The 55075-nt window shown below is 63.6% G+C and carries 59 protein-coding genes, 3 tRNA genes and 1 pseudogene (2 of these 63 cut by a window edge); 40 read left to right on the top strand and 23 right to left on the bottom strand.

The annotated features are described in order from the left end of the window. The 6 genes from BJ994_RS11740 to BJ994_RS11715 form a co-directional block, all read left to right on the top strand. On the top strand, positions 1–347 hold the final stretch of the coding sequence (locus BJ994_RS11740) for a DNA polymerase III subunit beta family protein (RefSeq protein WP_167994335.1). The gene continues 721 nt to the left of window position 1, outside the view; the window shows 347 of its 1068 coding nt (coding positions 722–1068); its start codon lies off the left edge, out of view; the stop codon is at positions 345–347. Next, on the top strand, positions 344–1558 hold the full coding sequence (locus BJ994_RS11735; protein WP_167994333.1) for an MFS transporter: 1215 nt from the start codon (positions 344–346) through the stop codon (positions 1556–1558). Before BJ994_RS11740 ends, BJ994_RS11735 begins: the two co-directional genes overlap by 4 nt. 12 nt (positions 1559–1570) lie before the next feature. Beyond that, on the top strand, positions 1571–2284 hold the full coding sequence (locus tag BJ994_RS11730; protein ID WP_167994331.1) for a class I SAM-dependent methyltransferase: 714 nt from the start codon (positions 1571–1573) through the stop codon (positions 2282–2284). After that, positions 2281–2853 (top strand): AAA family ATPase, encoded by a 573-nt coding sequence (locus tag BJ994_RS11725; protein ID WP_342450360.1) that lies wholly within the window; start codon positions 2281–2283, stop codon positions 2851–2853. The genes BJ994_RS11730 and BJ994_RS11725 overlap by 4 nt, the downstream gene beginning before the upstream one ends. A 10-nt stretch (positions 2854–2863) precedes the next feature. Next, the gene (locus BJ994_RS11720; protein WP_167994329.1) at positions 2864–3490 is read left to right on the top strand and encodes a GrpB family protein; all 627 of its coding nucleotides are present in this window, start codon (positions 2864–2866) and stop codon (positions 3488–3490) included. A 62-nt stretch (positions 3491–3552) separates the two neighbouring features. Continuing rightward, complete coding sequence (locus tag BJ994_RS11715) at positions 3553–3864, top strand: helix-turn-helix domain-containing protein (RefSeq protein WP_167994327.1); 312 nt, start codon at positions 3553–3555, stop codon at positions 3862–3864. Position 3865: 1 nt separating this feature from the next. Here BJ994_RS11715 and BJ994_RS11710 read toward each other — a convergent pair whose 3' ends face one another. Next, positions 3866–4465 carry a ClpP family protease gene (locus BJ994_RS11710; RefSeq protein WP_167994325.1) on the bottom strand — a complete coding sequence of 200 codons (600 nt, stop codon included), beginning with the start codon at positions 4463–4465 and terminating at the stop codon, positions 3866–3868. Beyond that, a complete protein-coding gene (locus tag BJ994_RS11705) occupies positions 4462–5079 on the bottom strand; it encodes a ClpP family protease (protein ID WP_167994322.1) in 618 nt (205 codons plus the stop codon). The genes BJ994_RS11710 and BJ994_RS11705 overlap by 4 nt, the downstream gene beginning before the upstream one ends. Positions 5080–5195: 116 nt before the next feature. Here BJ994_RS11705 and BJ994_RS18430 point away from each other — a divergent pair, with 116 nt between their 5' ends. The 4 genes from BJ994_RS18430 to BJ994_RS11685 all read left to right on the top strand — a co-directional run bounded on the left by BJ994_RS18430 (position 5196) and on the right by BJ994_RS11685 (position 10695). Further along, positions 5196–5801, top strand: coding sequence for a TetR family transcriptional regulator (locus BJ994_RS18430; RefSeq protein WP_167994320.1), 606 nt, complete (start codon positions 5196–5198; stop codon positions 5799–5801). 18 nt (positions 5802–5819) lie between these two features. Further along, complete coding sequence (locus tag BJ994_RS11695) at positions 5820–8378, top strand: MMPL family transporter (protein WP_167994318.1); 2559 nt, start codon at positions 5820–5822, stop codon at positions 8376–8378. A gap of 90 nt (positions 8379–8468) precedes the next feature. Further along, the gene (locus BJ994_RS11690) at positions 8469–9977 is read left to right on the top strand and encodes an amino acid permease (protein ID WP_167994316.1); all 1509 of its coding nucleotides are present in this window, start codon (positions 8469–8471) and stop codon (positions 9975–9977) included. Between the two features lie 100 nt (positions 9978–10077). Beyond that, the gene (locus BJ994_RS11685) at positions 10078–10695 is read left to right on the top strand and encodes a TetR/AcrR family transcriptional regulator (protein ID WP_167994314.1); all 618 of its coding nucleotides are present in this window, start codon (positions 10078–10080) and stop codon (positions 10693–10695) included. Positions 10696–10888: 193 nt separating this feature from the next. Here BJ994_RS11685 and BJ994_RS11680 read toward each other — a convergent pair whose 3' ends face one another. Both BJ994_RS11680 and BJ994_RS11675 read right to left on the bottom strand, forming a co-directional pair. Further along, positions 10889–12382: a catalase gene (locus BJ994_RS11680; RefSeq protein ID WP_167994312.1), complete on the bottom strand. Its 1494-nt coding sequence runs from the start codon at positions 12380–12382 to the stop codon at positions 10889–10891. A 14-nt stretch (positions 12383–12396) separates the two neighbouring features. Then, positions 12397–12873 carry a Fur family transcriptional regulator gene (locus BJ994_RS11675; protein ID WP_167994310.1) on the bottom strand — a complete coding sequence of 159 codons (477 nt, stop codon included), beginning with the start codon at positions 12871–12873 and terminating at the stop codon, positions 12397–12399. A gap of 94 nt (positions 12874–12967) precedes the next feature. Between BJ994_RS11675 and BJ994_RS11670 the strand changes: the two genes are divergently transcribed. Beyond that, positions 12968–13798 carry an alpha/beta fold hydrolase gene (locus BJ994_RS11670; RefSeq protein ID WP_167994308.1) on the top strand — a complete coding sequence of 277 codons (831 nt, stop codon included), beginning with the start codon at positions 12968–12970 and terminating at the stop codon, positions 13796–13798. Then, on the top strand, positions 13785–14474 hold the full coding sequence (locus BJ994_RS11665) for an esterase/lipase family protein (RefSeq protein ID WP_167994306.1): 690 nt from the start codon (positions 13785–13787) through the stop codon (positions 14472–14474). The genes BJ994_RS11670 and BJ994_RS11665 overlap by 14 nt, the downstream gene beginning before the upstream one ends. A 107-nt stretch (positions 14475–14581) precedes the next feature. Here BJ994_RS11665 and BJ994_RS11660 read toward each other — a convergent pair whose 3' ends face one another. Then, positions 14582–15322 carry an MBL fold metallo-hydrolase gene (locus BJ994_RS11660; RefSeq protein WP_167994304.1) on the bottom strand — a complete coding sequence of 247 codons (741 nt, stop codon included), beginning with the start codon at positions 15320–15322 and terminating at the stop codon, positions 14582–14584. A gap of 107 nt (positions 15323–15429) precedes the next feature. Here BJ994_RS11660 and BJ994_RS11655 point away from each other — a divergent pair, with 107 nt between their 5' ends. From BJ994_RS11655 to htpX, 3 genes are all read left to right on the top strand, one after another. Then, positions 15430–16701: an MFS transporter gene (locus BJ994_RS11655; RefSeq protein ID WP_167994302.1), complete on the top strand. Its 1272-nt coding sequence runs from the start codon at positions 15430–15432 to the stop codon at positions 16699–16701. 32 nt (positions 16702–16733) lie between these two features. Continuing rightward, positions 16734–17381, top strand: a complete 648-nt coding sequence (locus BJ994_RS11650) for a 4a-hydroxytetrahydrobiopterin dehydratase (RefSeq protein ID WP_167994300.1) — start codon at positions 16734–16736, stop codon at positions 17379–17381. Between the two features lie 64 nt (positions 17382–17445). After that, the gene (gene htpX, locus BJ994_RS11645) at positions 17446–18324 is read left to right on the top strand and encodes a zinc metalloprotease HtpX (RefSeq protein ID WP_167994298.1); all 879 of its coding nucleotides are present in this window, start codon (positions 17446–17448) and stop codon (positions 18322–18324) included. 136 nt (positions 18325–18460) lie between these two features. Here htpX and BJ994_RS11640 read toward each other — a convergent pair. Continuing rightward, a pseudogene (locus BJ994_RS11640) lies at positions 18461–19349 on the bottom strand (IS5 family transposase). A gap of 96 nt (positions 19350–19445) precedes the next feature. On the opposite strand from BJ994_RS11640, the gene BJ994_RS11635 reads away from it, so the two are divergent. Then, positions 19446–20045, top strand: coding sequence for a HEPN domain-containing protein (locus BJ994_RS11635; protein WP_167994296.1), 600 nt, complete (start codon positions 19446–19448; stop codon positions 20043–20045). A 168-nt stretch (positions 20046–20213) separates the two neighbouring features. Here BJ994_RS11635 and BJ994_RS11630 read toward each other — a convergent pair whose 3' ends face one another. Continuing rightward, complete coding sequence (locus BJ994_RS11630; RefSeq protein ID WP_167994294.1) at positions 20214–20705, bottom strand: YajQ family cyclic di-GMP-binding protein; 492 nt, start codon at positions 20703–20705, stop codon at positions 20214–20216. Positions 20706–20824: 119 nt separating this feature from the next. On the opposite strand from BJ994_RS11630, the gene BJ994_RS11625 reads away from it, so the two are divergent. The 3 genes from BJ994_RS11625 to trxA all read left to right on the top strand — a co-directional run bounded on the left by BJ994_RS11625 (position 20825) and on the right by trxA (position 21965). Further along, positions 20825–21100: a hypothetical protein gene (locus tag BJ994_RS11625; protein WP_167994292.1), complete on the top strand. Its 276-nt coding sequence runs from the start codon at positions 20825–20827 to the stop codon at positions 21098–21100. A 103-nt stretch (positions 21101–21203) separates the two neighbouring features. Next, positions 21204–21285, top strand: a tRNA-Tyr gene (locus tag BJ994_RS11620). A 269-nt stretch (positions 21286–21554) separates the two neighbouring features. Beyond that, positions 21555–21965, top strand: a complete 411-nt coding sequence (trxA, locus tag BJ994_RS11615) for a thioredoxin (RefSeq protein ID WP_167994290.1) — start codon at positions 21555–21557, stop codon at positions 21963–21965. A 202-nt stretch (positions 21966–22167) separates the two neighbouring features. Here the strand turns inward: trxA and BJ994_RS11610 are convergent, their stop codons facing one another. Then, positions 22168–23121: a DNA-3-methyladenine glycosylase family protein gene (locus BJ994_RS11610; protein WP_167994288.1), complete on the bottom strand. Its 954-nt coding sequence runs from the start codon at positions 23119–23121 to the stop codon at positions 22168–22170. A gap of 51 nt (positions 23122–23172) precedes the next feature. On the opposite strand from BJ994_RS11610, the gene BJ994_RS11605 reads away from it, so the two are divergent. From BJ994_RS11605 to BJ994_RS11590, 4 genes are all read left to right on the top strand, one after another. Further along, the gene (locus BJ994_RS11605) at positions 23173–23703 is read left to right on the top strand and encodes a hypothetical protein (RefSeq protein ID WP_167994286.1); all 531 of its coding nucleotides are present in this window, start codon (positions 23173–23175) and stop codon (positions 23701–23703) included. A 68-nt stretch (positions 23704–23771) separates the two neighbouring features. Continuing rightward, the gene (locus BJ994_RS11600) at positions 23772–25148 is read left to right on the top strand and encodes a cystathionine beta-synthase (protein ID WP_167994284.1); all 1377 of its coding nucleotides are present in this window, start codon (positions 23772–23774) and stop codon (positions 25146–25148) included. A 23-nt stretch (positions 25149–25171) separates the two neighbouring features. Beyond that, positions 25172–26326: a cystathionine gamma-synthase gene (locus BJ994_RS11595; protein WP_167994282.1), complete on the top strand. Its 1155-nt coding sequence runs from the start codon at positions 25172–25174 to the stop codon at positions 26324–26326. Between the two features lie 33 nt (positions 26327–26359). Continuing rightward, positions 26360–26947, top strand: coding sequence for a TIGR03086 family metal-binding protein (locus BJ994_RS11590; protein WP_167994280.1), 588 nt, complete (start codon positions 26360–26362; stop codon positions 26945–26947). A gap of 1 nt (position 26948) precedes the next feature. Here the strand turns inward: BJ994_RS11590 and BJ994_RS11585 are convergent, their stop codons facing one another. Both BJ994_RS11585 and BJ994_RS11580 read right to left on the bottom strand, forming a co-directional pair. Then, positions 26949–27401, bottom strand: coding sequence for a hypothetical protein (locus BJ994_RS11585; protein WP_167994278.1), 453 nt, complete (start codon positions 27399–27401; stop codon positions 26949–26951). Positions 27402–27403: 2 nt separating this feature from the next. After that, on the bottom strand, positions 27404–28579 hold the full coding sequence (locus tag BJ994_RS11580; protein WP_167994276.1) for an amidohydrolase: 1176 nt from the start codon (positions 28577–28579) through the stop codon (positions 27404–27406). A 65-nt stretch (positions 28580–28644) separates the two neighbouring features. Between BJ994_RS11580 and BJ994_RS11575 the strand changes: the two genes are divergently transcribed. The 5 genes from BJ994_RS11575 to BJ994_RS11555 all read left to right on the top strand — a co-directional run bounded on the left by BJ994_RS11575 (position 28645) and on the right by BJ994_RS11555 (position 34498). Beyond that, the gene (locus BJ994_RS11575) at positions 28645–29400 is read left to right on the top strand and encodes an SDR family oxidoreductase (protein WP_167994274.1); all 756 of its coding nucleotides are present in this window, start codon (positions 28645–28647) and stop codon (positions 29398–29400) included. A gap of 45 nt (positions 29401–29445) precedes the next feature. Further along, entirely contained in the window at positions 29446–30909 is a 1464-nt protein-coding gene (locus tag BJ994_RS11570; protein WP_167994272.1) for a sensor histidine kinase, read from the top strand. Next, on the top strand, positions 30906–31580 hold the full coding sequence (locus BJ994_RS11565) for a response regulator (RefSeq protein WP_167994270.1): 675 nt from the start codon (positions 30906–30908) through the stop codon (positions 31578–31580). The genes BJ994_RS11570 and BJ994_RS11565 overlap by 4 nt, the downstream gene beginning before the upstream one ends. 9 nt (positions 31581–31589) lie before the next feature. Further along, positions 31590–32243 (top strand): MOSC domain-containing protein, encoded by a 654-nt coding sequence (locus BJ994_RS11560; protein WP_167994268.1) that lies wholly within the window; start codon positions 31590–31592, stop codon positions 32241–32243. Positions 32244–32575: 332 nt separating this feature from the next. Beyond that, positions 32576–34498, top strand: a complete 1923-nt coding sequence (locus BJ994_RS11555; protein ID WP_167994267.1) for a DEAD/DEAH box helicase — start codon at positions 32576–32578, stop codon at positions 34496–34498. Positions 34499–34581: 83 nt separating this feature from the next. Here BJ994_RS11555 and BJ994_RS11550 read toward each other — a convergent pair whose 3' ends face one another. Both BJ994_RS11550 and BJ994_RS11545 read right to left on the bottom strand, forming a co-directional pair. After that, the gene (locus BJ994_RS11550) at positions 34582–35592 is read right to left on the bottom strand and encodes an IS3 family transposase (RefSeq protein ID WP_280801356.1); all 1011 of its coding nucleotides are present in this window, start codon (positions 35590–35592) and stop codon (positions 34582–34584) included. An 8-nt stretch (positions 35593–35600) separates the two neighbouring features. Next, complete coding sequence (locus tag BJ994_RS11545; protein ID WP_167994265.1) at positions 35601–36041, bottom strand: transposase; 441 nt, start codon at positions 36039–36041, stop codon at positions 35601–35603. A 220-nt stretch (positions 36042–36261) separates the two neighbouring features. Here BJ994_RS11545 and BJ994_RS11540 point away from each other — a divergent pair. The 9 genes from BJ994_RS11540 (at position 36262) to BJ994_RS11500 (ending at position 42197) form a co-directional block, all read left to right on the top strand. Then, positions 36262–36333 (top strand) — tRNA-Thr (locus BJ994_RS11540). Positions 36334–36388: 55 nt separating this feature from the next. Then, positions 36389–36462 (top strand) — tRNA-Met (locus BJ994_RS11535). Positions 36463–36592: 130 nt separating this feature from the next. Beyond that, positions 36593–38041 carry a MinD/ParA family ATP-binding protein gene (locus tag BJ994_RS11530; protein WP_209066804.1) on the top strand — a complete coding sequence of 483 codons (1449 nt, stop codon included), beginning with the start codon at positions 36593–36595 and terminating at the stop codon, positions 38039–38041. A 68-nt stretch (positions 38042–38109) separates the two neighbouring features. Beyond that, complete coding sequence (locus BJ994_RS11525; RefSeq protein ID WP_167994264.1) at positions 38110–38676, top strand: type 1 glutamine amidotransferase domain-containing protein; 567 nt, start codon at positions 38110–38112, stop codon at positions 38674–38676. Between the two features lie 161 nt (positions 38677–38837). Beyond that, positions 38838–39692, top strand: coding sequence for a DUF2797 domain-containing protein (locus BJ994_RS11520; protein ID WP_167994263.1), 855 nt, complete (start codon positions 38838–38840; stop codon positions 39690–39692). Between the two features lie 175 nt (positions 39693–39867). Continuing rightward, complete coding sequence (locus BJ994_RS11515; protein ID WP_167994262.1) at positions 39868–40104, top strand: hypothetical protein; 237 nt, start codon at positions 39868–39870, stop codon at positions 40102–40104. A 130-nt stretch (positions 40105–40234) separates the two neighbouring features. Continuing rightward, entirely contained in the window at positions 40235–40684 is a 450-nt protein-coding gene (locus BJ994_RS11510) for an FAS1-like dehydratase domain-containing protein (protein ID WP_167994261.1), read from the top strand. Between the two features lie 2 nt (positions 40685–40686). Next, a complete protein-coding gene (locus BJ994_RS11505; RefSeq protein WP_167994260.1) occupies positions 40687–41127 on the top strand; it encodes a MaoC/PaaZ C-terminal domain-containing protein in 441 nt (146 codons plus the stop codon). After that, complete coding sequence (locus BJ994_RS11500; protein ID WP_425339382.1) at positions 41124–42197, top strand: UDP-N-acetylmuramate dehydrogenase; 1074 nt, start codon at positions 41124–41126, stop codon at positions 42195–42197. The genes BJ994_RS11505 and BJ994_RS11500 overlap by 4 nt, the downstream gene beginning before the upstream one ends. Before the next feature lie 36 nt (positions 42198–42233). On the opposite strand, the gene BJ994_RS11495 is transcribed toward BJ994_RS11500, so the two are convergent. From BJ994_RS11495 to BJ994_RS11445, 11 genes are all read right to left on the bottom strand, one after another. After that, complete coding sequence (locus BJ994_RS11495) at positions 42234–42662, bottom strand: hypothetical protein (RefSeq protein WP_167994258.1); 429 nt, start codon at positions 42660–42662, stop codon at positions 42234–42236. Between the two features lie 72 nt (positions 42663–42734). Beyond that, the gene (gene asd, locus BJ994_RS11490) at positions 42735–43889 is read right to left on the bottom strand and encodes an aspartate-semialdehyde dehydrogenase (protein ID WP_167994256.1); all 1155 of its coding nucleotides are present in this window, start codon (positions 43887–43889) and stop codon (positions 42735–42737) included. A 78-nt stretch (positions 43890–43967) separates the two neighbouring features. Beyond that, positions 43968–44405: a hypothetical protein gene (locus BJ994_RS11485; RefSeq protein ID WP_167994255.1), complete on the bottom strand. Its 438-nt coding sequence runs from the start codon at positions 44403–44405 to the stop codon at positions 43968–43970. A 3-nt stretch (positions 44406–44408) separates the two neighbouring features. Beyond that, on the bottom strand, positions 44409–44963 hold the full coding sequence (locus BJ994_RS11480; protein ID WP_167994254.1) for a dihydrofolate reductase: 555 nt from the start codon (positions 44961–44963) through the stop codon (positions 44409–44411). After that, positions 44960–45721, bottom strand: coding sequence for a thymidylate synthase (locus tag BJ994_RS11475; protein ID WP_209068155.1), 762 nt, complete (start codon positions 45719–45721; stop codon positions 44960–44962). The genes BJ994_RS11480 and BJ994_RS11475 overlap by 4 nt, the downstream gene beginning before the upstream one ends. 196 nt (positions 45722–45917) lie before the next feature. Next, positions 45918–46307: a GntR family transcriptional regulator gene (locus BJ994_RS11470; protein ID WP_167994253.1), complete on the bottom strand. Its 390-nt coding sequence runs from the start codon at positions 46305–46307 to the stop codon at positions 45918–45920. Beyond that, complete coding sequence (locus tag BJ994_RS11465) at positions 46304–47926, bottom strand: hypothetical protein (protein ID WP_167994252.1); 1623 nt, start codon at positions 47924–47926, stop codon at positions 46304–46306. The genes BJ994_RS11470 and BJ994_RS11465 overlap by 4 nt, the downstream gene beginning before the upstream one ends. A gap of 83 nt (positions 47927–48009) precedes the next feature. After that, positions 48010–48954: an NUDIX hydrolase gene (locus tag BJ994_RS11460; RefSeq protein ID WP_425339381.1), complete on the bottom strand. Its 945-nt coding sequence runs from the start codon at positions 48952–48954 to the stop codon at positions 48010–48012. Between the two features lie 20 nt (positions 48955–48974). Continuing rightward, positions 48975–51200 carry an RNA degradosome polyphosphate kinase gene (locus tag BJ994_RS11455; protein ID WP_167994250.1) on the bottom strand — a complete coding sequence of 742 codons (2226 nt, stop codon included), beginning with the start codon at positions 51198–51200 and terminating at the stop codon, positions 48975–48977. A 70-nt stretch (positions 51201–51270) separates the two neighbouring features. Continuing rightward, positions 51271–52257, bottom strand: a complete 987-nt coding sequence (gene mshD / locus BJ994_RS11450; RefSeq protein ID WP_167994249.1) for a mycothiol synthase — start codon at positions 52255–52257, stop codon at positions 51271–51273. A gap of 192 nt (positions 52258–52449) precedes the next feature. Then, positions 52450–53154, bottom strand: coding sequence for a winged helix-turn-helix transcriptional regulator (locus tag BJ994_RS11445; RefSeq protein ID WP_167994247.1), 705 nt, complete (start codon positions 53152–53154; stop codon positions 52450–52452). 201 nt (positions 53155–53355) lie between these two features. Between BJ994_RS11445 and BJ994_RS11440 the strand changes: the two genes are divergently transcribed. From BJ994_RS11440 to ygfZ, 3 genes are all read left to right on the top strand, one after another. Then, the gene (locus BJ994_RS11440; protein WP_167994245.1) at positions 53356–54087 is read left to right on the top strand and encodes a hypothetical protein; all 732 of its coding nucleotides are present in this window, start codon (positions 53356–53358) and stop codon (positions 54085–54087) included. Positions 54088–54257: 170 nt separating this feature from the next. After that, positions 54258–54857, top strand: coding sequence for a heme-binding beta-barrel domain-containing protein (locus BJ994_RS11435; protein WP_167994243.1), 600 nt, complete (start codon positions 54258–54260; stop codon positions 54855–54857). Positions 54858–54931: 74 nt separating this feature from the next. After that, on the top strand, positions 54932–55075 hold the 5' end (the start) of the coding sequence (ygfZ, locus tag BJ994_RS11430; protein WP_167994241.1) for a CAF17-like 4Fe-4S cluster assembly/insertion protein YgfZ. 942 nt of this gene lie beyond the right edge of the window; only the first 144 of its 1086 coding nucleotides appear in the window; its start codon is at positions 54932–54934; its stop codon lies beyond the right edge, outside the window.

The following is a 55075-nucleotide window of genomic DNA, read 5'->3' as shown; positions in this document are numbered from 1 at the left end:
ATGGGCTTCCCGCTCCAGTGGCCCGGGCAGTCGTTCCGCGGCGCGAACTGCTCTCAGTTGTGGTGGATCGATCCGAAACCTGTCCGTTAAGGATCGCTGAAAATGGGATATCCGTCGGGTCAGGTGAGGGCGCGGAGCAGCTTGCGGCACTTACTTGGGGGCTGCCGCTCCGCCAATGGTTCGACATGACTCTTCTGCAGCCCGTGGTGGAGTCGGCGGTCGGACCGGACGTAGTGCTTGAGATGGCAGGCGATCATGGCCCGTTGCGGGTGCGCTCTGCGGACACCAGCGACTTGCTGAGTGTTCTGATGCCGGTGCAGCCACCCGCTATTCCCGAACGGGCATGAGCGCCAAGCCACCGAAGCTCTTCTGGCTATGGCTGGGCGGGTTGGCATGGACAAGTATCGGGACATCTATCCTGTCCTTCGGTCTGGTGTGGACTGCGGTCGGGCGGTCCGCTTTCCTGGGCGGCATCGTGTTGACGATGGTGATCATCCCGAGGGTTGTCCTCCTGCTCTTGGGCGGGTCTATAGCGGACCGTGTGGGCGCCTGGCGGGTGATGGTGCTGTCAGATTCGGTGTTAGCCCTAGTGATGGCAGGCGTCGCCGTTTTCGCTGCGGCCGGCCACAGCCCGTCCTGGCTGCTCATCACTGCTGCGCTGGTGATGGGAATCGCAGATGCCTTCTACCTGCCCGCCGCGGGCTCCGTGCCCAAGTTCATGGTCCCGGATGAGGCCCTGCAGCGCGCCATGGGAGGGCGTCAGATCGTCGGCCAACTGTCAGCCTTTGTAGGTCCGGTTGCCGGAGGGTTCCTCGTGTCGCTGGCGGGACTGGCGATTTCCTTCACCGCGGGAGCGGTTGGCTTCCTCGGGATGCTTTTCGTTCTGATGCTGTTGCGGCGCCATCTTGCAACCGCTCCAAACGCGGGCTGCAGACCAAGAATGGGGGAACATCTCGCGGCAGGATTACGCGCTATTTGGCAGCGGCCGCCGCTGGTCGCCGTCGTCGGGCTTACGACGGCGTTTGCCGCCTTCATCGTGCCGCTCACCCCTTTGCTCGTTCCGCTGCTGGGCCGCACGGAGGGCTGGACCGCAAGTCAGACGGGCCTTCTCGGGGGAGCGTATGGCGTGCCTTTGGCGATCGTGGCCGGTTGGGTGATGCTGCTGGGTGGATCTGTGCAGCCGGGACTTACGGCAGCGAAGGGGATCATCCTGGCTGGCCTCGGCGTCGTCCTCACGAGCTTGCTGCCGCATCCCGGCGCCGCTGCTGTCGGGCTGGCTCTGGCAGGGCTGGGAACGGGCATCTTCAGCACCCACATTGGCCCGGTGTTTGTCTCAGCGACACCGCATGAGTACACGGCTCGGGTTCAATCTGTCCTAATTACGGCGCAGAGTGTGCCTCTGCTTCTGGCGAACCCGGCAATCGGATTACTCGCGGCGGAACTGGGTGCCCGCCCCGTGATTGTTTTGTGGGGCCTCGGAAGCCTGGCTGCGGGGGCTGTGGCTCTCACCCTGCCGGTGTTTCGGAACATGCGACGGCATGAGCCGGTTTCTCCATGACATGGTGGACCAATGCTTCCCGACTTCAGCAGGGCCTGGAACCAAGGCCGGAACCTAGACCTCTATGAGAAGGAAAATCAGGCGATCGACCACGGCGGAACGCTTTGGCGGGCTCTTCAAAACGCCGCGCCGTGGGACGGCAAAGATCTCCTGGACCTTGGTTGCGGGACCGGATACTGGCTTCCGCATTATGCCGATGCCCGCCGGTTGTACGGTGTAGAGCCGGACCCGGAGCTGCTTGAGGCCGCAGGAAATCGCACACAGTCAGCCGAAATCCTGCACGGATCCGCTGAACATATCCCGCTGCCTGACGCTTCGGTTGACGTGATCCATGCCCGCTTTGCCTACTTCTTTCCGTCGCCGACCAACAACTGCTCGCCTGGATTGCAAGAAGCCTTGCGGGTCTTGCGTCCGGGTGGCGTGCTTGTGGTCATCGACAATGATCAGGAAATCGGCGAATTCGCTGACCTTCTTCGGGCAGGTAACGCGGCCGCTCACCAAGGGCCTGGCGAGTTCATCCGCCAATGGTGGAAAGAGCAGGGCGCCACCACCCAGCCGGTGATGAGCAGCTGGACGTTCGAATCAGCAGAGGATCTGCAGAGGGTCCTCAACATGGAATTTCCGCACGGTACCGCTCATCCCTGGATCGCGCTTCACCCCCAACGAGTCCAGCTCTCTTACGGGTACCTGTTGCATACGCTCGTGAAGAACCAGGAACCGCTGTGACTGCGAATCAAGGGCTGGCCATCTTCATCAACGGTACGGTGGGAGCGGGGAAGACAACGGCCGCCGAAGCATTGGGCCGCATGCTCGAGCACAAAGGCGTAGCTCACGCGATCATCGACCTCGACGAGATTCGCCGTGCCTGGCCTGCACCCTCGGGTGACCGTTTCAACCACGAGCTCGAACTGACCAACCTGACGTCCCTGGTGGCCAACTACGCGGCAACGGGTATCGAGACGTTCGTCCTGGCCGGAGTTCTGGAGGACGAGCGGGAAACACCTCGTTACCGGCATGCAGTCGGAGGGCGGCGGTTGCTGATCGCGCGGATCACGGCCACTGAAGCCATTCGAAAGGCACGGATAAGGGCGCGTCACAGCGAGGACCCGGAAGGAGAGGCATGGCACCTTCACCGAACCGTCGAACTGGAAAACATTCTCGAACACGAACAGCTCGACGACGTCGTCATTGACTCAACGAGCGCGACGCCGGCAGGGATTGCCGAGCAGGTTTGGAATGCAGCGCGGGCACTCAGGAGTCAGTCGGCGGAATCCAGCGGCACCCAGGCACAATAGGCTGAAGCTCATGCCCACTCATCCCTTATGGCGTCCTTACGAACAGCCCGACGACGACGCCATCCAGGCAGCGCGGGTCGAACTCAACGACCCCTCCCGGTGGAAGAAACCCGTGGTTGTATCCGAGTACGATCCCGCCTGGCCTGTCGCCTTCAATAAGGTGGCGGACAAAGTCAGTGCGATCCTCGGACCGCGCGCCGCTGTGATCGAACACGTCGGTTCAACATCGGTCTCCGAACTGGCCGCAAAACCGGTCATCGACGTCGACCTCCTCGTTGCGGACTCCGCAGACGAGGCCTCCTACCTGCCCCAGCTGGAATCAGGGGGATTCACCCTCGTGATCAGAGAGCCCGAGTGGGAGGAGCACCGGGCGCTCAAGTTGCAGGAACCGAACACCAACCTGCACGTCTTCTCGACGGACGCGATTGAACCGCAGCGACACGTGATGTTCAGGAACTGGCTACGGACGCACCCGGCTGATCGAGATGCGTACGCCAGTCTGAAGAAGAAGCTGGCGGCGGATGGTTTTGAGGACGTGATGCACTACAACAACGCCAAGGCAGCCCTGATCTACGACATCTACGAGTCGATCTTCATCGCCGATCCGCGGCATCCCCACACACCTCAAGCGCGCTGAGTCCGCTCTGCTGTGGGCAGATTAAGCGGACACGCGTCACCCTGTCCGGCTAGTGTTTGCGCATGGGTGACATCATTGCGTTCCAGCCGAAGAGACTGAACAGTGAACCGCCGCTGCGGAACGTGTTCGGTTCGATCCTCAAGGAAACCCGCCAAAAACGCGGCGAACGGCTGGTCGAAGTCGCGCAGCGTGCAGCCATCTCAACCCAGTACCTGTCGGAGATCGAACGTGGACGCAAGGATGCTTCCTCAGAAGTCTTCGCCAGTGTCGCCCGGGCCCTGGATATGACGATGTTCGACCTCACCAGCCAGGCCGCCCGTCAGCTGTACACGACCCAGCAGAGTGTCTCCGGACCGGTTTGCCTCGCGGCGTGAATCAGATACCGCGGTTCTCCACCACCTGATCCACCAATCCGTACTTAACGGCCTGTTCTGCGTTGAGGATGAGGTTGCGGTCGGTATCCTGCCTGATTGTTTCGATTGTCCTGCCGGTGTGCCGGGCCAGGAGCTCCTCGAGGACCACCTTCACCCTTGAGACCTCCTCTGCGTTGAGGATGAGGTCCGGAACGGTTCCGCGACCGGGTTCGACGCTGGGCTGGTGCAGTACCACGCGGGCACGCGGCAGGATGGAGCGCTGGCCAGGTGCACCGCAGGCCAGCAGCACCGCTGCGGTGAAGGCGGCCTGGCCAATGCAGACGGTCCGAATGGGTGATCGCACGTACTGCACGGCATCGTAAATACCCAGCATCGCTTCGATCGAGCCGCCGGGGGAGTTGATGTAGAGATCGATCGGGACATCCGGTGACTGCGATTCGAGGTGAATCAGCTGGGCGATGAGACTGTTGGCCACGCCGTCGTCAACTGGTGTTCCCAGATAGATGATGCGCTCCGTCAACAGGCTGCTGTAGATGTCCAAGGTCTGCCGGGAACCGTCGCCTGCCCGCGTAGTGACGTACGGGATGGTGTAGGTGCTCATCGCGAACCGCCCAGGCTCACGCTGACCGGCTTGTCCGGTCGGATGTCGTCGAGGTTCTCCAGGATGTGGTCCACGAACCCGTACTCCCTTGCTTCACCGGCCGTGAACCATCTGTCACGCAGCGAGTCGGCGGCGATCCTCTCAACCGGCTGGCCGGTATCGGCGGCGATGAGTGAGAGCACGGTGTCGCGGGTATGCCGCAGGTCGGCAGCCTGGATCTCGATGTCCGTTGCAGTTCCGCCAATTCCGCCGGAACCCTGATGCAACAGGATCCGTGAATGCTTGAGGGCATACCGCTTGCCGGGGCTTCCGGCGCTGAGGAGGAACTGCCCGGCACTGGCGGCCCAGCCGACGGCCAGTGTGGAAACGTCATTCGGAATGAGTTGCATGATGTCCCGGATGGCCAGCATGGCGGGTACCGATCCACCCGGAGAGTTGATCCACAGGCTGATGTCGCGCCGCGAATCTTCCGCCGACAGCAGGAGCAACTGGGTGCAGAGCCGGTTGCCGCCTTCCTGATCCAACTCGTCGCCGAGGAGAAGGATCCGGTGCCTCATCAATTGCTGGGACAGTGTGGTGTCGAAAGCCTGGAAGCCGTCCGGTTGAGAGTTCATGGTGCCAGCCTGTCCGTCGCTGGAAAGGTCTGCAATGGTGTGCGTCCCAGGGCAGATCTGCCGTCAGCAGATCGAGCAACTTGCACGCGGTGCAAACTTGCACGTAGTGTAATAACGTGACTCAGCAAGCAACCAGCCGCCGCGAGCAGAACAAGCTCGACACCCGGCGGGCCATCGCCCAGGCAGCCCTTGACCTGGCGCGCAAACACGGCATGGGCAACTTCACCGCAGAGCAGATCGCCGAGCAGGCAAACGTTTCCCGGCGCACGTTCTTCAACTACTTCCATAGCGCCGAGGACGCGCTGATCGTCTCAACCGAGTCCTTCCTCGACCAGGCGGTGGCCGAGTTCGCCGCCCGGCCCAAGGATGAACCGCTTCTCGATGCGATGATCGCCACCCTCTCGGCAACCACCAAGGTTGAGAACCTGCAGGACTGCGGGGACCTCTTCCGGATGGCCGCAGGCAACCCGGACCTCCTCGGCACCCATCTCCTCGCCTGGGAGCGGGCCGAAGCGCGGATCATCAGCGCCGTCGAAGAACGCCTGAACGGGCAGGCGTCCCTCCTCTACATTCACGCGCTTGTGGGCTCGGTGCTTTCCTGTGCCAAGGCCGCCATGCGCGAGTGGGCCGCCGGCGAAGACACAGACGCCGAGACCCTCGAAAGCCACATCGTCACCGCGCTCTCCATGCTGCGTGACGGTTTCTCTCACCCAACGCTCTAACCCAGGACGCACAACACCATGGCCTTCCTCCTGTACCGACTCGGTTCCTTCGCCTACCGCCGCCGCTGGTGGGTGGTCTCCGCGTGGCTCGCCATCATGGTTGCCGTCGGCGGATCCGCCGTAGCCTTCTCCGGCGCGCTGAGCAACAACTTCACTATTCCCGGCACCGAATCCCAGCGGGTCCTGAACCAGCTGAAGGAAGACATGCCGGAGGCAGTTGGCGGCATGGGCACCATCGTGTTCCAGAACTCGGACGGCGAATTCACCCAAGAACAGCGCGAAGCAGTGAGTTCAGCGCTCGACGACGTCGCCTCCCTCGACGGCGTGGAAAACGTCGTCGACCCCTTCGTCACTGCCCAGGAACTCACCGACAGCCGCGCTGAACTACAGACCGGCCGTGAAGAGCTGAAAGCCGGTGCCCAGGAGCTCAGCGACGGCGCCGCCCAGCTCGACGCCGCGCAGGCCCAGCTCGATGCGCAACGCGCCCAGTTCGAGGCGTCCAAGGGCCTGTTGCCTGCGCCGCAGGTCGACGCGACGGTAGCCCAGCTTGATGCCGCCCAGGCGGAGATCGACGCCCAACGTCAGCAACTCGACGAGGGCCAGGCCGAGCTCGACGCCGCCCGCACCGAACTCGAGCGCGGCGAACGTCTCCTCGAAGCGTCCTCAGGAATCCAGTTCGTCTCCGAGGACAGCACCACCGCCGTAGCCAGCGTCCAGTTCATCTCCGCCGTCGACGCGGTCACGCCGGAGACCCGCGAAGCCGTCCAGGAAGCTGCAGGAGCCGCGACGGACGCGGGACTCAACGTCGAGTACAGCAAGGAAATTGTCCAGGACATCTCTGAAATCTTCGGCCCCGCAGAGGTCATCGGCCTCCTCGTCGCGGCCATCGTCCTGATCGTGATGCTCGGCACACTGGTCGCAGCGGGACTTCCGCTACTGATGGCGATCGTCGGCGTCGGAGTGGGAGTCGGCATCACCTTCGCGCTCACCGGCGTCATCCAGATGAGCTCCATCTCCCCAGTGCTCGCGCTCATGCTGGGTCTCGCCGTCGGAATCGACTACTCCCTCTTTATCGTCAACCGGCACCGCACCCAACTCCTGCGGGGAATGCCGCTTCAGGAATCAATCGCCCGCGCTACCGGGACCGCTGGAAACGCCGTGCTGTTCGCAGGGATCACGGTCATCATTGCGCTCGCCGCGCTCGCCGTCCCGGGCCTGCCGTTCCTCACTATCCTCGGCCTGTCCGCCGCAGGCACAGTCGCCGCCGCCGTTCTTGTCGCACTCACCCTCACGCCCGCGCTCCTCGGATTCATGGGCCGGAAGGTCATCTCGAAGCGACGGTGGGCGAAGGCCGGTACGGCAACATCCACAGCTGAAGTAGAGGAGCACACCGCCGATGACAAGGCCGTCGCAGGAAGTGGCTGGGGCGGCGTCGTCACGCGCAAGCCGATCCTCACGGTGCTCGCCGGTGTCGCCGCGCTCGCGGTCCTCGCCCTTCCGGCGCTGGAACTCCGTGTCGGACTGCCCGACGGCGGGTCCGAACCGGCCGATTCCACCGGCTACCAGGCGTACACCCTGGTCGGTGAGAAGTTCGGCGAGGGGACCAACGGTCCCCTCCTGGCGGTCGGTGAGCTTCCAGCAATTGACGACGACGGCGACCGCACCGACCTACAGCTTGACGTCGCCGACCGCCTGACCGAGATCGACGACGTCGTCACCGCGGTCCCCGCAGGCATCAGCGACGACGGACGCACCGCCATCTACCAGGTCATCCCCGAGGAAGGCCCGGCCAGCGAAAGCACCGAACAACTCGTCCGCGATCTTCGTGCCGAAGCGGGCTCCATCGAGGACGCCACCGGCGTCACCGTGTCGGTGACCGGACAGACCGCCGCGAACATCGACGTCTCCGCCAAGCTAATGGAGGCCATGCCGCTCTACCTGGGCATCGTCGTCGGGCTGTCCCTGATCCTGCTGCTGCTGGTATTCCGCTCCATCCTGGTGCCGCTGATCGCCACCGCGGGCTTCCTGCTCTCGCTGCTGGCCAGCTTCGGCGCCACCGTGGCCATCTACCAGTGGGGTTGGCTGGGCGACTTCTTCAGCGTCACCAATCCGGGTCCGATCCTGAGCTTCCTTCCCATCATCCTGATCGGTGTTCTCTTCGGACTCGCGATGGACTACCAGATGTTCCTCGTCTCGGGCATGCGCGAGTCCTTCGTCCACGGCCGCCCCGCCAGGGAAGCCGTGCGCGTGGGGTTCAGCCACGGTGCCCGGGTGGTGACCGCGGCGGCCATCATCATGGTCTCGGTGTTTGCCGGGTTCGTGTTCTCGCACCTGACGATGGTCCGGCCCATCGGTTTCGGGCTCGCGTTCGGCGTGCTGCTCGACGCCTTCGTAGTTCGCATGACCCTCATCCCGGCGGCCATGCACCTGCTCGGCCGCTCCGCCTGGTGGCTGCCAAAGTGGCTGGACCGCATCCTTCCGGATGTCGACGTCGAGGGTGCCCGCTTGGAGCGAAAAACTGACGACGACGGCGCAGGCCAGGTCGCGGCGTCGGAACCGGTTCACGTGGGCAAGTGAGGCGTCTCGCATCGTGAGATGAATGCGGAGGGTCCGTTCCCGGATCCCTACGATTGACCGGTTAGTTTTCCCCACAAAGGACTCAAAACCGTGAATCTTTTCCGCACCAAGTCGATCGAACAATCGATCGCCGACTCAGGTGAAAAGGGCCGCACACTCAAGCGGTCACTGAGCACCTGGGACCTCATGATCATGGGCGTTGCCGTTGCAGTCGGCGCCGGTATCTTCTCCGTCGGCGCCCAGGCGGCCGCCTTCAACGCGGGCCCGGCGGTCACCATCTCGTTTGTGCTGGCGGCCATCACCTGCGCCCTGGCGATCATGTGCTACGCCGAGTTCGCAACGGCAATCCCGGTCGCGGGCAGCGCCTACGTCTTCACCTATGCGACCATGGGCGAGCTGCTCGCCTGGATCATCGGCTGGAACCTGATCCTTGAGCTGCTGATGGCCGGTGCCGTCATCGCGAAGTTCTGGGGGGTCTACCTCAGCGACCTCTTTGCCGTTCTCAACGTTGACGTACCCTCGCAGATCAACGTCCTCGGCATCACGGTCTATTGGGGGCCTCTGATCATCGTTGCCATCTTCACGCTGATCCTGGTCCTTGGCACCAAGCTTTCCGCACGCGTGAACAACGTCTTCACGATCATCAAGATCGTGATCGTGCTGTTCGTCATCGTGGTTGGCTTCTTCTACATCAACGGTGAGAACTACACGCCGTTCGTCCCGGCATCCGAGCCTCCGGTCGCGGTCGAGGGCGGATGGGCAACGCAGCCCTTCCTATCCTTCCTGAGCGGGGCCAATCCTGCCGTTTACGGTTTCACCGGAATCATCTCCGGCGCCGCCCTGGTTTTCTTCGCCTTCATCGGGTTCGACGTCGTCGCCACCTCGGCTGAAGAGGTGAAGAACCCGCAGAAGACCCTTCCCCGCGGTATCTTCGGCGGCCTTGCACTGGTGACCGTTCTCTACATCCTCGTGACCGTCGCGATCACCGGCATGGTGTCCTACCGCGACCTGGCGGCATCCGAATCGCCGTCCCTTGCAACCGCGTTCCAGCTTGTCGGCGCGGATTGGGCAGCCGGCGTCATCTCGGTGGGAAGCCTCATCGGCCTGACAACGGTCATCATGGTCCTGCTCATGGGCCTGGCGCGCGTAGTCTTCGCGATGAGCCGCGACGGACTGATGCCGCGTGCACTGAGCCGTACTTCGGAGAAGCGGAGCACCCCGGCACGCACGCAGGTCCTGTGCGGCGTCGTCGTTGCTTTGTTGGCTGGTTTCACCGAGGTGGACCTGCTGGCAGAGATGATCAACATCGGTACGCTTTCGGCGTTCGTGACCGTCAGCATCGGAATCCTCATCCTGCGCAGGAAGCGGCCGGACCTGAAGCCGTCCTTCCGGGTGCCGTTCGGCAAGGTCATCCCGATCCTGTCGGCGGTGCTCTGCACGTACCTGATGTTCAACCTCGCGACGATCACGTGGGTGTTCTTCGGAATCTGGCTGTTGATCGGGTTTGCGATCTACTTCGCCTACGGACGCACCCACTCGCGGCTTGCCAAGGCTCCGGCTGACCTGGAGGCCGGAGAGCCCGAGCGGGTCACGAGTTAGCGCGTCACAACTCCCCCACACTCGCTTCGCTCGTGCGGGTACCCCTCGTTTCTAGCTTCGGTCCGGAGGGCGTCGCCATTCCGGCGGTAGTATTCAAGCCATGGCGCGCCCTCCGAAACCGGAACGAAAAACCGAGCTTCTCGACCAGATTGTCGAGCACCTGCTCGACAAGACGTTCGCCAGCCTGAGCTTTCGCACCCTCGCGGACGGACTTGGAATCAGCAGTTACGTGTTGGTGTACCACTTCGGGAACCGTGAGGAACTGGTCAACGAGATCGTTCGGCACATCGAAGCCCGCCATGACACGTTGAAACCAATAAACCCGGAGAACTTCACTCCCGAGGATTACCGGAAATGGATCCTCGATTCCTGGAACTGGCTGCTGGTGGACCGGAACCGGAACCTGCAACGGCTTGAGTTCGAGGCGGCGGTGCAGGACGCCGCGAGCCCGTCACCGCGGGGCAGCGCCACCAAGAAGTATGAGTACTGGCACTCATTCACATCGGACTGGCTGGTGAACCAGGGCCTGCCGCGTGAACGTGCCGAGCCGGCCGCAAGGGTCTTCACCTCGAGTCTCTACGGCCTGCAGTACGATTACGTGCTCAACCAGGACCGCAAGGCCGTGGAGCAGGCGCTCGACCTGCTGATCGAGCTGTTTTTCCAGGCGCTGCATCTGGCGCTGGATCGCGAGGCCGCCGCATCGAGCGGGCAGAAATAACGGGTTCTCCGCGGAGAGAACGTAATTAGCCCCCGGTCGTTTTGGTCACCCGCATCGAGCGGGCTGAGGACGGGGTTCTAGGCGAAACGTGGTCGCCAGCGCCCGCTCGATGGTGTGGCGTGGTCGATCCACAACGCAGGAAGGGCGGGCCCAAACGGACCCGCCCTTCCTCGTGCGCTAATGCGTTGGTGCCTTAGAACTTGTTCGCTGCCTCAGCGCGGGTGTCCGCACTGCCGCCGCCGTTACCGAGGTTGGCGCGAAGCTTCGCACCCAGATCGGCGTCGACGTTGGTCCAGTACTGGATGGCGCGCTCGCGGATGTCCGCGATGGTCACGCCGCTCACAGCACCGGTGATGGTGTCGAGGAAGCGGGCCTTCTCGGCGTCGTTGTAGACCTCGCGGTACAGCGTGCCGGCCTGACCGAAGTCATCATCCTCGGTGTGGAGGGTGTGCGCGGCGCGGATGAGGTCGCCGTCGTTCTCCCAGCCGCCCTCGGGGCCGGTCAGTGCCGGATCCGCCGCAGGTCCGCCCACCGAGTTCGGAGCGTAGACCGGGGTCTGCGGCGAGTTGAAGAAGAAGCGCGATGCGCCGTCCTTCGAGTAGTTCCGCACCTCATTCTTCGGGGCGTTCACAGGAAGCTGTGCGTGGTTTGTTCCCACGCGGTAGCGGTGCGCATCCGCGTAGGAGAAGATGCGCGCCTGCAGCATGCGGTCCGGCGAAGCGGCGATACCGGGTACGAAGTTCGACGGCGCGAAGGTTGCCTGCTCGATCTGCGCGAAGTAGTTCTCCGGGTTGCGGTTCAGGGTCAGCTTGCCGACGGGGATCAGCGGGTAATCCGCGTGCGGCCACACCTTGGTGAGGTCGAACGGGTTGAACCGGTAGTTCTTCGCGTCCTCGTACGGCATGACCTGGACCTTGAGGTCCCAGCTGGGGAAGTTGCCCTGCTCGATGTTCTCGTAGAGGTCGCGGATGTGGTGGTCGGCGTCGGAACCGGCCAGCGTTTCTGCCTCGTCAGTCGAAAGGGTCTCGTGGCCCTGGTTGGACTTGAAGTGGTACTTGACCCAGAACTTCTCGCCGGCCTCGTTGATCCACTGGTAGGTGTGCGAGCCGTAACCGTTCATGGTGCGCCACGAGGCGGGCAGGCCGCGGTCGCCCATCAGCCAGGTCACCTGGTGCGCCGACTCGGGGGAAAGGGTCCAGAAGTCCCACTGCATGTCAGCGTCCCGCAGGTTGGAGCCGGGGAGGCGCTTCTGCGAGTGGATGAAGTCGGGGAACTTGATGCCGTCGCGGATGAAGAACACGGGGGTGTTGTTTCCGACGAGGTCATAGTTGCCCTCGGTGGTGTAGAACTTCAGGGCGAAACCGCGGGGGTCGCGCCAGGTGTCGGGGGAGCCCTGCTCACCGGCGACGGAGGAGAAGCGCAGCAGCGTCTCGGTCTTCACACCGGTCTGGAACAGAGCGGCCTTGGTGTACCTGCTGACGTCCTCGGTGGCCTCGAAGACGCCGAACGCGCCGCCGCCCTTGGCATGGACAACACGCTCCGGAACGCGCTCGCGGTTGAACTGTGCAAGCTTCTCGACGAGGTAGTGGTCGGTCAGCGGGATGGCGCCGTCGCGGCCCAGCGCCGAGGAATTGCTGTCGTCAACGACCGGTGCACCCGATTGGGTGGTGCTGAAGTTGGCAGTCATTGTTCTCCTTCTTTTCAGTGATTTTCAATTAGTTCGGGAAGTTCAAGGGACGCCTCACGGCAGTTGTTGCACAGACCCTGGTACACCACGTCGGCAATCTGGATGGTCATCTGTTCGGAGCCCGGGGACCAGTGCGGGGTGAGACAGGGTGCATGCCCGACGGCGCAATCCACGTCTTCGATCCGGCCGCACCCTGTGCAGACGGCGTGGTGATGGTTGTCGTTGACCCGCGTCTCGTAACGCGCGGGTGAGTGCGGCGGTTCAATCCGGCGGAGCAGACCGCTCACAGTGAGGTCCGCGAGCACTACGTACACCGACTGGACCGTGATGTCCGCGAGCTCGGCGCGGACGGCCGTGACGACGTCGTCGGCCGTTGCATGCGGTGAATGCTCGACGGCGGCGAGCACCGCCAGGCGCTGCTTCGTCACCCTCCGCCCGGCGGCGCGCAGGGACGCGGTCCAGACGCCTTCCCGTGCGGTCTGTTCGGTCATGGGGTTAGTCAACCACCTATTCTGAGTAATTCATAATAAGCCACGCCTAACCGTCTAGGCTTGGGAAGAAGCAGGATTCATCGACTCTCCCCAAATGGTGCTTCTCAGCACCGATCCTGCAGTGAAGAGGACCATTTGGGGAGAATCGATGCCGGAAGTGGAGGGGATTGTGCGCAAAGCGCCGTGGGTAACTGTGCGCCAAGAGAGTGTCGCGGACTGCACGGCGATCATGCGATCGGTGGGGCAGGGCGAGCAGCCGATCGTCCTCGTTCATGGCATTGGCGTCTCCGCGCGCTACTTCGAACCTCTCGCCGCCGAGCTCGCGCGAACCAGTACCGTGTACGCGATCGAGTTGCCCGGGTTCGGCGGGACGCCAGGCCCACGCCGCGCGCTCTCCGTCCCTGAACTGGGCGAGATCGTACTGGCCGTGCTGCGTAAACTCGAGCTTGCCGCCGTCGTACTGGTTGGCCATTCGATGGGCTGTCAAGTGGCGGCCGAGACGGCAGCCCGCGCGCCGGAGCTGGTCAGCAAGCTGGTACTGCTTGGGCCAACAGTGAATGATCGGGAACGGTCCATCGGCAAGCAGGCGCTGCGGCTGGCGCAGGACACCCTGCGTGAATCGCCCAAGGTGAACTGGGTGGTGTTCACGGATTACCTGCGCTCGATGATCCCCTACCTGAAGACACTTCCGACGATGATGAACCACCGGCTCGAGGACACGCTGCTCCACGTGTCCTCCCCTGTGGTTCTGATGCGCGGCGGGCGGGATCCCATTGTCCCCGCCGACTGGCTGGGACGACTCGCCGAAGCGAACGGCCATGCCGCTGTTATCGAGCTCGACGGCGCGCCACACGTGCTGATGTACCACCGGCCCGCTGAGACCGCACAAGGTTTCCTCGCCGGAGACGCGCATGAAACTGCTTAGGCGCGGCTGGGAGTGGGTGCTCGACTACGCCTACGTTGCCTACTGGCAGGTTCGTGGATTCATCTTTCGGGGCGACGCGGAGCGCCAGCTGACGGGGGAGCGGGCGCCCGTGATCCTGCTCCCCGGCATCTACGAGCCATGGCAGTTCATGCACCCGATCGCCAATCATCTGCACAGCCAGGGGCATCCCGTGCATGCCGTCACAGCCCTCGGCTACAACCGCGGCACGGTCCCGGCGATGGCCGATTTGGTGTCGCAATACCTGGTGGAGCGGAACCTGCACGACATCGTTCTCGTGGCGCACAGTAAGGGCGGGCTGATTGGGAAATACGTGATGACCTTGCCGGACTCCGCCCAGCGCGTCCACCAGCTGATCGCCGTAAACTCGCCTTTCTCCGGATCCATCTACGCGATGTTCGCGCTGATTCCCAGCCTGCGGGCATTCTCGCCGAGGAACCGGACGCTGAATGCCCTGCGCGCGAACCTCGCCGTGAATTCACGCATCACTTCGATTTACGGAACGTTCGACCCGCACATTCCCGGCGGCAGCGAGCTGATCGGCGCGACGAACATCCAGCTGGACGCAATGGGCCACTTCAAGATCCTGGGCGATTCACGACTCCTTGACGCGATCGACGGCGCCATCACGGCTCACGAGCCGAGCGCGGCTGAGTGATCCTTCAGTAACGACTCCGCGTTCGCTTCGCTCGCTCGGGTACCCGCGTTCCTAGCGCGTCGGAACTTCCCCGAACTCGCTTCGCTCGTCCGGGTACCCCTCGTTCCTCAGCTGGGGCCGATGCGCTTGGCGATTACGACGGCGTCTGCCGGACTTGAGAGCCACGGCTCACCATGACCGGTCAACACCTTCTCCGCGGGGAGCGCGGCGAGCCGGTCGAGAGAATCGAGCGCCTGGGGTGAATTCGCCGTAGCTGCACCGGACACAATCTGCGGACCTTTGATACCGGTGTACGGATTGAGGGTGACCAGCGCGTCGCCGCAGATGAGTGCTCGCCGCTCGGGAAAATGTAACGCGATGTGGCCGGCAGTATGCCCCGGGACGTGGATGATGTCCGGGGTGCCGGGCAGATTTGTTGCGATGCCAGGGGAGAGGGGCAGTGTGTCTGCAACGCCACGCACGTTCAGCGCGCCCGCCATCTTCATGCGGCCGATAATCGGGAGACTCCGGGGATTCTGCAGTACGACTGCAACACGGTTCAACTCATGCTTGTAACGGTAGGGATGGGCGGCGATGTATGCATCGTCGGGATGGACCAGGATCGGCACCCGGTAGTGGGACCGGATCCGCGCTGCCACACCCACGTGGTCGAAGTGGCCGTGGGTAAGCACCAGTGCAACCACCGATTTCTCGAACCCCAACTCCCGCAGTGCGCGCTGGATTTTCGGCCAGATGGCGGGGAGTCCGGCGTCGACAATCATCACGCGGCCGTCCTGCTCCACGAAGTAGACATTGACATGGGCGTGTTCGAGCCAGTGGATTCCCTCGGAAACTTCACACGTAAGCATGGCGGTTCCTTCACCTCGGATGCTTGCAACCCTAGTAGTCCGCGACGCGAAAGTCAGCAGGCTGATCATCCCGGCTTGTTGCCGGAGGTAACGGCTAGAATTGGCCGGTGCCCAAACTCCTCGCCGACATCACGCCGCTGAAGGAGAGCCCGGCATTCCGCAGGCTGTACTTCGGTACAGCTTTGTCCGCGGTTGGCACCAACCTGACGCTGGTCGCCGTCAGCCTGCAGGTGTATGAGATCACCGGTTCAAGCCTGAACGTCGGCCTGATCGGACTGTTCGCGCTGATACCACTCGTGTTCGCCGGTCTCTATGGCGGCGCAGTTGCTGATGCACACGACCGGCGGAAGGTCGCACTGCTTTCAGGCTTGGGGCTATGGGGCTCCACAATCGGGATCGCCGTGCAGGCCTGGATGGGTGCCGACAACGTATGGGTGCTCTACATCCTGATCGCCGTACACAGCGGCTTCGCTGGGATCAACCAGCCCACACGCACCGCCATCATTCCCCGGATTGTCCGGCCCGAACTCCTGCCCGCAGCCAACGCCCTGTCGATGATCACGTTCGGCCTTGCCTTCACCGTCGGGCCGATGCTCGCGGGCCTGCTCATCGCCCAGGTGGGCTACGGCTGGACCTACACAATCGACGTCGTCACCTTCACCGCCGCGCTGTGGGCGCTATTCCGTCTACCGGCCATGCCGCCCGAGGGGCCGGTGCGACGCGCGGGACTGGCCACCGTCGTCGAAGGCTTCCGTTATCTCGGGACCCGTCCGAATATCCGGATGACCTTCATCATTGACCTGGTCGCGATGATCATGGCGCAACCGCGTGTGCTCCTTCCCGCCGTTGGTGCGGTGTTCATTGGTGGTGGCGAACTCACCGTGGGCATCCTGCTGGCCGCGACCGCCATGGGTGCCGTCCTGTCTGGGCTCTTTTCCGGTCCGCTCGGGCATATCCATAAGCAGGGCAAAGCGGTTCAGTGGTCAGTCGCGGCGTGGGGTGCCTCGGTCAGCGGGTTTGGGTTCGTGGTCATCATGGCCGGCTCCTCGCCGGACGGCGGCATGACGCCGTGGATTATTCCGGCGGCGCTCTGCATGTTTCTGGCAGGCGTCTCGGATTCGATCAGCGGCGTCTTCCGCAGCACCATCCTGCAATCGGCAACCCCGGACGCGATGCGGGGACGTTTGCAGGGAGTGTTCATCGTTGTCGTCGCCGGCGGTCCAAAGGTGGGTGAGCTACTCGGCGGCGGCTCCGCGGAGTGGATCGGGGAAGGCTGGACGGCGCTGATTGGCGGAATCCTGTGCATCCTGCTGGTGCTGGTCCTCGCATGTCTTCAGCCGCGATTCGGCCAATACGATTCGCGCAATCCGGAACCGTAGCTTCTGTCGGTGGCGCCGGACATACTGGTCCAATGACCCAGGTATCTTCACAACAAGTGCTCGACGCCGGACTCAACGATTGGCGGCAGCTCGCCCAAGGGCTGCACGCGCGGTTTCTCACCGGTAATTTCTCGGCCGGCCTGAGATTCGTCGAGGCGGTTGCCGAGGCTGCGGAAGCCGCCAACCACCACCCGGACGTCACGCTGACCTACCCGTATGTGGATCTACAGCTCATCAGCCACGACGTTTCTGCCGTTACCAAGCGTGACGTTGACCTAGCCCGCGCTATCAGCGACATCGCCCGGGAACAGCAGATCGAGGCGAAGCCCGAGGCGCTGGCTCAACTCGAGTTGGCCCTCGATACTGCCCAGCTGGCGGCAGCGGGCCGCTTCTGGGCTGCCCTGCTGACCGGCGATGCCGACGCCGTTAAAGGTGACGACGTCGCCGATCCGAACGGACGCGTTCCGTTGCTCTGGTTTCAGCACACCGAGGCGCACGAGACGCCGCGTCAACGGTTCCACATCGACCTCTGGGTGCCGCACGACGTCGCGGAGCAACGCATCCAGGCGGCGGTCGCAGCGGGCGGCACAGTCGTGGACGCCGAGCAGGCGCCATCGTTCGTTGTGCTGGCCGACGGCGAGGGCAACCGGGTTTGTGTCTGCACAGTGCTCGATCGTTGACGCCGCGCGGAACAGCGCGCTACCCAGGCCCGTTGTACGGGTAGTCAGTCAACAAGGAGCACAGGTGCACAACCACTTCAACGGGGCCAAGACGGCCCTGCTATTCGGTTCCCTGATGGGAATCTTCCTTATCTTCGGCGCCGTGATCGCGTCCATGACGCGGAGCTCTGCGTTCATCTGGATCTTCGCGCTGATCGGTGTGGGCTCGATCGCCTACAGCTACTGGAACAGTGACAAGCTCGCCATTCGCAGCATGAAGGCCGTGCCCGTCACGGAGCAGCAGGCGCCGGTGATGTACCGGATTGTCCGCGAACTGAGCGCCAAGGCGGGCAAACCGATGCCCCGCCTCTACATTTCGCCCACCATGGCGCCCAACGCGTTTGCCACCGGCCGCAATCCCGAGAACGCGGCCGTGTGCTGCACCCAGGGCATCCTGCGGATCCTGGATGAGCGGGAGCTGCGTGGCGTGCTCGGCCACGAGCTGATGCACGTCTACAACCGCGACATCCTTACCGGATCCATTGCGGCGGCCGTTGCCGGCGTGATCACGTCCGTGGCGCAGATGTTCGCGTTCATCGGGGTCTTCGGCGGCAATCGCAACTCCGGCGGAAACCCCATCGCGGCGATCCTGCTGGCAATTCTCGCGCCCATCGCCGCGGGTTTAATTCAGATGGCAATCGGGCGTACCCGCGAGTACGACGCCGATGAAGACGGCGCCCGCCTCACCGGCGACCCGCTGGCCCTCGCCTCGGCACTGCGGAAGCTCGAGCGCGGCACCCAGCAGGCGCCGCTGCCGCAGAACCAGCAGCTGGTGAACACCTCACACCTGATGATCGCGAACCCGTTCAAGGGCGGCGGTGTGCAGAAGCTCTTCGCGTCCCACCCGCCCATGGCGCAGCGCATCACACGCCTCGAGGGTATGGCGGGACGCGAGCTCCGCTAGGTTCCCCGTTTACCCAGCGAGTGATTCAAGCCAATTACGACGACGGCGACGCTCCCTCGGAAGGGGGCGTCGCCGTCGTCGTTGGTTGGGTGCAATCCCTAGCGCATGAGATGTGCGTAGGCTTAGGTCGTGTCTGTTAATTGTGGACGCGGTGGAAGGTGACAATCGCGGTGAGTAGGACGCCGCCGAGGAACGTGGTTGCGTATTTGTCGTAGCGGGTAGCGATTCCACGCCAGTGTTTGAGGCGGTTGAAGCCGCGTTCGACGGTGTTGCGTTCCTTGTAGGTCGCGGGGTCGAAGGCTGGTGGCCTGCCGCCGGCTGAGCCTTTGGCTTTGCGTCGTTCAATCTGGTCGGAGCGTTCCGGGATGGTGTGCCTGATCCGACGGGAACGCAGTTCGCTGCGGGTAGAGGGATGAGAGTAAGCCTTATCGGCCAGCAGCCGGAACCGGGTGCCGTCCTGGATCTTGTGGGCTTCCAGCAGCGGCAACAGTTGTGGGTTGTCTCCGGCTTGGCCGGGTGTGAGCAGCATCGTGACCGGTGCACATGCCCGGTCGGTGAGGGCATGGATCTTGGTGGTCAGCCCGCCTCTGGAGCGCCCGATCGCGTGATCAGCTGGCTCGTTGGGCAGAAACTTGTAACTCGACATTGCCCCCTGTGTGGCCCGGATCGACCTTCAGGTTGGGTGCTCCGGCGGCATGCTGATGCGCCCGGACACTGGTGGAATCCACCGAAAGCAGTGACTCCAGCTCGAGGTCATTACCCTTAGTGGATTCCTTCACGGCGGCGAACATCCGCTCATAGGAACCGTCGGCTGACCAGCGTCGGTGCCGCTCCCAGACTGATTGCCAGGCACCAAACTCGGCTGGTAGATCCCGCCACGGCGACCCCGTGCGGAACCGCCAGCAGATACCCTCCAACGTCACCCGGTGATCATTCCACGGCCGACCTCGTCGACCCGGCGCCGTCCGCAGGACAGGCTCGATAACCGACCACAACTCATCTGAAACCACATTCGAACGAACCATCCATCCAGCTTGGAACAACACAACCCGGATATTTAGCAGACACGCCCTAGGCAGATGGGGTACTCAAGTGCGTATGCAATCACATTCGATTCGCTGATGAAGGACGTTCAGAATCTCGATGAACTCCATCCCGCGCCCAAAGGGACTCCGGGGAGGCCACTGGGAGACACGGGGCCGTTGTTGCGGTCGATGGTCGTACTGCTGCACACGGCTTGGGAGAACTACGTGGAGCAGGTAGCTCTCGAGGGGCTGGAATTTCTCTTGCGTGAGATCGGTGAGGATCATTCGAAGCTGCCGCACGCTTTAAGGCAGAAGGTCGCGACGGCGAAAAATCCCTGGGATTTGGCCGGGAGTGCCTGGAAAACGAAAGCCCGGGAAGTTGTACTGCGCGAAGCTGACACTTTGAACACGCCCAATGTCGAAAAGACCGAGAAGCTCCTTGAACTGGCTCTCGGACTATCCAACGGGCTTCATCAAATAAGCTGGCAGAAGATGAGCGAGGTCAATGTTGTGGCTAACGTAGATGAATTCGTTCAAGACATCCGGGGCGAGATAGTTCACAAGGGTACGACCCCTGGGACGCTCAACAAAGCCGGTGTAGCTTCGTGGACCTCCTTCTTTCGGAATCTGACGAAGAGGTTGGATAAAGAGATTGCAGCCCACCTGCAAGAGCGGGTAGGGAAAAGCCCTTGGTAAGTCCTGCATTGTCCTCTGTGCTTTTGAAGACCTCTTAGTCGGTCACCCCTTCTGTAACTGGTGACCACCGGCCTTCGTTCTTTCACGCGGCAGCAGTTAGCCACGTACGACGACGGCGACGCTCCCTCGGAAGGGGGCGTCGCCGTCGTCGTCGGTTGGGTGTAGTCCCTAGCGCATGTTGACGAACTGCAGATCTGCCTCGTCGAAGTTCTTCAGCAGGGCCATCGTGGCCTGAAGGTCATCACGTGACTTGGAGCTGACCCGGAGCTCATCGCCTTGGATCTGCGATTTGACGCCCTTGGGCGCTTCGTCGCGGATGAGCTTGTTGATCTTCTTGGCGATGTCCTGGGCGATGCCCTCCTTGATGGAGGTTTCGAGGCGGAACTCCTTGCCGGAGGCGTAGGGCTCACCGGTGTCGAGGGACTTAAGGGAGATGCCGCGCTTGATCATCTTGGACTGTAGGACGTCGAGGACCGCGAGGACGCGTTCCTCGGAGTTGGCCTTCATGAGGATTTTCTCGTCCCCGCTGAAATCGACCTCAGCGCCGACGCCCTTGAAGTCGTAGCGCTGGGCGATTTCCTTCTGTGCCTGATTCAGCGCGTTGGCGACTTCCTGCTTGTCTACCTTGCTAACGACGTCGAATGTGGATTCGCTGGCCATCGTTGCCTCCTTCTGGTTGGTTTTTTTCCTGCTTCTACCCTAATTCACAGCTTCGGGACAGGGCGCTCCCATTCGCGGATGAAACTGTAAGAGCTCAAGCCAGTTCTCAGGAGGAATTCTTGTCCGCGCACCACCGCAGCTACCGTGTCCGTCTTCGAAATGCTGTCGCAGGGTCGTTGATTGCGGCCGCATCGCTGACCGGGGTAGGGGTGGCGCCGTCGGTCGCTGCGTCGCCCACCGTCATGCGCCCGCAGGGATCGGACCCTTCGTCAGCCGACCGCCTGGCAGGTGTCCGCGCAGACCTGAAGAACGCCGTCGGAATGGGAATGGTCACCACCGAGCAGGCCCAGCGCTTCTACGCGCAGATCGAGCGGCGGGTGGCGTCCGGGCGCTAGAAATCCGCGGCGCTGAGCGCGATTCGATTCTGGGCGGGATGTTCTGTAAAGTTGTTTTGCCTGCGGATCGGCGATTCGCAGGTTGTCTTCTTGGAAGACGTTCGGCAGATTACCCGAGCGGCCAAAGGGGGCTGACTGTAAATCAGCTGGCACAGCCTACGGGGGTTCGAATCCCTCATCTGCCACTCGCCACTAAGGCCCGTACTTCCCGGAAATCCGGGGGAGTGCGGGCCTTTCGCATTGCCTGAATAGCGATCGCCTGGTTCTCTTCAGCGGCGCGATAAGGCCGAATCGACGCGTTTCGGCTCGGCGCCCCAGTCGTTGCGGTGTCATGGGGCCGCAACGCTACGAGAGAACCGAAACGCGTCCTGAAACGCCCCGGCGTTGTACCAACTAACCTCGCGCTGAGCGAACAGGACGCGACATCGGCGCCGATTCTCGTTAGCGTGAAGATATGGCAACTATTGACATCACCGAGGCAACCTTCCCCGAGACCATTGAGACGAACGACATTGTATTCGTTGATTTCTGGGCGGAATGGTGCGGCCCGTGCAAGCAGTTTGCTCCCGTGTACGACGCCGTGTCCCAGCAGCACGACGACGTCACCTTCGCCAAGGTGGACACCGAAGCCGAGCAGTCGCTCGCCGCGGCAGCAGGCATCACCTCGATACCCACTTTGATGGCTTTCCGCGAGAAGGTCCTGGTCTTCTCACAGCCGGGTGCGCTGAACAACAACCAGTTCACTGAGCTGGTGGACGCCGTGAAGGCGCTGGACATGAACGAAGTTCACGCCCAGGTGGCTGAGCAGCAGGCCAAGGCACAGTCCGGTGGCGCGCCGGCTCAGGACGGGCAAAACCCCGCCTAACAAAGCTTCATCGCGAAGGCTCCGGCTCCCATGCTCAACGGGAGTCGGAGCCTTTGTGCGTTTAAGGGGCGCCATCACTGCGCCAGAACCCCCTCTTTCTGGCGGCACCGGTCGAAGGCAGCTGCTTGGAACAGCCGCAGGCCTGGCACAATGCCTATGACAACGGCACAGAAACCGGGGAAAGCGGCACAGGGACGAGGCCCTACCGCTGCCGGTGATCCTCCGGGGAGAGCCGCGGCCCGTACGCCTGTTTCCGAAAGCCGCTCGCGTACAGCATCCGGACCACCCGCTGGCGCTGCCCGGCCCAGGGGGACAGGAGCTCAAGCATCCCGGCGTCGTCGGTACGCTGCCCGGTCAACGCCGCGCCTACGAAAGCGGCCAGGTGAAAGTCGCCCACAGAGATGGAATCCGGGCAACCGTGGGTTCGCTGCAGCACCTCGGCTGCCGTCCACACGCCAATCCCGGGAATCGAACATAGTCCGGCGCGAACCTCAGCAGAATCATGTCCAGCCAACCGCTCGAGCGACGAAGCAACCCCAGCCGCCCGCAACGCAGCAGCAGACCGCTTCGCATCAACGCCCGCCCGGTGCCACTCCCAGGACGGAACCCGCCGCCACTGCTCGGCTGTCGGCGGCAGTCGAAGAGCCGGAGCCCCGGGCGCGGCGGGTGCAGGTGAACCGAACCGGGACACCAGGTACCGCCACGCCCGCTTCGCCTCCAGCCCGGTCACCTTTTGCTCAAGGATTACGCGGACGACGGCGTCGAGCATCCTTTCCGTCGCAGGCAACCTAAGCCCGGGGTTCAGATAACGGCCCTTCCGGGCAAGCTCGGGTAGCGAGTCGCCGAAGGCATCGAATGCGCTCCAGTCATCCGGCAGCCCCACCAGACGCGGTACCGAGACCAGGGCGAGAGAAGCACCCGGCCCCCACGCCGTGGCGTGCACCGACGACGACCGCAGCGAACCCCGTTGCGTCAGTCGGAGAGTGGCGGCGCCGTCGTCGTTCCTGAATGCGATCCACACGCTGCCGTCGGAAAAGACGACCGTAGGATCCTGCGGACCGCACTGCAACGGACCCACCGTAGAGAGGAGCGTATACGGCCCATCCACTTCCCACGCAGCCGACAACGCGGCCGAGGTGGAAGCAGTAACAGTCATGCAATCAATCGTGCCATGTACCTCCGACAAGACCCGCCCTACACTTCGTCCATGGAGATCATGGGGAAGCTTCCACGGTTCAGGTTCTGGGCTATGTTCCACGAGTTTGAACAACAGGCAACGCAGATCTGCACGGAATTGCCCGCGGTCACGCTCAGGGGTTGGGAAGGGAAGTTGAGCTTCGGGAACTGGCAGCTTGATCCGCCCAATACCGCGATCATTCATGGAAAGCCCAAGACCGGTCCGTATTTTCAGGTGTGCACTACGCGGGACGACGCCAAGTTGCTGGCACAGACACTGTGGATGATGGGCGCACCCTCCCAAATGATGGAGCGAATGCGCGCGCCCCGTCCGCGCGCGGACACCAAAGCCACCGTCAGCCTGGACGGCGTGCCGCTTGAACTGAACCTATGGACCGACGACGGCGGCTGGTACGCCTTCGGGGTAGCGCCCACTTTCAACCTGGCGCTGGCAGCCACACGCTTCGCCCTGGCGGATGTCCAGCTGCGAACCATCACCGACATCGAGCCGTACCTGCACCTACAGCGCCAGCACATCGCGCGGCTCCGCGGGGAAGCATAGGCTCCGCCGAGAACAACGAGTATCGAGGCCGTCCGGGAGTGTCGGTACCTCGCGGTAACTTGTTAACCATGAAGTTCGCCAACTCCGTCGTGGATCTGATCGGTAACACCCCGCTCATCAAACTCAACCAGGTGACGGGAGGCCTCAAAGCAACGGTCCTCGTGAAGGTGGAGTACATGAGCCCCGGCGGTTCCGTGAAGGACCGCATTGCCGTCAAGATCATCGACGCCGCGGAGAGGGAAGGCAAGCTGAAGCCCGGCGGAACCATCATCGAGCCCACATCCGGGAACACCGGCGTCGGGCTGGCGCTGGTTGCCCAGCAGCGCGGTTACAAGTGCATCTTCGTGGTCCCGGACAAGGTGGGTGTGGACAAGCGCAATGTTCTGGCCGCTTATGGTGCGGAAGTAGTCGTGACTCCAACGGCGGTGGCGCCCGACAGCCCGCAGTCCTACTACGGCGTTTCGGACCGGCTGACCCGCGAGATCCCCGGCGCCTTCAAGCCTGACCAGTTCTCCAACCCGAACGGCCCGCTCAGCCACTATGAGAGCACCGGCCCTGAAATCTGGCGGGACACCGACGGGCGGATTACCCATTTCGTCGCCGGCGTCGGAACCGGCGGAACCATCAGCGGAACAGGCCGCTACCTCAAAGACATTTCGAAGGACAGGGAGACCGGTCCGGTGCGCATCATCGGCGCGGACCCAGAGGGTTCCGTCTACTCGGGCGGAAGCGGGCGGCCATACTTCGTCGAGGGCGTGGGCGAGGACATGTGGCCGGACGCCTATGACCCCGAGGTTCCGGACGAAATCATCCCAGTGAACGACGCCGAGAGCTTCGCGATGACGCGCAGGCTCGCCCGCGAGGAGGGCCTCCTGGTGGGCGGCTCCTCCGGTATGGCTGTCGTCGCGGCCCTGCGTGCGGCGAAGGATCTGGGCGAGGACGACGTCGTCGTCGTCCTCTTGCCCGACAGCGGCCGCGGCTACCTGGGCAAGATCTTCAACGACGACTGGATGAAGTCCTACGGCTTCATGGACAGCGGCGACGAGGCAACGGTGGGTGAGGTGCTCCGCTCCAAGAATGGTGCATTGCCGGACCTCGTCCACACCCACCCGAATGAGACGGTACGGGACGTCATCGCCATCATGAACGAGTTCGGCGTTTCCAACATCCCGGTGCTCTCGCAGGAACCGCCCGTGGTGATGGGCGAGGTACTCGGCTCGGTGGATGAGCGGTTGTTGACGGAGAAGATCTTCCACGGCACCGCGAAGCTGACCGACAAGATTTCCCAACACATGGATGACAAGCTGCCGCTGATCGGTTCGCTGGAATCCGTGGCGACAGCCCGCGAACGCCTGCAGGGCAGCGACACCCTGATGGTCACGTTTGTCGGCGCACCGGTGGGAATACTCACGCGCCAGGACCTGCTGACGTACGTGAGCAGCTAAGAGAAACAAAGGAGACAGATCCGGTGACACCCCCAAACGGCTTCAACACCCGGGCGATCCACGCCGGGCAGACCCCTGACCCCACTACCGGCGCCGTGATTCCGCCGCTGTACCAAACGACGACGTTCGCCCAGGACGGCATCGGCAAGCTTCGGAACGGTTACGAGTACGGGCGAGGCACCAACCCCACCCGCGATTCCCTCCAGGAACAGCTTGCCGCGCTCGAAGGCGGGGAGCACGCGTTCAGTTTCTCTTCAGGCCTGGCGGCCGAGGACGCCCTGATCCGGGCGCTGCTGAAGCCGGGTGACCACATCGTGTTGGGCAACGATGCCTATGGCGGCACGTACCGCCTGATCAACCGCGTTCTGGCGGACTGGGGCATTACCAACGCGGCCGTCGACATGTCGGACCTCGACGCCGTCGAACGCGCAGTTACCGCGGGTAAAACCCGCATGGTGTGGGTGGAAACGCCGTCGAACCCGATGATGAAGATCACCGACATCGAAGCCATCGCGGGCATCGCCAGGAAAGCGGGCGCTCTGCTGGTTGTGGACAACACCTTCGCCACCCCTTACCTGCAGCAGCCGCTCAGCCTGGGAGCCGACGTCGTCGTGCATTCCACCACGAAGTACATCGGCGGGCACTCGGACGCGAGCGGCGGTGCGGTGATCCTGAACGACGCCGGCATGGCTGAGAAGGTGGGCTTCATCCAGTTCGCAGTCGGTGCGGTTTCGGCGCCGATGGAAGCGTGGCTGACCACGCGCGGGCTGAAGACGCTCGGTGTGCGCATGGACCGGCACAGCTCAAACGCTCTGGCGATCGCCCAGTGGCTTGTTCAGAGGGACGAAGTGGAGCGCGTGTACTACCCGGGGCTTCAGGACCACCCCGGCCACGAGCTCGCCGCCCGGCAGATGCGGGACTTCGGCGGCATGATCTCCGTGTCCTTCAAGGGCGGCGAACAGGCTGCGCGCACCGTTGCGGAGTCCACGGAGCTCTTCACGCTGGCGGAGTCCCTGGGCGGTATCGAGTCGTTGATGAATTACCCGTCGGAGATGACGCACGCCTCGGTCAAGGGAACCGAACTCGCGGTTCCGGAGAACCTGGTCCGCCTGTCGGTTGGGATCGAGGACGTCGAGGACCTCATTGCGGACCTGGAAAAGGCTTTCGCGAGGCTCTAACCAAAACACGCCGTTGTCGGCATACTGGGTCGCATGGATGATCAGGTTGACCTCAGACCGGTAGCAGCGCGAATGGCATCCCTGGTGCAGGGCGTCAGGGATGAGCAACTCAGCGCGAGGACTCCCTGCGAGCACTACAGTCTTGAGGAACTGATCAAGCACGTGGACGGCTTGTCGGTAGCCTTCACTGCTGCAGCCGAGAAGAATCTGGGACCGATGACCTCGACGCCGCCCGGCGGCGAGACCGAGCCGCTCGGCGATGACTGGCGGTCCCGCATCGAAGCTCAACTACAGATGATGGCGGAAGTGTGGCACAACCCTGCGGCTTGGGACGGGATGACCCAGGCCGGCGGTGTCGAGTTGCCGGGGGCGATGGCGGGAATCATCGCCGCGGACGAGCTGGTGATCCACGGTTGGGACATTGCCCGGGCGAGCGGCCAGCCGTTCGAGTGCGACGCCGGAGCGCTCGGGGCCGCAACGCAGTTTGTGGAGGAGATGTCGGAGCCGGGGCAATCACGCGACGGGCTCTTCGGACCGGCAGTGCCGGTGCCGGACGATGCAACCGCACTTGAGCGGGTCATCGCCCTCAGTGGCCGGGACCCCCGATGGAGAGCGTCCTGAGCTATTTCTTCCGGAACGGCGACGCCGTGCGGCTCGCCAACCGTACCCACTTGTTCTGCGGCTTCGGGTGGATCTTTTGGAACCAAGCGCTTGAGGTTGGTAGCCACATCAGCACAATGCTGAGGAGCATGACCACGCAAATCACTGAGAGGCCGGGCGTTCTGCGCACAATGATCGGCACACCCACAATGAACCCGATGGTGGTCAGGAGTTCCCGGGCACCGCGTCTGCCGCGCATCAGCCCGAGCACCAGCACCAGCTGAATGACGGCGATGCCTGCCATCAGCACGCCGAGGCCGATCAGCCCCGCCCGGTCGATCTCCTGAAGCGTCGCGGACACGAGGAACGAAACCGCGGCGATCAGGAACAGGACACTCACGAGCGCCCACATGGCGATGGCGACCCTGATGGTCAGCGGCCGTGGGGGCAGTGTGGGGCGGGGCTTGCGTGCCATGGTTATCCTCGGGGTGCCACAACGCCGGTGCGGGCGTCGTCGTCGTAGTGGTAGACCTCTTTGCCACCGATCCAGACCTTCAGCGCTCGCTGCATGACATCCAGCGGGTCACCGCTCCACAGTACGACGTCGGCGTCCTTGCCGGGTGCCAGGGAACCGATGCGGTCGGCCAGCCCGAGCACCTTCGCGGGGTTGAGCGTGATGGAGCGCAGCGCCGTGACGGGGTCCAGGCCCTCCTTCACGGACAGTGTGGCCTGGTGCACCAGGAAGTTGATCGGGATGACCGGGTGGTCGGTGATGATGGAGATTTCGACGCCGGCGTTGGCGAGCTTGCCCGGGTTCGCGAGCGAGCGGCCGCGCAGCTCCACCTTCGACTTCGTGGTGAACAGCGGGCCGATCAGCACTGGGATACCGCGTTCGGCCAGCACATCCGCGAGCAGGTGCGCTTCGGTTCCGTGGTCGAGGACCAGTTCGTAGCCGAACTCGTCCGCGATGCGCAGGGCGGTAGCGATGTCGTCGGCGCGGTGCGCGTGCTGGCGCCACGGGATCTCGCGGCGAAGCACCATTGCCAGTGCCTCCAGCTTGGGGTCACGACCGTTTTCATCCGCCTTGCCCATGTAGTTCTGCGCGTCCATGAAGGCCTTGCGGATCACCATCGCGGTGCCGAGTCGGGTGGACGGCGTCTGCTTCTTCTCGCCGTAAACCCGCTTCGGGTTCTCGCCGAGCGCCGACTTCAGCCCACTGGGGGAGCGGAGCACCATTTCCTCGATGTAGCGGCCGTGAGTGTGAATGGCGACGGCCAGCCCACCGATCGGATTGCCCGAGCCGGGATTGACGTTTACCGCGGTCACGCCGCCGGCAAGGGCGTCGTCAAAGCCGGGGTCATACGGGTTGACGGCGTCCAGGGCGCGTACGCCGGCGGTCACGGGGTCGGTCATCTCGTTGGTGTCATCGCCTGCCGAGCCCTCGCCTTCCTCGTGCGTACCGAGGTGAACGTGGGCATCCACGAAACCGGGGAGCAGCCACTTGCCGGCGGCATCGACGACGTCGGCACCCTCCGGTGCCCGTACATCGGCGCCGAGCGCTGTGATCTTGCCGTTTTCGATTACGACGGTTCCGTCGAAGGGTTCGCCTTCGATGGGCACGACGTGAGCATTGGTGATTGCTGTGACAGTCATGGGTGTGGACCTTTCGCCGGTGGTGGGGGTCACACTCCAACTTACCGTCTGCCTACACTGTTGCGATGTCACAAAGAAACGCGCTTGTCACGGGAGTAGGCCGTTCGGCGGGCATCGGGGCCGGAATTGCGCGGGTGCTGGCGGCTGAGGGCTGGGATCTGGCATTGAGCTATTGGCATCCGTATGACGAGCGCGTGAATCAGGCGTCGTCCGGAGCGGAGGAAGTCAGCGCCTTGGCGAAGGAACTCGAGCAACGCGGTTCGAGTGTGGTGACGCTGCCGGCCGATCTTGAGGACCCCGCTGCAGCCGACAGCCTCGTCGAACAGGCCGCAGAGCACCTCGGCCCATTGACCGGGCTTGTCCTCAGCCATACGGAAGGCGTTGACTCGAGCATCCTCGACACGACTCTGGAAAGCTTCGACCGTCACTTCGCGGTCAACGTGCGTGCATCGTGGCAGCTCATCCGCGCCTTCGCGCTGCAGGCCCCGGACGACGGCGGTGCGATCGTCGCGCTGACCAGCGACCATACAGCGCACAACCTCCCGTACGGTGCGTCGAAGGGCGCGCTGGACCGCATTGCCATCGCGGCAGCCTACGAACTCGGCGACCGGAAGATCAGCTCGAACGCACTCAACCCCGGCCCGGTGGACACCGGCTGGATGACTGAGGAAATCCGGGATGCCGTCCAGCAAAGACAACCGACCGGGCGCCTGGGCGCGCCGGCGGATGTTGCCGGCGTCGTCGCCTTCCTCCTGTCCGACGCCGGACGCTGGGTCAGCGGGCAGCTCATCAAGGCCGACGGCGGGTTTTCCGCGGCGTAATTGACCGCCACGCCGAACGCGGCCCCAACCTGCAACAATGCCGTTATGGCACCGCTCGCCCCGCCGGAACTCGGGAAGTTCCGCACAGTCATGGGCTTCATCCTGGCCGTTGCCCTGCCTCCGCTCCTGGAATGGGGCATGTTCGCGGCCGGCAACCAGTTCCTCGCAGTGGATGTCCTGGTTCAGCTTGCGGGCGTGGTTGCCGTTTCGCTGGTCGGTGGGCTGTGGCCGGCGCTCGTTGCCGCGCTGTGGAGCAGCCTGATCCTCAATTACTACTCCACTGAACCGGTCGGCTCGCTGGAGATTGCCGATCCGGAAAACCTCCTGACCCTGGTCATCTTCATCGCGATCGCCGTCGCGGTCTCTCTCGTGGTCGGTCTGTCGGCCCGCCGATCGCGTGAAGCGGCACTCGCATCCGCGGAGGCCGCGACGCTGGGCGAACTCGCGCGCGGAGTCCTGGCCGCGGAGGATTCCCTGAAGGGTTTCCTCGAGCACGTCCGGGACCACTTCGGTATGCAGACGGCGGCGCTGTTCAAGAGAACGAACCACGACGACGGTGCGAGCCCCGCCCGGGCAGGGGCACTCCAGTGGGACGTGGTGGCGAAGACAGGGACGCCGTCGTCGTCGGGCAAACAACTCCTGGACCGCGCAGACGCTGTGACGGATATCGACGGCGGATACCGGCTCGCGCTGTACGGACGCTCCTTGTCCGCCAGGGAACAGCGGCTGCTTGGAGCATTCGGATCCCAATTCGCAGCGATGCGCCAGCGGCAGGAGCTGGTCGCGAGCACCAAAGAAAACCAGCGGCTGGCCGAGGGCAACGTGATGCGCACGGCCATCCTGCGCGCCGTCTCCCATGATCTGCGGACACCACTGACGGGGATCAAGCTTGCCGTCAGCAGTCTCCGCCAGGAGGACATCCGGTTCACGCCCGAAGAGGAAGCAGAGCTGCTGGCGACCATCGAGAACTACTCGGACCGGCTGGCATCGCTGATCGATAACCTGCTGAACATGTCCCGGCTGACCGGCGAGGCCGTGACTCCGCACTTCGGGCCGGTGTACTGGACGGACGTTATATCCGCCGCGCTGCAGGGATTGCCGCCGGGCCGTATCCGCGTGGAGCTGCCCGCGAACATGCCGCCGGTCGAAGCCGACTACGGGATGCTCGAACGGGTCATCGCCAACATCGCGGAGAACGCCGACAAGTACGCGGGTGAGGCGGACATCGTGATCGACGGCGCCGTATCCGGCACAGTGCGCGGCGTCCCGGCGAGCGAGTTGCGGATCAGCGACCAGGGCGTTGGTGTTGATTCCGCTTCCCTCGCCCGCATGTTCCAGCCCTTCCAACGGTTGGGGGACGCAGCGGCGGGTACCGGCGTCGGGCTGGGCTTGGCGGTCGCGCGCGGATTCACCGAGGTGATGGGAGGCGAGCTGGCCGCCGAACCGACGCCAGGCGGCGGTCTCACCATGGTGCTGCGGATGCCCCTGTCCACGGGCGTTGCGGCATGACAACGGTTCTGATTGTCGACGACGAGCCCCAGCTCCTTCGCGCGCTTCACATCAACCTCCGTGCTCACGGCTACCGGCCCATCCCGGCTCCTGACGGGCAGGCAGCGCTCGCCGCCGCGAGTGAACACCGGCCGGACCTGGTGGTACTGGACCTCGGCCTGCCGGATCTCGACGGGGTGGACGTCATCAGATCGCTTCGCAGCTGGACGCAGGTGCCCATCATCGTGCTCTCGGCACGGCACGGATCGGAGGACAAGGTCGAGGCGCTGGACGCCGGCGCCGACGATTACGTGACCAAGCCCTTCGGCCTGGACGAGCTGCTGGCGAGGCTGCGCGCGGCCGGGCGCCGCGCCGTCGTCGTTCCTGAAGTTCCCACCGTGGAGACCGGAAGCTTCACGCTCGACCTCGCGGGCCGCAGGGCCGTGCGCGACGGCGAGGACGTGCGGCTGACTCCGACGGAGTGGAGGATTGTCGAGCTGCTGGTGCGGAACCCGGGCAAACTCATTTCCCAGAAGCAGCTCCTGATGGACGTCTGGGGACCGGCGTACGCGAAGGAGCTGCAGTACCTGCGGGTCTACCTGAACCAGGTGCGCCGCAAGCTTGAGCCGGACCCGGCACGGCCGCGGCGCTTCATTACCGAGAGCGGCATGGGGTACCGGTTCGAGCCTTAGTCTGTACCTATGACAACAGGTGTTCTGCTGGCCGTGTGCCGTGTCCATGCGCTGCTGCCCACGAAGGATTCCACGGGTGTGACGGCGATCGACAAGCGCGCCGTCAAAGGGCCAGTGAAGGTGCATCCGCTCGGGCTGACCGGGGACATCCAGGCCAGCCGGAAGCACCACGGCGGACCGTCCAAGGCGCTTTACGCCTACTCCCAGGCTGACGCGGATTTCTGGTCAGCGGAGCTCGGCCGCGACATGGTGCCGGGCAAGTTCGGGGAGAACCTGCGCGTTGACGGCATCGAGGCCACCCATGCCGTTATCGGTGAACGCTGGCGGATCGGGGAAGTTGTCCTCGAAGTCACCGAGCCGCGCACACCCTGCGTGAACTTCGCCCGCTACCTCGGCGAATCGAACTGGGTGAAGCGTTTCGCGTCCGAGGGCCGGATCGGCACGTACCTGCGCGTCGTGAAGGGCGGGCAGATCGAGGCGGGGGACGCCGTCGTCGTCGAATCCCGGCCTGAGCACGGCGTGACTGTTGGCCAGCTTTTCGCCGGCCTCTCGCCTGAGCAGGCGGACCGGCTTCAAGCCGCCGACGACGACGGCGCGCAGCTCACTCCCGACGTCAGGAAGGTCCTCACGCGGGCACAGCGCGTTCCGGCGCCCACGCCCTGAATCGATGATTGTGGGCAGCCTCACGCCGACCCTCGGCCGGCATCGACGCACCGGCACGGGCGCGTACTGTACACTTGAAACATCCCCCACACCGGTTTTCCCTTGATTCCTGCCCTGAAGCGGCATGGATTGGTTGTGTTGGGGCCTGCGGCGAATAAGCCAAGCAGGCAGATTCATTCAGGGAGCGCCGGCTAGAGAACATTGCACTTCACCGCTGGGAAAGCGGCCGAAGCTGGAATGTGAGGTCCTGCCGCGGGATTGAAACAGCGCTGGATTTCCTGTTCATACGGCTGTCCTTAGCCGTCCGGCTCCTAGTGAAGGACTATTTCCTCATGCCTGAAAACCTGCCCGCAGACACGCCCGAAACCGAAACTCCTGATACAACGTTCGCCGACTTCAACCTGGACGGACGCGTCCTGGCGGCGCTCGCCGATGTTGGATACGAGAAGCCCTCACCTATCCAGGCCGCCACCATTCCCGTGTTGCTGGAAGGCCGCGACGTCGTCGGCCTGGCCCAGACCGGAACCGGCAAGACCGCCGCGTTCGCAATCCCGGCACTGTCAAGGATGGCGGAACTGGCTGACCTGAATGGTCCGGCGAAGTTCACGCAGGTTCTCGTCCTTGCACCGACCCGCGAACTCGCACTGCAGGTTGCGGAGGCGTTCGCTTCCTACGCCAAGCACATCGACAACTTCACCGTCCTCCCGGTGTACGGCGGATCTGCCTACGGCCCCCAGCTGGCTGGTCTCCGCCGGGGCGCGCAGGTTGTTGTCGGTACGCCCGGGCGTGTCATCGACCACCTGTCCAAGGGCTCGCTGGACCTGTCCAACCTGCAGTACCTCGTGCTCGATGAAGCCGATGAGATGCTGCGCATGGGCTTCGCCGACGACGTTGAGCAGATCCTCGCGGAAACCCCCGAAGACAAGCAGGTGGCACTGTTCTCCGCCACCATGCCCGGTGCTATCCGCCGCATCGCTCAGAAGTACCTGAGCAACCCTGCTGAGATAACGGTGAAGGGCAAGACCTCCACCGGCACCAACACCCGCCAGCGCTACCTGCAGGTGATGGGCCCGCACAAGCTCGACGCCATGACGCGGATCCTTGAGGTAGAGGATTTCGACGGAATCATTGCGTTCGTGCGTACCAAGATGGCCACTGAAGACCTGGCGGACAAGTTGCGTTCCCGGGGCTTCCAGGCAGCAGCCATCAACGGCGACATCCCGCAGCAGCAGCGTGAGCGCACCATCGAAGCATTGCGCGACGGCAAGATCGACATCCTGGTCGCTACCGACGTCGCAGCCCGTGGCCTAGACGTTGAACGCATCTCCCTCGTGGTCAACTACGACATTCCGCATGACACCGAGTCCTACGTGCACCGCATCGGCCGCACGGGCCGCGCCGGGCGTTCGGGTGACGCGATCCTGTTCATGACGCCGCGTGAGAAGTACCTGCTGCGCTCGATCGAAAAGGCCACCCGCCAGCCGGTGGAACAGATGCACCTTCCCTCCACCGAGACCGTCAACGAGCTGCGCCTGAACAAGTTTGCCGAGCGCATCACGGAGACGCTCGCCACCGAGGACGTCTCGATCTTCCGCAACCTGATCGCCAACTACGAAGACGAGCACAATGTACCGGCAGCAGAGATTGCCGCTGCGCTCGCCATCATGGCCCAGGGCGGGAACCCGCTCCTGGTCAAGGACATCCCGCAGGCACCGGCCGGCCAGAAGGAGCGCGCGGGCGGACGTAAGGACGGCTTCGGCTCACGCGGACCAACGCGCACCCTGACCGAGGGCAACGCCACCTACCGTATTGCGGTAGGCCGCCGCCAGCGCGTCATGCCGGGCTCGATCGTCGGTGCGATCGCCAACGAGGGTGGGCTCTCGTCGTCGCAAATCGGCGGTATTGACATCCGTGCGGACCACACCCTCGTGGAGCTCCCTGCGGAGCTCAGCAAGGACCAGTGGCGCGCACTGTCCAAAACCCGCATCGGCGGCGAGCTGATCCACCTTGAGCTTGATAAGGGCCGTCGCCCTAACCGTGAACGTCCTGCCGGCGACTTCAAGAAGCCTCACCGCAAGGGCGAGGGCTTCCGTAAGGACCGCGACCACGACGGCGGTTTCCGCGCCGATCGCGGGCACGATGCCGGCTTCCGCAGCGAGGGCTACCGGTCGGACCGCGCGGCGGGCTCGGACGAGCGCAAGCCCCGCCACAAGAAGGGTGCCGGCGCCGGAAACGGGCGCCGCGAAAACTGGTGATTTCAGTAGGCTGATTCGACGCCGGACTGAACCATCCGCAAAAGCGCCGTTGTTGGGCACGATCGTGGCAAGTTCGGTATTGGTCAACCTGTGTGAGACAGGTTGGTCGATTTTCTGTTGATTGGGTTATTGATGTGTGCCGGGCCTGGAAGGCCTGGTGGTTTGGGGCGGTGGGCGTAGCGGTGCGGGTTTTTCCGCCAGGCCTTGTCGAGGCATTGTCTGCGGGCCGTTGTGATTTGAGTGGTCCGTCGGTGGTGCATGTTGGCTGGTGTGTGCCAGCCGATGGCTGAGTGTCGGTGGTTGTTGTTGTATTCGTAGAAGAACCAGTTGCAGAACGCCAGCGCCTGGTCGTAGGTCTCGAATGAGCCGGGGAAACGCAGGTCATACTTGAAGGTCTTGAAGAAGGCCTCCGAGTACGGGTTGTCATTCGAGACCCCGGGCCGGGAGAACGACTTGTCGACCCCGAGTTTCGCCAACAGCACCGAGAGAGGCTGGCTGATCATCGCGGCCCCGTTATCGGAGTGCAGATACTGCGGTGCTTTCCCGTTTCCCTCCACTGCGTCGGCCACCATCTGTTTGGCTAACTCCCCGTCTTCCCACGCTTCGAGTCGCCACCCTGTGACGAATCTCGAGTAGATGTCGGTGATGACGTAAAGATGGAAGTACTCGCCCCGGCGCGGGCCGTGGAGCTTGGTGATGTCCCAGGACCAAACCTGGTTCGGTGCCGTCGCTGTGAGCTCGGGGATCTTCTTCGGTGACGCTGTAGCCTGCCGACGCCGGTCCCCGGTGAGTTGATGCTCGCGCGCCACCCGGTACCAGGACGAGCGTGAGCAGATATAGTTCCCGTCGTCCCAGGCACGATAGAACACCTGGCAGACCGAGAAATCCGCGTATTCCTCACTACCCAGAGCTTCAATGATTGCGGCACGTTCCCGGTCACCCAAGGCCGCCGGTTGATACCGGTCGGCCTGCGGAATGGGGTCCGGTTTCGGCTCCGGGGGACTGCAATGCCGGTAGAAGGACGCCTTCGGATATCCGGTCAACAGGCACGCCCGGACAACGGACATCCCACCCTGTTTCAAATCCTTGACCAGCCCACGCCTTACTTCCCGAGCCCGTCCTGCGGCTTCGTGGTCCTGAAAGCTACTGGGATCTCCGTCTGATCCGGTGTTTCCGGAATCCTGATCCGCGAGCTCTTGGCCATGGAAGCCAAGAGCTCTGATGCTTTTCCCAGCACTTCCACCGCGCTCTCGGATTGCGCCAGCTTCGCCTTCAACGTCTCGTTCTCTCGCAGCGCCCGGACATAATCGGCACGTTCTCGCTTATTCATTACATGCCCCCTGTGTTTGCCCTCCGAAGGCTCCAGCAGTCCGGCGCGCTGATCCTTCCGCCAGCGCAGCACCGAGGTTTGATTCACGTCATACCGCCGGCACACCACCTGCTTTTGGCCCGGCGCGGCAGCCTCATACTCAGCCAGGATCGCAAGTCGCTCATTCGCGGTGAAACTATCCCGGTTACTCGATCGCCGATGAACTACCATCACGCACTTCCTTCCCCGCCGCTGAACCAACCCAACGAAACGTAAACTGTCTCACTTCAGGCTGACACATAGGGAGTTCCCCACGATTCCGCACAATAGCGGCGCTTTTCGCCGTTCTGAACGGTGCCCGGCGTCGTTCTTCCACGTGCCCTAACGGGTCCCCGCAAGTGGTGCCGAGAGAATTTCTCAGCGCGGGATTTAGCTGGTAAAGTTTTCTGCTGTTGCCCCCCTAGCTCAGTGGTAGAGCGCGTTCTTGGTAAGAACGAGGTCACCGGATCGATTCCGGTGGGGGGCTCTCAAATGGGAGGCCCGCCGCAGATCGTAAGATTGAAGCGGGCAGTCTCATTTGTGGCGGTGTAGCTCAGCTGGTTAGAGCGCACGACTCATAATCGTGAGGTCGCGGGATCGAGTCCCGCCACCGCTACAGGCAGCAGGCCGGCAGTTCTTCTGGAGCTGTCGGCCTGCTTTTTGTTTCCCTGGACCGCCACCCGTTCAGGGCAGTGATCAGCCTCCTTATAGTATGGTCCGCGAGGCACATCGATAGGACAGGAACCATGACTGACAACGACTCGGCCTGGGGCCCCGGCGACAACCCGGAAGACTTCCCTACCAGGGCAAGCAGGCGGCGTGCCGGCAAGGATCCGGGCACCGGACCCATCTCCGAGGTTCCGCGGTTCGCGGACCGCTTTTCGCCGCCCGAGGAAGCGCCGGAGCAGGGACCAACCGTCCACGCCGAAGCCGAAGAGCAGACGGTGCGTCGTCCCGTCCTCGACATTCGCTTCGATGAGTCCGCAAACAGCACGAGCACCTGGACCACATCCGTCCCGGTCACCTTCCCTACCCAGACAGACGGCAACGGGAGCCGCAATGGGAGCCGGCCGCCCGTGACGCCCGTCCCGAGCGCCGAGGCCGAATCAACGACGACGGCGCCGGACTCCACTCCTGGCGCACCGGCTGAAACGGCCGAATCAACGACGACAACGGCGCCCACCTCGGTGCCGGACGCCCCGTCGCCGACCGCCTCCGTGCCGGGCACACCGAGCGTGCCTCCGCGTTCATCCCGGCGGCCTGCTGCTGAACCCGAGGGCCGCCGTCGTTCCTTCCTCGCAACCGATAACGGGAAGGTGCCTGCAGAGGCGGGCTTTCGCGGGCTGTTGACGAAGATCGGGATCCGGGTGCCGCCTTCGAAGCGTGAGCTCATCCAGCGGGCCAACACCCGTGCCGTCAGCCAGCACTGGCCAGGCCCGCGCACCATTTCGGTGGTGAACGGCAAGGGCGGAGCCAACAAGACGCCCACAACCGTGATGCTCGCCGCCGTATTCGCGCGGAACGGCGGCGGTCCTGTTCTGGCCTGGGACAACAACGAGACCCGTGGGACGCTGGGCTGGCGCACCGAGCAGGGGCCGCACAGTTCGACCGTGATGGACCTGCTGCCGCAGACCGGCCATCTCCTTTCACCGTCCGCACAGTCGGCGCTGCTTGCCCGGTTCGTCCACCACCAGATCGAGGACAAGTACGACGTCCTGCGGTCCAAGCCGGATGTGCTTGCGTCCGAGCAGAAGGTCACCTCGGATGACTTCGATGCGCTGCACGAGGTGGCATCCAAGTACTTCCGCCTGAACATCGTGGATTCCGGCAATGACGAAACGGCCGAGCGCTGGCTGCGGATGATTCACCACACCGACCAGCTGGTGATCGCGACAACCACCCTTGAGGAGCACGCGGAAGCAGGGGCACTGCTGCTGGAAGCGTTGCGTGCGCGCGGCGGGAAGTACGCGGAACTGTCGCAGAACGCCGTCGTCATTGTCAGCCAGTCCGACAAGAACGGAACGGCTGCACAGGCCCAGGAGATTGCCGACGGGTTTGGGCAGCTGGCACGCCGGGCAGTCACTATCCCGTACGACGTCGCACTGCTGAAGGGCCGTATCCGCTGGGGCGCACTGAAACCCGCTACCCAGAGTGCGTGGCTTGGTGCGGCTGCCGCGGTGGCCGAAGGACTGTAAATAATCAGCTTGCTTATCACTTTGATCATTCCTAGGCTTGGAACGTAAGCCAATCGAATGGAGGAAGCATGACTGCGCACGATATTTCAGGCAAGAAGGTAGCTTTCCTGCTCACGGACGGCGTGGAGCAGGTCGAGTTCACCAGCCCGTGGGAGGCCGTCAAGGGTGCCGGGGGTGTCCCTACGCTCGTCGCGCCCTCCGAGGGATCAGTCCAGGGCTTCAAGGGTACAGAGAAGGGCGACAGCTTCCCGGTCGACCTGACGCTCGATCAAGCCAATGCGGATGACTTCGATGCGCTCGTCCTGCCCGGCGGTGTTGTGAACGCTGATCACCTCCGCGTGGAGAAGAATGCGCAGGCCTTCGCACGCAGCTTCTTCGAACAGCACAAGCCGGTGGCCGCAATCTGCCACGCACCGTGGCTGTTGATCGAAGCCGGCGTCGTCAAGGGCCGTGACCTGACGTCCTATCACACCCTCGAGACGGACCTGCGGAACGCAGGCGCGAACTGGACCGACGATGAAGTGGTGGTGGATCAGGGCTTCGTGACCAGCCGCAACCCTGACGACCTCCCCGCCTTCAATGACAAGGTCCTCGAGGAAATCGCAGAAGGTCCGCACGAGGGTCAGACCGCGTAGGTTTCCGGCCCGTGAGTGTTTAGATAATGGCTCAATGAGTTCTTCATAGGGTCATCATCTGAACACTCATCGAAGGAGGGGCACCCTTTCGGTAGGGTGGCAGGATGCTCAGCGGACACTTCCTTTGCCATGGCGTGTCCTGGGACTTATCGGGTCCATCGATGACGCTTGCTACGCCAAAGGGTGCCGCCGCATCCCTGCCCCTGCCTAGCCGGGAGTTGTTCGGCTTCCGGGTGTACGGAGCGCCCGGTCAGCGGTACTGCCTCGGCTACGCACACTCGCTCGGTCCAACTGAACGTCGGTCCTTCTCGTGCCCAACGCAGACGACGGCGGAGCGCGGCTACCAATGCGGGCCATGTTTCGCCCGGGATGACTTTCGCTTCATGCACGACGTTCACCGCTCTGGCCTAGCTCCGGAGGGTCTCGCCGCTTACCTCGCGCAGGAACACTGGCTGTATGTCGCAACCTTCGCCGATGGATCGACAAAGATCGGCACGGCCTCCAACCGCAGCAAGTGGACGCGGCTCGCGGAGCAGGGCGCCGTCGTCGCCCGCTATGTCGCGCACGCCGACAACGGGCGGATTGTCCGCGTGCTGGAAGACGCCGTCACGCGTCATGCCGGATTGCCGCAGGCTGTACGGTCGGCGGTGAAAACGGCTGGGCTCTCCCGCCCGTTAGCCGAGGGTCGGCTGGACCAGGCGAATGAGGAGCATACGTCCGCCGTTCGCGATCTTCTCCGCGAAGGTATTGAGCTGGATGGGTACCGTGAGGTGAAGGAACAGTGGGATCCGCCGGAGTCGTGGAAACAGGTGCTCGCGGCACGTGCTCCGGTGTACGCGCGGAGTCTTGAGGGTGGCGAGCACGGCGGGATTGTCACAGCACTCCTCGGCCAGAGTGCGTTGCTTGAACTGCCGGAAGGCCGGTTCCTGCTCGATCTCTCCCGCCTTCGCGGTAAACGCCTTGAACTGGGCGAATTCCGGTCCCCGCCCATCGCAGTGCAGGACGAACTGTTCTAGGTAGCGCCTACCGGCCTCCCGAACCTCGCTGCGCTCGGCCCGGAACCGGGGCCAGTAGCGCCTACCGGCCCCCCGAACCTCGCTGCGCTCGGCCCGGAACCGGGGCCAGTAGCGCCTACCGGCCCCCCGAACCTCGCTGCGCTCGTCCCGGAACCCTGCCAGTAGGCTTAGTCCTATGCTCAACACACCCTGGGACACCGGGTCGCCGCTGTATCGAAAGCTCGTGGTCTCCGCGCTTATTTTGACCGGCGTCGGCATCCTCCTGGCGGTAGCGGGCGCCATGCTCCAGGCCGATCAGCTCGTTTTCGCAGCGATCCCCATCATCGTCGCCGGCCTTGCAGCTCACCTGTCAGGGCTGGTTGTGCGCGGCAGGGACGCCCGACGTCGTCACCGGCCTCCGAGCGGGCGCTGACAGCTTCGCTTCGGGGCGGGCCCCTCGCCCGATAGCGTCTACCGGGCTCCCAACCCTTGCTGCGCTTCGGGCCGGGCCCCTCGCCCGATAAGCTTGGCCAAGCGTGTTTATTGCCGGACGAAGGAGCTCCATGACGATCAATCCCGACCTGCAGGGGCGCAGCTATCCCGCTGCCGAGGTCTACACCGTAGGACGCGAGAAGGTCCGGGAGTTCGCCCACGCGGTGAAGGCAACGCATCCCTCGCATTTCGACGTCGAGGCTGCGCGCGCCCTAGGCCACAGGGACCTGGTTGCCCCACCAACATTTGCAATCATCGTGGCGCAGCGGGCAGACGCCCAGCTCATCAACGATCCCGAAGCGGGAATCGACTTCACCCGGGTTGTCCACGCCGATCAGCGCTTCACCCACCATCGGCCGATCGTCGCCGGCGACGAACTCGTCGCCGAACTGCACGTTGATCAGGTCCGCGCCATGGGCGGTGGGGCGATGATCACCACACGCGCCGAAATCTCCACCGTCGAGGGCGAGAAGACAGCAACAACGACGTCGTCCATCCTCGTTCGCGGAGAGGAGCAGTAACCGTGGCAATCACTCTAAGTGAGCTCGAGGTCGGCCAGGAGATCGGGCGTTCCTCCATCGACATCACCCGCCTGGATCTGGTCAAGTACGCCGGAGCATCCGGTGACTTCAATCCGATCCACTGGAACGAGTCCTTCGCACGCGGCGTTGACCTGCCGGGCGTGATCGCGCACGGAATGTTCACCATGGGCACCGCGGTCCAGCTCGTGACGGAGTGGATCGGCGATCCTGGAGCGGTCATCGACTACCAGACGCGCTTCACCCGGCCGGTCGTCGTCGAGGACACAACGGCTGAACCGGACGCCGCCGGTGCCGTCGTTGAAGTGGTGGGCGTCGTCGGGTCGGTGGATCCGGATAATTCCACCGCACGGATAGACCTCACGGTTACCGCCGGCGGGCAGAAGGTGCTGGTCAAGGCTCAGGCAGTGGTTCGGATTTGGTGAAGTCCCTGGCCGAACTCACTACCTGCGCGGTGGGCGGGCCAGCCCGGAAGCTGGTGGAAGCCCGCACCGAGGCAGAGATCATCGATGCGGTTCGCTCAGCGGATGAGGCAGGCGAACCTCTCCTGCTGATCGGTGGCGGTTCGAACCTGGTGATCGCCGATAGTGGCTTCAACGGTACGGTTGTGCGGATCGCCTCGACGGGCTTCACAGTCGACGACGACGACGCCACCTGCGGAGGCGTGATGGTCACCGCCCAGGCGGGGCAGCCGTGGGACGAGCTTGTCGAATATACGGTGAGGCACGCGTACTCGGGTTTGGAGGCGCTGTCAGGAATTCCGGGCTCAACCGGCGCCGTGCCGGTGCAGAATGTGGGTGCGTACGGTACGGAGGTTTCCCAGACAATCGCTATGGTGCGGACCTACGACCGCGAGACGAAGTCGATCAAGTCCCTTGCAAGCTTCGACCTTGAGTTTGGGTACCGCGATTCGCTGCTCAAGCGAACCACAGAGTCAGGTTCGCCGCGATATGTGGTGTTGACTGTCCAGTTCCAGCTTGGGCTTGGCCGGATGAGCAGTCCCGTCCGGTATGCCGAACTTGCCCGCGAACTTGGGGTCGAGGTTGGTGCAAGGGCTTACTCCAACGACGTACGCCGGTCTGTCCTGAGGCTGCGCGCGGCTAAGGGCATGGTGCTCGATGCTGATGATCGCGACACCTACAGCACGGGATCCTTCTTCACCAATCCCGTGGTCAGTTCCGATGTAGCTGTTTCGTTGCCCGAAAGCGCGCCGAGATATCCGGGGGCGGACGGCGGGGTCAAGCTGAGTGCGGCGTGGTTGATTGAGAAGGCCGGCTTCGGGAAGGGTTTCGGGCTGGCTGAGGATCCCGGTTACGAAGCCGCCGGAGGAAGGGCATCTCTCTCCACCAAACACACGCTGGCTGTGACGAACCGTGGCGGAGCCTCTGCGGAAGACCTCCTGAGTATCGCGCGCCTTGTAGCTGACGGAGTGCACCGGAAGTTTGGCATCCGCCTGCACCCTGAACCGCTACTCATCGGTTGTTCGCTCACCTGACGGACCCTAGGCCGTTCAGGCCTGCGCGTGACCGGCCTAGGTGACCACCCGGCGTCGTGCCTTTTCCGCTGCCGCCCGTGTCTGCATGACGGCGTGACGGTGCCACCTACTGTCCACCAATTGGCGGCTGCAGAGCCACTGCACCAGGCGGGACACGAGACTGATCTGCGCGAGTCTGTCGTGGAAGTCGGTCAGCAGCCACCGTGAACTGAGGAAACGGGGGAGCGCAAACACGAGATCCTCGGCTCCGAGGACTCTCGCGAACGCTCCCTCGGGTTCGAACTGCCGTTCCAGGTTCAGAAGCGCCGCGGTATCCGCTCCCACGGTGGCATCTCCTTCCCTCTCCAGAAAGAGCCGGAGGTGGAAAAGTACGCGCGCATACCGCTCTACCGTGGCGGGGTGCTTCCCGCTTGCGCTCGCTGAGAAGTAGCGGGTCAGGATGTCATCTACGGGAATTTGGCTCATGCAGCACAGTCTGCCGCCCCCCACCGACATTTTCGGGGGAACGTACATTCGAATCACACGACCCGCATGAACCTACAGGTTGCCGGTGGCGATCAGCAGCATGCGACGCAGTGGTTCTGCCGCGCCCCACAGCAGTTGGTCGCCAACGGTGAAGGCGCTGATGTACTCGGGGCCCATCTCGAGCTTGCGGATGCGGCCCACGGGGATGTCGAGTGTGCCGCTGGCCGCAACGGGCGTGAGCTGGGCCATTGAGGCTTCCTTGGTGTTCGGGACAACCTTGGCCCAGGGGTTGTCCTGGAGGATCAACGTTTCGATCTCACTGATGGACAGGTCCTGCGTCAGTTTGAGGGTCAGTGCCTGTGAATGCGACCGCATGGCACCGATGCGCACGCACAGACCGTCGAATGGAATGCGCGCGCCGTCAGTGATGTCCGTACCGAGGATCTTGTTCGTTTCGGCGCCGGCCTTCCACTCCTCTTTCGACTGGCCGTTGCCAAGGTCAGCATCGATCCACGGAATGACCGAGCCGGCAAGCGGAACACCGAACTGGGATGCGTCCATCTCCGGATTCTTCTGCTGGGCGAGTACCCCGCGGTCGATCTCGAGGATCGCTGAAGCCGGGTCCGCCAGGTTATCCGCAACAGCACCGTGGATGGAGCCGAACTGGTTCAGCAGTTCGCGCATGTGCCGTGCACCGCCGCCGGAGGCCGCTTGGTAGGTCATCGATGTGCCCCACTCAACCAGTCCGTTCTTGAACAGCCCGCCGAGGCCCATGAGCATGCAGGAAACCGTGCAGTTACCGCCGATGAAGTCGCGTACTCCCCGCGCCAGCCCTGCGTCGATGACGTCCCGGTTCACCGGATCCAGCACAATGATGGAATCCTTTTCCATCCGCAGTTTCGACGAGGCATCGATCCACAGACCGTCCCAACCGCCGTCGCGCAGTTTGGGGTAGACCTCGGCGGTGTAGTCTCCGCCCTGCGCGGTAATGATGATCGGCAGCTTGGTCAGGGTCTCGACGTCGTAAGCATCCTGCAGCGGCGCCGCACCTTCTGCGAACGACGGCGCGGCGCCGCCGGCGTTGGAGGTCGAGAAGAAAACGGGGTCAATGAGCTGGAAGTCACCCTCATCCTGCATGCGCTGCATGAGGACGGAACCAACCATTCCGCGCCATCCGACCAAACCGACGGAGGGCACGGACGCGGACGTGTGAGCTGCGGAAGTCATGATTCAAGTCTAGGGGAGGGCGCGTAAGCGTCCGTTTTCGGTTACGTCACAGGCACAGTACGACGACGGCGCCCGGCTTCACTGGAGGGGCCGGGGGAGTCCGCGTTCCTTCCGCAGTTTGTGTGCACGCCATTCGCGGCGAAAGTTCCTCGTGGCATAAATCCCGAGCAGCACAAACAGTCCAGTCACGATCAGGAACCAGCCAGCTTCCGGATCCCGCTCAACGAACATCCCATGGATCGGCAGGTACAGAAAGATCATCGTGATCACCAGAATGGCGAGGACGTACACCAGATGGCCCCACCAGGTGCTTATCTTGGGGCCGAGTCCCGTACGGCTGACGCCATACTCGTCAGGCGTATAACTGAGCAGCTCACCATTGACTGCGCGCACGAGGATACGCTTCTCGCCGGTGCGTTGAATGTGTTCTTCATGCGCCGCAGTAGTTGCGGCATCCCGGTGGGCCCTCTCGGAGGCCTCTGACATGCTCCGCGCGGACTTCGAATCGTAAACCACGGGCTAACCTTCCTGCGTCCACAGGCTGATCCGGAACCGTGTTCCGTTCTCTGATGTGTTCCAGTCTTCCTGGGGATCCACACCGTGCAGCTTCCACGATCCACCCAGGACCGGCGCGTACGTATCGCCGTCGGCCGAGGACTCAATCACCGTCACCACCGCGGCATTGGCAAGCTGTGCGGCTTCAGCGTAGATCTGCCCGCCACCAATAACCCAGATCTCCTCTGCCCCCTCGCTGCGGCGGGCTTCAGTCAACGCCTCATCCAAAGAGCCGACGACGACGGCGCCAAGGTAGCCGGCCTGGTCCAAGGTTTGCCTGCTCACCACAATGTTGGTGCGCCCCGGCAGCGGACGGTAGCGCTCCGGGAAAGATTCCCAGGTGCGCCGGCCCATGACCACGGGATGTCCCTCGGTGGTGCGCTTGAAGTGCGCCATGTCCTCGGGCAGATGCCACGGCATTCCGCCGTCGAGTCCAATAACGCCGTCAACCGTCTGGGCCCAGATCATGCCGATCACCGGCGTCCCGACAACCGACGCCGGATTCAGGAGTTCGCTCATACTGCGATCGGAGCCTTGATCGTGGGGTGGTGCTGGTAGTTCTCCACCGTGAAATCCTCCAGGGTGTAGTCGAAAATAGTTTCCGGCTTACGGTTCAGCCGCAGGGTCGGGTATGGGTAGGGCTCCCGTGAGAGTTGCTCGGCAACCTGGTCCAGGTGGTCGTCGTAGATGTGCACATCGCCGCCGGTCCAGACAAACTCACCCGGTTCAAGTCCCACCTGCTGCGCGACCATCAGCGTGAGCAGTGCGTAGGACGCGATGTTGAATGGTACGCCGAGGAAGGTATCAGCCGAGCGCTGGTATAGCTGGCAGGAGAGCTTTCCGTCCGCCACATAGAACTGGAAGAAGGCGTGGCAGGGTGGCAATGCCATGTTCTCAAGCTCGGCGACGTTCCATGCGGAGACGATGTGCCGGCGTGAGTCCGGTGTGGACCTCAGTCCCTCGATGAGGCGTTCGATCTGGTCGATGTGCCCGCCGTCCGGTGTGGGCCACGAGCGCCACTGCACGCCATAGACGGGGCCGAGCTCGCCGTCGTCGTCCGCCCATTCGTTCCAAATCCGGACGCCGCGCTCCTGCAGCCATCGAACGTTGGATTCGCCGCGGAGGAACCAGAGGAGCTCCAGGGCAACCGATTTGAAGTGGACCCGCTTCGTGGTGATGAGCGGGAAGGACTCGGCGAGGTCGAACCGGAGTTGGCGGCCGAACACGCTACGGGTGCCAGTGCCTGTGCGATCCGATTTCGGGGTTCCGTTCGCCATGACGTCGCGGAGCAAATCTTCGTACGGAGTGGGAACCGAGGTAGTCACGGGACTAAGCCTATCGGGCGAGGGGCCCGACCTGAGCGAAGCGAAGGTTGGGAGCCCGGTAGGCGCTATCGGGCGAGGGGCCCGACCTGAGCGAAGCGAAGGTTGGGAGCCCGGTAGGCGCTATCGGGCGAGGGGCCCGGCCTGAGCGTCAGTGCGATGTGGAGGCTGAATGAGCCTCTACCAGTCGAAGCAGCGTGTCATTGTCCATACCGGCACGTCGCGCCGTCTGGATGAGATGTACGACGGCGGCGCTCACCTCGGCTGAGGCGTCTGGGTTCCCGGAGCGAGCCGCACCGTGTGCGGAAACCACAGTCCCGTTGCGGCGGCGGCTTTCGATGAGCCCCGCAGTCTCCAGTTCTTTGTACGCTCGACCCACCGTTCCCGGAGCTACGCCGAGATCCGAAGCCAAATTGCGTACTGTTGGCAATCGCATGCCAGGCGTCAGAGACCCGACGGCGATCAGTGACGCTATCTGTGACCGGATCTGGTCATAGGGCGGGGTTGCCGATTCAACGTCAATGGTGACGCGGGTGTTCATGCAGCGTCCCGAATGACGGCCGGTTCCTGTTCAAGTCGCCCGCGGGAGACCGGCGCCGGGATGAAGGCGGCTAATGCTGCAACGATCCATAGGGGCACGCAGAAGTTCATTAGGCCCATGACAGCTTCGCTGTATTGCTCGAGGTTCGCGGTGGTGCCTCCAGAGACCGACCACCTCTGCCCGGCGCTCCAGATAACGGCGGACGTCATCGCAAGGCAGGATGCGCCAAAGACGCACAGCGCCTGGTGGTTGCTCCGGCGGCTGTTCAAACGCACCTGGGAACTGCTCCGTAGCCAGAAGCACAGCGCCCCGATGAGGGCAATAAGGCTCAGTACCGTCGGCATAAGGTGTGCCAGCCCGGGGAAGGGTGCTGGTAATCCCGAGGCCGGGGGATTGATAGCCAGCAGCAATTCATTTGCGCGCGGTTCGAAAACAAGAACGCCTGCCAGCGCGATAACCAATAGGCCAAGGCCACCCGTCGCGACCGTTGCGGCGGCCGGTGACGAAGCCCCTCGTATGGGCAGCGGGGTTCGGCCTTGGGGCTGTGTCCGGATGCGAGCGACAGTGCTGAAGAGCAAGTAGACGACCCCGGCGGCAGCGAACTGTGGCGGGAAGAGGTGATCCCGGAGCCATGTTGCACCGCCCGCTACCGGGATGAGATTCACGGCCACTGTACTTGCGATCAGCGTCACCGTTGCCGCTATCAACGCTGAAAAGTGAGCAACTTCCCGGGTGGGTGATTCATCGGAGCCGGACGAGTCCAATTCCACTGTCACCGGCTCTTCGGAGTGCATGCTGGGAGGACGCCACAATGCGAAAACAAATATGCAAGCAACAGCCAGCAACCGCAGGACATTATGAAGAAGTTCGTAGTCGGTTCCCCATGCCGACTCTGGCCATCGCGCAAACTCGAGGGCTGCCGAGCTTATGGCCAGGAAAAAGATTCCGCCGGTGCGGAGCAGTCGATTGACGCTGATTCGGCGCAGGACGGCGTCATTCGCCTCACTGAGCGTCTCCAGGGGCCTGCGGCGCGTGATGACAAGGAGCGCTGAAACGACGCCCAGAGCACACGCAGCCAGTGTGAGTCCCATAGCTGCGGAGTACGTTCCCCCATCCACCCGTCCGGCTTGAAGGTAGGATTCAGCGCCCGGATTCTCAATCAACGCGGTCCCCACCGGTTCAACGGCAACAACCGCAACACAGACGACGACGCTGAATACAAAGACGAGACCAGTAAGAGCAGTTAGTCGAGTCGGCAGAAAGTCGCTCATGCGCCGCACGTTCAGAGCGGCACGCCGGACCGGTCGACGATGCTTCGGCCACGTGAACTGACCCAGGATGTGAATCATCGAGAAGCTGAGCGCCGGCACAAGGAACGCGAAGAGAATGCGGGGGAAGTAGTCGGCGCCGGCGACGTCGGCGTCAAAGCTTGCCGCGCTGTATAAGGCCATCCCCGAACTGGCGAGATATCCGATGAGACCGGTCCAAAAAGCATGCGTGCGGGCCGTCTCGACGCCGGTTCGGTCGCTTCTTGGCGTTAGCGCGAATGCACGGAGCGAGAGGTAAATCAGTAACGAGACGATGAGAAGCGCTGTGACTGCAATAGGTGACGCATTCATCTAGTTCCGCCTGTTCAGTCGACGCGGGTGGGAACGCAATCATCACCCGGTTTGTATCAATGTGTCAACTAATTGATACAAAGTCAGTCGTCATAGGCACGGAACTGCTCGACCGAAACCACGTGGCCGTGGTTCTTGCTGCTCACATGGCAGATGATCGCCTCGCCCGGTGCAAGGTACGGGTCGGTGGTGGGTAGCAGATTGGCTAGCTCTACGCTCATGTGCTTCCGCAGTACGTCCAGCACGAGGGGGAGCACAGGGCGGTGGGTGCACACGGCCACCGGCACCCGCTTGTCGAACTGCTTCTCGATCACGCCTTTAGCCTTGCCCGGTTTGCGGGCGGCGTTGTGCTCGGTGATCGCGTCTACAAGCTTCAGCTTCGGGTTAGCCCGCTTCACGTACGGCATGACGGTCTGGACACAGCGGTCCCAGGGGCTGCTCACCACTCTTTCCGGCGCCCATGCCTGAAGCAATCGGCTCACGGCCACTGCCTGCCGCCGGCCGGAAGCGGCCAGCGGCCGTTCGCCTTCAGCACGCGTCCACGATGAGCGCGGCTTCGCCTTCGCGTGTCGCACCAGAATGAGCGGCCAGGTAGCCAGGTTCTGTTCCTGGAAAGCCGCAACAAGCGCTTGAACCGGCTCGCGGTCCGACGGATTGGTCACCAGCTCAAGTGCGCGCTCGGGGGAGCACCACAGGAATTCGTCCACTTCCTTGCCGTCTGGCTTCACCTTCACGGCTTCGGTGCGGGCAGCCCAATAATGCACGACCTTGAGCCCGGACGCCACCTGGTATTCGATTGAGGGCAGCGGTATGCCGAGCTTGATGTCGATACCGACCTCTTCACGCACCTCGCGCACCGCACACTCCGGCGTGGTCTCGCCCGGGTCGATCTTGCCCTTCGGCAGCGACCAGTCCTTGTACCGTGGCCGGTGGATCAGGAGGACTTCCAGCTTCCCCTGTTCCTTGCGCCAACATACTGCACCGGCGGCGACGACGGCGACCTGCTGGGTGGTCGCATTCCCCAACACGCCTGTATCGGGTCGTGTCTTCACCGGCGCGCGGGTCGCAGACGGCTGCGGGACCGGGAGGCAAGAAGCCAGGACTGCACGTCACTCAGGGGGGCGCCGTCGTCGTCCTTGTGGTGGCGAATCCATTCGCCGTCGCTGCCCAGGTGCCAGCTGGCTGTCTCCGGATCGAGGTAGCGGTCCATGAGCGAGAGCAGATACGCAATGTGCTCAGGAGCCGAGAGCTGGACCAACGCCTCGACCCGGCGGTCGAGGTTGCGGTGCATCATGTCGGCAGAACCGATAAACACCGCCGGGTCACCTCCGTTTGCGAAGGCAAAGATACGGGAATGTTCAAGGAACCGGCCCAGCACCGACCGTACGGTGATGTTCTCGCTCAGCCCCGGCACACCCGGTCGCACGGAGCAGATCCCGCGCACAATCACGTCGACACGGACGCCGGCCTGGGAGGCACGGTACAGCGCATCGATGAGCGCCTCGTCGACGATCGAGTTGACCTTGATGGTCACCCGTGCGTCCATTCCGGCCTGGGAGTTGATGATCTCCTGCTCAATGCGCTCAATGAGACCCGAACGAACGGACCGCGGAGCGACGAGCAGCCGTTCGAAGGTGGACTTGGGTGCGTAGCCGGAGAGCTGGTTGAACAGCCGGGAGAGGTCCTCGCCAACCTGGTCGTTGGCAGTCAGCAGGCCCAGGTCCTCGTAGTAGCGGGCGGTCCTTGGATGGTAGTTGCCGGTTCCGATATGGCAGTAGCGGCGAAGTCCGTCAATCTCCTGGCGCACCACGAGGGAAAGTTTGCAGTGGGTCTTCAGGCCGACAATCCCGTACACCACGTGGACACCGGCCTGCTCCAGCTTCCGGGCCCAGGAGATGTTGGCCTGCTCATCGAACCTCGCCTTGATCTCGACGAGCGCGAGCACCTGCTTGCCGGATTCCGCGGCGTCGATCAGCGCATCCACGATGGGGGAGTCTCCGGAGGTCCGGTACAGGGTCTGCTTGATCGCCTGCACCTTCGGGTCCACCGCGGCCTGCTCAAGGAATGCCTGCACGGACGTGGAGAATGAATCGTACGGATGGTGCAGCAGGATGTCCCGGCGCCGCATGGCGGCAAAGACATTCGCGGCCTTGGATGTTTCGCTCTCGTTGAGGTCACGGCTGGTGTGCGCTACGTGCTTCGGGAAGTGCAGGTCGCCGCGGTCGATGCGTGAAATGACGCTGAGTCCACGCAGATCCAGCGGACCCGGGAGATCATAGACTTCGGCCTCATCCACACCGAGTTCGCGGGATAGCAGGGCACGGATGCTGGGGTTGATGTCGGTAGTGACCTCAAGCCGGACGGGTGGGCCGAACCGCCTTCGCAGCAGTTCCTTTTCAAGCGCCTGGAGGAGGTTCTCGGCGTCGTCCTCCTCCACTTCCAGGTCTTCGTTGCGGGTGACGCGGAAAGTGTGGTGCTCCAGCACTTCCATGCCCGGAAACAGTTGGTCGAGGTGGACGGCGATGACGTCCTCCAGCGGTATGAAGCGGGCAGTCCGGCCCGCAACGTTCCCGGCACGCGGTCCGTCGACCGAGATCAGCCGGGGCAGCTGGTCGGGCACCTTCACACGCGCGAACAGTTCCTTTTCACTCACCGGATTGCGTACGACGACGGCGAGGTTCAGCGAGAGCCCCGAGATATACGGGAACGGGTGCGCCGGATCGACCGCGAGCGGCGTCAGGATAGGAAAGACCTTCTCGGCGAAGAGCTTGTTGAGCTCGGTTTTCGCCGCGCTGTCCAACTGGTCCCAGGTGGTTAGGTGAATGTTCTCCCCAGCCAGCGCGGGCCGGATGGAGTCGGCGAAGATCGCTGCGTGGCGTCGCTGCAGCTCGAGCCCCTCGGCCATGATCGTCTCTAGTTGCTCAATGGGGCTCAGCCCAGCAGCTGACGGGACAGCTAGTCCAGTCGCGATTCGGCGCTTCAGCCCGGCAACGCGGACCATGAAGAATTCGTCGAGGTTGGAGGCGAAGATCGAGAGGAAATTGACCCGTTCCAGCAGCACCAGCTCGGGGTCCTCGGCGAGATCCAGTACGCGCGCGTTAAAGTCCAGCCAGCTGATCTCCCGGTCCAGGAAGCGGTCCGGCGAGATCTCACCTGCGGGCAGCAGGCTGGGTGCGAACTCCGGTATGTCGATGCGGTCCTGGGTTGCCCGTGCGGGAGCCACTTCCGAGGACCCATACCGTGCCGGTACCCGGGCGGCGGTTTCGGCTTCCATAGTGCCTCCTTTGTGGTTCTGATGTGCCCTGCGGCCCGCCGGAACGGCAGGTGAAGGGCCCTCCTCAACCTTACAAGTTGCCACCCGCAATACCGGGCGCGTACATTACGTCGACGTCCCACCGGGTGAAGCCGAGCGATCGGTAGAGCGCGATGGCCGCGGTGTTGTCGGCGTCGACATAGAGCATGATGGCCTGAAGCCCCAGTGAATGCAGGTGTTCGATACCCGCAATTGTCAGCGCCTTCCCCAGCCCCATCCCTTGTGCCTCGGGTGTCACACCCACCACGTACACCTCGCCGATTGCGGGGTGCTTGCCGCTGCGTGGATGCACCTTCGTCCAGTGGAATCCGAGCAGGCGGTCATCGGACTCACGGATGGCGAGAATCAGCCCGGCCGGATCGAACCAGTCTTCCGCCATGCGGGCCTGGAGGTCTTCCAGGGTGGTGGAACCCTGTTCGGGGTGGTGAGCAAACGCAGCGGCATTGGCCTCAAGCCACGCCCGCTCGTCCGTGCCCGGCTCGAACGTGCGTAGGCGCACACCAGCAGGCACGACGACGTCGGGCACCGCCGCTTCCAGCGCCGCCCTGGTCTGCCGCATGCGCCACAGCTCCCGTACCGGGGTGAAGCCGGCATGGGCGGCGAGTTCGACGGCGGCGGCGTGGTTTCCGTGGGACCAGGCACGAAGTTCGGGCAGCCTGTGCTCCTTCAAAGCCTGCACGAGACTGGCGCCCACACCCTGGTTGCGGTAGGTGGGCCGCACCACAAGTTCCAGGACTCCCGGTTCCCCGTCCGCCCGCGGGAAACTGACGACGGCGACGCCCGCGAGCTCTTCGTCGTCGTCCGTCCCGCCGTCGCTGGCGTAGGTGGCGAGGACCAGAAGGCCGCCGGGATGCTGTCGTGCGGCCCGCAGGTTGACGAGTGTCTGCTCGGACAGGGGTGGATTGCCGTCCGCGTCCTCCGCGGCCCGGGCCAGGCCGATGATGTCCTCCAGCACGCCGTCCTGCGGTGCGCCGTCGATGGTCAGTATGGGCCAGGTGGATCCTTGCGCTGCGCTCATTCCATCAGACTAATGTTCCTGCCACCTGTTTCGGCAGGTTTGGACTGGTCGGCTCGGCTGGGGTAGGCTTTTTGAGCGCTCTTCGAGAGCGTTGAGGGGGATGCGCCAGTGGGGCGCCCGCGATACGTTCGACCCGTATGTCCTCCACTTAACCGGTTCCCTTTCCGCTCTGCGGTTGGGGAACCGTTTCGTTTAGGCCTGCTGGTTGACTGTGGAGTCCTCCGGCTGCCGCGTCAGCGTGAACCGGTAGCCGACGTTGCGCACTGTTCCGATCAGCTGTTCGTGGTCAGCTCCGAGCTTGGCCCTCAGCCTCCGCACGTGCACATCGACCGTGCGGGTGCCGCCGTAGTAGTCATACCCCCACACCTCGTGGAGCAGCTGGTCGCGGGTGAAGACCCTACCGGGGTGCTGGGCGAGGTACTTCAGCAACTCGAATTCCTTGTAGGTGAGGTTCATCGGCTCACCGCCCACCCGTGCGGTGTAACTCGCCTCATCGATGACTACGCCGGAGGCGTGGATTTCGCTGCTGACCTCCTCCGCCGCGCTATTGGCCTTAGCGATCACCAGGCGCAGGCGCGCCTCCACCTCGGCCGGGCCGGCGGAGTCCAGGACGACGTCGTCGGCGAGCCAGTTCGCGGCGACCGCAGCCATCCCGCCCTCGGTGAGTACAAGCATGAGAGGTGCGCTGAGCCCGGTTGCGCGCAGGAGCTGCGTGAGGGAACGGGCACCCACCAGGTCTTTTCGGGCGTCGATGATGACGACGTCGCAGGGCTCGGTTTCCAGGAGTGCCGTGGGTTCGGCGGGCAGGATGTGAACCTTGTGGCTGAGAAGCTCAAGCGCCGGAAGGACATCCACGGAGGAGCCCTGGCTGTTGGTTAGCATCAGGATGTGCGGCATATGTCCTCCAGAAATTTGGGACGCGCATCATCGGGCGGACGCTACGGAACCGAATGCCGACAACGGTGTGCTGGGGCGGCCGGCGAGCGGATTCCGTCCATTATACCGGGTGTGATTCTCCGCACGCCGTAACGTTTCGTCCACAACCCCTTTTCGCCCGGCGCGCGACGGTAAGGCAGTATTGCAGGAGTGAGGATGTTGATGGCGGGAATCGTGGCGGCGGCAGCTCTTGCCGCTCTCGTGACTGCCGCCTACATCTCGCCCGAGGCGAGCGCCGCCGTCGTCGGCGTCCTGATCCTCATCGCGGCCATCGGCTGGCCGTACGTTCTCGGTGTCCCTGCCCGCAAGAGCCAGTCTGCAGTGATCGCGCTGAGCGCGCTGGCTGCCTCCGCTACTGCCTATGTTGCCCCTGACGGCAGCGCGCTGGCGTGGTTGCCCGTTGCCCTTGCACTGGGTCTCGGCGCTGTTTTCCTGATCCAGCTCATCCGGGGCACGGGCCAGAGTCACCGTCTTGAATCAACGCTTGGAGCCAGTGCCGGCCTGTTCATGATCGCCCTCGGGGCCGGCTGGATCGCCGCGGAGGGGCTGGCCGTCAACGAGGGTTCCTCGGGCGTCACCCTCGTGACCGGCATCAGTGTCCTGATGGCGATTGCAACTGCCATGCTCCCGTGGCCGGACCGGATAGTCGGTCCTCTCGGCGTTGTGCTTGCAGCGCTCGCGGGCCCACTTGCCGCACTCATCTTCACCGATGTGGAGGGCCTTGCCGCGGGTATCATCGGCGCGGTCTGCGGGGCGGTGGTCATGGCAGCACGGAGGCTTCTGATCACCCGTGACGCGCCGTTGAACGTGGCCGCAATCCTCTCTGTCGGGGTCGCGCCCATCCTGGCCCTCGGCTCTCTCGTCTACTTCCTCGACAGGCTGCTGCTCAGCTGACACATGGGGCAGTTGAACAGTTGCAGCGCGTTAGGATGGAGCCATGTCGATTCTTGCGCTGGAAATCTTCTTCATTTCGCTGCTGGTCATCGCGGGGCTGGGAATGGCCGGCTTCGCGGCACTGGTCATCACGCGCCTGTACAAGGGCCAGAAGTAACGCACGCTGATTCATGTCGTTTGAGATTCCCACGGACCTGACCCCCGAACTCGTACCGCTGTCCTGGCTACTGGGCACCTGGGAAGGTTCCGGCAGGCTAGGCGAAGGCAACGCCGATTCGGAGCACTTCTTCCAGCGCGCCAGCTTCTCCCAGCACGGTCTGCCCTATGTGCAGTACACGGCCGAGAGTTGGCTGACCGATGAAGAGGGGAACACCCTGCGCCCGTTGTCGGTCGAGACCGGTTTCTGGGCGCTGGACCGAAAACTGAACGACGCCGACGTCGGCCCCGGTCTGTCTCCTGCGGACATTGTTCCGGCGCTCAAGAGCGCCGATGAAGTGGAACAATTCCGCAATCAGGAGGGCGGCTTCGACATCACGGCGACCATCGTCCACCCTGGCGGCATCGCCGAGTTGTACTACGGCAGTATCAAGGGACCCCAGATTCAGCTCACCACGGACCTCGTGATGCGCGGGCAGCATTCAAAAGACTATTCGGCGGCAACCCGCCTGCTCGGCCTGGTCAACGGGGACCTCTTCTGGCGCTGGGATATCGCCGCGGAGGGCAGTTCGCTGGAGCCGCACGCCTCGGCGATCCTGAAGAAAACCGCCTGAACGCGGCAACGCAGCCGCACAGCGGTTCACAGTCCGTTGGAATAGTGCCGCCTCAAAGGAACGTTGGTACCCATATGAGCTATTTGAGTCCGCTCCTTTCCATGCCCGGCGCCGTTGAGTCGGGCGCGCCCGACGCCGGTGTGGCCGCCCACTACGGGGACCCGCTCAGGGAACAGCGGGCGCTGGCACGCGGTGAAGCGGTGGTCGATCTCTCCCAC

Source organism: Arthrobacter pigmenti (assembly GCF_011927905.1).
Lineage (GTDB): Bacteria > Actinomycetota > Actinomycetes > Actinomycetales > Micrococcaceae > Arthrobacter_D > Arthrobacter_D pigmenti.
The sequence above is the reverse complement of the archived record's forward strand: the minus strand, read 5'-3'. Positions and strand labels throughout refer to the sequence as shown.

Coding starts and splice junctions, on each gene's coding strand:
- BJ994_RS11735 (WP_167994333.1), top strand. CDS start 344: ATGAGCGCCAAGCCACCGAAGCTCTTCTGGCTATGGCTGGGCGGGTTG.
- BJ994_RS11730 (WP_167994331.1), top strand. CDS start 1,571: ATGCTTCCCGACTTCAGCAGGGCCTGGAACCAAGGCCGGAACCTAGAC.
- BJ994_RS11720 (WP_167994329.1), top strand. CDS start 2,864: ATGCCCACTCATCCCTTATGGCGTCCTTACGAACAGCCCGACGACGAC.
- BJ994_RS11715 (WP_167994327.1), top strand. CDS start 3,553: ATGGGTGACATCATTGCGTTCCAGCCGAAGAGACTGAACAGTGAACCG.
- BJ994_RS11710 (WP_167994325.1), bottom strand. CDS start 4,465: ATGAGCACCTACACCATCCCGTACGTCACTACGCGGGCAGGCGACGGT.
- BJ994_RS11705 (WP_167994322.1), bottom strand. CDS start 5,079: ATGAACTCTCAACCGGACGGCTTCCAGGCTTTCGACACCACACTGTCC.
- BJ994_RS11695 (WP_167994318.1), top strand. CDS start 5,820: ATGGCCTTCCTCCTGTACCGACTCGGTTCCTTCGCCTACCGCCGCCGC.
- BJ994_RS11685 (WP_167994314.1), top strand. CDS start 10,078: ATGGCGCGCCCTCCGAAACCGGAACGAAAAACCGAGCTTCTCGACCAG.
- BJ994_RS11680 (WP_167994312.1), bottom strand. CDS start 12,382: ATGACTGCCAACTTCAGCACCACCCAATCGGGTGCACCGGTCGTTGAC.
- BJ994_RS11675 (WP_167994310.1), bottom strand. CDS start 12,873: ATGACCGAACAGACCGCACGGGAAGGCGTCTGGACCGCGTCCCTGCGC.
- BJ994_RS11670 (WP_167994308.1), top strand. CDS start 12,968: ATGGTGCTTCTCAGCACCGATCCTGCAGTGAAGAGGACCATTTGGGGA.
- BJ994_RS11665 (WP_167994306.1), top strand. CDS start 13,785: ATGAAACTGCTTAGGCGCGGCTGGGAGTGGGTGCTCGACTACGCCTAC.
- BJ994_RS11660 (WP_167994304.1), bottom strand. CDS start 15,322: ATGCTTACGTGTGAAGTTTCCGAGGGAATCCACTGGCTCGAACACGCC.
- BJ994_RS11650 (WP_167994300.1), top strand. CDS start 16,734: ATGACCCAGGTATCTTCACAACAAGTGCTCGACGCCGGACTCAACGAT.
- BJ994_RS11635 (WP_167994296.1), top strand. CDS start 19,446: ATGAAGGACGTTCAGAATCTCGATGAACTCCATCCCGCGCCCAAAGGG.
- BJ994_RS11630 (WP_167994294.1), bottom strand. CDS start 20,705: ATGGCCAGCGAATCCACATTCGACGTCGTTAGCAAGGTAGACAAGCAG.
- trxA (WP_167994290.1), top strand. CDS start 21,555: ATGGCAACTATTGACATCACCGAGGCAACCTTCCCCGAGACCATTGAG.
- BJ994_RS11610 (WP_167994288.1), bottom strand. CDS start 23,121: ATGACTGTTACTGCTTCCACCTCGGCCGCGTTGTCGGCTGCGTGGGAA.
- BJ994_RS11605 (WP_167994286.1), top strand. CDS start 23,173: ATGGAGATCATGGGGAAGCTTCCACGGTTCAGGTTCTGGGCTATGTTC.
- BJ994_RS11600 (WP_167994284.1), top strand. CDS start 23,772: ATGAAGTTCGCCAACTCCGTCGTGGATCTGATCGGTAACACCCCGCTC.
- BJ994_RS11590 (WP_167994280.1), top strand. CDS start 26,360: ATGGATGATCAGGTTGACCTCAGACCGGTAGCAGCGCGAATGGCATCC.
- BJ994_RS11585 (WP_167994278.1), bottom strand. CDS start 27,401: ATGGCACGCAAGCCCCGCCCCACACTGCCCCCACGGCCGCTGACCATC.
- BJ994_RS11580 (WP_167994276.1), bottom strand. CDS start 28,579: ATGACTGTCACAGCAATCACCAATGCTCACGTCGTGCCCATCGAAGGC.
- BJ994_RS11575 (WP_167994274.1), top strand. CDS start 28,645: ATGTCACAAAGAAACGCGCTTGTCACGGGAGTAGGCCGTTCGGCGGGC.
- BJ994_RS11570 (WP_167994272.1), top strand. CDS start 29,446: ATGGCACCGCTCGCCCCGCCGGAACTCGGGAAGTTCCGCACAGTCATG.
- BJ994_RS11565 (WP_167994270.1), top strand. CDS start 30,906: ATGACAACGGTTCTGATTGTCGACGACGAGCCCCAGCTCCTTCGCGCG.
- BJ994_RS11560 (WP_167994268.1), top strand. CDS start 31,590: ATGACAACAGGTGTTCTGCTGGCCGTGTGCCGTGTCCATGCGCTGCTG.
- BJ994_RS11555 (WP_167994267.1), top strand. CDS start 32,576: ATGCCTGAAAACCTGCCCGCAGACACGCCCGAAACCGAAACTCCTGAT.
- BJ994_RS11530 (WP_209066804.1), top strand. CDS start 36,593: ATGACTGACAACGACTCGGCCTGGGGCCCCGGCGACAACCCGGAAGAC.
- BJ994_RS11525 (WP_167994264.1), top strand. CDS start 38,110: ATGACTGCGCACGATATTTCAGGCAAGAAGGTAGCTTTCCTGCTCACG.
- BJ994_RS11520 (WP_167994263.1), top strand. CDS start 38,838: ATGACGCTTGCTACGCCAAAGGGTGCCGCCGCATCCCTGCCCCTGCCT.
- BJ994_RS11515 (WP_167994262.1), top strand. CDS start 39,868: ATGCTCAACACACCCTGGGACACCGGGTCGCCGCTGTATCGAAAGCTC.
- BJ994_RS11510 (WP_167994261.1), top strand. CDS start 40,235: ATGACGATCAATCCCGACCTGCAGGGGCGCAGCTATCCCGCTGCCGAG.
- BJ994_RS11495 (WP_167994258.1), bottom strand. CDS start 42,662: ATGAGCCAAATTCCCGTAGATGACATCCTGACCCGCTACTTCTCAGCG.
- asd (WP_167994256.1), bottom strand. CDS start 43,889: ATGACTTCCGCAGCTCACACGTCCGCGTCCGTGCCCTCCGTCGGTTTG.
- BJ994_RS11480 (WP_167994254.1), bottom strand. CDS start 44,963: ATGAGCGAACTCCTGAATCCGGCGTCGGTTGTCGGGACGCCGGTGATC.
- BJ994_RS11475 (WP_209068155.1), bottom strand. CDS start 45,721: ATGGCGAACGGAACCCCGAAATCGGATCGCACAGGCACTGGCACCCGT.
- BJ994_RS11470 (WP_167994253.1), bottom strand. CDS start 46,307: ATGAACACCCGCGTCACCATTGACGTTGAATCGGCAACCCCGCCCTAT.
- BJ994_RS11465 (WP_167994252.1), bottom strand. CDS start 47,926: ATGAATGCGTCACCTATTGCAGTCACAGCGCTTCTCATCGTCTCGTTA.
- BJ994_RS11455 (WP_167994250.1), bottom strand. CDS start 51,200: ATGGAAGCCGAAACCGCCGCCCGGGTACCGGCACGGTATGGGTCCTCG.
- mshD (WP_167994249.1), bottom strand. CDS start 52,257: ATGAGCGCAGCGCAAGGATCCACCTGGCCCATACTGACCATCGACGGC.
- BJ994_RS11445 (WP_167994247.1), bottom strand. CDS start 53,154: ATGCCGCACATCCTGATGCTAACCAACAGCCAGGGCTCCTCCGTGGAT.
- BJ994_RS11440 (WP_167994245.1), top strand. CDS start 53,356: ATGGCGGGAATCGTGGCGGCGGCAGCTCTTGCCGCTCTCGTGACTGCC.
- BJ994_RS11435 (WP_167994243.1), top strand. CDS start 54,258: ATGTCGTTTGAGATTCCCACGGACCTGACCCCCGAACTCGTACCGCTG.